Below are 57671 nucleotides of genomic sequence, written 5' to 3' on the forward strand. Positions count from 1 at the left end.
TATTTTTAAAGCAGTGCCCGGATTTGTCATTGCCATTTGGCTGATGATGTTGTTTTCAACTTCGATCATGCATGTATTACCTGCTGCATCATTGTTGATTCCTGGGCAGTCTCCGTTTAGCCAGCTAGAGTTTTTAATTTTACCCATTTTAACTTTAGCTTTATCGCTTATTCCTTATCTCATGCGTCTTGTGCGAGGCTCAATGATCGATGCCTTAGAGTCCGATTATGTCACTTCAGCACGATTACGTGGTATTCCAGAGCGTCGCATTATCTGGAAGCATGTTTTACCTAATGCTTTAGTGCCCGTGGTACAAGGCACGGCATTGACCATACGGGTTTTACTCAGTGGGGCTTTAATTATTGAGGTTGTATTTAGTTATCCGGGAATTGGCAATGCATTGAATGCAGCAATTGAAATGCGGGATATTCCTACGATTCAAGCGATTGTGTTATTGCTGACCATCTGTGTGGTGGTGGTCAATTTAATTGCAGACTTAATTACGACTTTACTCACACCGAAAATACGCACTGCAAAAAAACATAAAGCCCGCTCACCTGGTTTACGTCAGGCATTACGTTTATGGAAATCTGGCCGACCGATTACGGTAAAGCCTGTGGATCGCCGTAATGCCTTGAAGAATATCAATTCGGGAGAGGGAAAATGAGCACACTTCATTGGTATCAACGTAAGTTTTTTAAAGCCTTGATTTCTGAGCGACAAGTTCGTTTTGGTTTTGTAGTGACAAGCTTAGTTTTGATATTTGCGCTTATTGGCCCAGTGCTGGTTCCTTTTGAACCAACTGCCTTAGTGGGCATGACCTATGGTGCGCCTGAAGCACAGGCTTTTCTTGGCTATGACTATATTGGGCATGATGTTTGGTCTCGTGTATTAGCGGGTGGTGCTTCAATTATTTGGATGACCCTCGCTGCCAGTCTGGTGGCTTTAATTATTGGTTCCAGTTTAGGCATATTGGCTGCTTTTGCACGAGATAAAGTTGACCAGTTTGTGACTTGGCTGACGGATGTTTTTATGGCATTTCCTGATCTGATTTTAGTGCTATTAATCGTTTCGATGCTAGGGCGTGAGCCATGGCTGATTGTGCTCACTGTTTCGATTGCTTTTATTCCTGGGGTAGTACGTCTTGCACGAAGTGTTGCGCTAAATTTGGTTGAGCAAGAGTATGTAGAGGCCGCCAAAATTTTAGGTTACTCGAAAAGCTATATTTTATTCCGTGAAATCCTACCCAATATGCTGACACCCTTATTAATTCATCTTGGGGTGATGTTGACGTGGGCTGTTGGCATGTTATCTGGTCTGGCTTTTCTTGGTTATGGTATCGCACCTCCTGCAGCCGATTGGGGCCTGATGATTAATGAAAATCGTGCTGGGTTATTGGTTCAACCGTGGGCAGTATTTGCACCGGTGATTTTAATTGCTTTGTTTGCGCTGGGAACCAATGTGTTGGCTGAAGGTGTAGGGCGTGCCGCAGCACGGATTGAGGAAAAATCACCATGACAGAGATTTTAAAGAATACGGTACTACAGGTAAAAGACTTAACGGTGGCATTGGTCAACACAGGCAATCATGTGGTTTCGAATATTTCTTTTCATTTAAATGAGGGCGAAGTCCTTGGGTTGGTGGGAGAAAGTGGTTCAGGTAAAACCACATTGTCGAGTGCGTTATTGGGCTATGCACGACATGGTGCCAAAATTATTCAAGGCACAATTGCGCTGGATGGACAAGATATCCTCAGTCTTGACGATCACGCCTTGCGTCAAATTCGAGGTTATAAAATCAGTCACGTTGCCCAAGATCCGGGAACGGCACTAAATCCAGCATTAACCATTGGACAGCATCTACTTGAGTTATTAGAAGTCCATCAATTACGCTTATCCAGTAGTGAAAGAAATCATAAAGTTGCTAAAATTTTAGATGAAGTGGGATTGCCTCAGGATGATGTGTTTTTAAAGCGCTATCCTCATCAACTTTCTGGCGGGCAACAACAACGGATTTTATTAGCATTGGCATTTTTGTTACAGCCTCGCTTAATTGTCTTGGATGAACCGACAACAGCATTGGATGTTACGACCCAAACTTTAGTGCTGAATATTATTCGTAAATTATGTCGCGAATATAATGTCGCAGCAATTTATGTATCACATGATTTGACTGTGGTGAAAGATATTGCAGATCGCGTAATCGTCCTGTATTCAGGCCAGATTGCAGAAGATGCCGCATTAAGCCAGTTATTTGAAACGCCAAAACATCCTTATACCCAAGGTTTACTCAATGCCATCCCCGATGTGTCGATTCGTAAATATTTATCCCCCATCGAAGGACATGCACCCTCACCGAATGATCGTCCAACAGGATGTGCTTTTGCCGCAAGATGTACTTTCGCTAGCGAATTATGTCATCAACAGCAACCGAAATTAACCCTGTTATCTCAAGCATTTGATCCACATTTTGTTGCTTGTCATCATTGGGATGAAGTGAGCGTGATCAATTTTCAAGAGCTTGATCCGCATATGATTGAATTAAAAACAGATCAACAGGCACTGCTTAAAGTAGAACATATCAATGCTTGGTATGGCCAGCAACAAGCACTTTTCGATGTTTCTTTTCAAATACAGCGTGGAGAATGTTTGGCCTTAGTCGGGGAGTCTGGTTCAGGTAAAACCACACTGTCTAGAGTGATTGCAGGACTGAATGAAAATGCAGAAGGTCAGGTGATTTTAGCAGATGAAGTATTGTCCTTGCAGGGACAAAAACGTCAGTTAACACAACGACATAAACTGCAATATATCTTTCAAAATCCATATAAAGCCTTGAATCCAGCAAATACCATAGGACAGACACTCACTAAAGTGGTTCAGCACTTTTTTGCTACATCTCAGCAAGAAACTCAACAAAAGGTCGTTCAGGTACTTCAACAAGTATCGCTTCCTCCACAGGTTCAAGAACTCTACCCAAGAGATTTATCTGGCGGAGAACGGCAACGTGTAGCGATTGCACGAGCGCTGTTATGTCAGCCTGATGTCTTGATTTGCGATGAAATTACTTCTGCTTTAGATGTCTCAGTACAAGCATCTATTTTAAAACTGTTGCAACAATTGCAAAAGCAAGGCGTAACTTTACTTTTTGTTACCCATAACCTTGGGGTAGTTAGAGCAATTGCTGATCGAGTTGCCGTTTTAAAAAATGGCCATCTGGTGGAATACGGTGAAACCGATCAAGTACTGAGTCATCCGCAACATGCGTATACCAAAACTTTGCTTACACATGCCCCCAGCTTATTTAAGACTACAGCACAGCGTATCTGTGCATAAAAAAAGAGATTTTCCGGAGTTAAAATGAACGATATTCAGCAACACAATTTTTTAGAATTGGGCAGTATAAGACATATTCAAAGTGAACAAGAAGCATTGGATATTGCCAAGGCAGTAGCAAAACAACTGACAGAATTTGCCCAAGATCCTCAATATAACAAAAGTGTTCCTTATGAACAGGCCCGCCTAATTTCAGAAGCAGGTCTGACAGCGATTATTGTTCCTCAACAATTTGGTGGTTTAGGTGCGAGTATTAGCACATTGGTCAATGTGGTAAAGATCATTTCATCTGCAGATGGTGGTGTGGGACAACTTCTACAAATTCATTTCACCATGTTTCGAGGAATTTTAACGGGTTATGAGGATGATATTCGCGATCAATTATTGCGTGATGTATTGAGTGGTAAACGTTTAGGCAATGCACTCGCAGAAGTGGGCGGAAAAGATAAATTTCAGCATAAGACTCGTGTAGAAAGAAATTCACAAGGGCAGTTAATCTTAAATGGCAGTAAATTTTATTCCACAGGCTCTTTATTGGCTGAGTGGATCTCTTTATTTGCAGGCAGTGATGATGGACCTGTTTCGATCTTGATTCATCGTGATACGCATGGGGTAGAACTGCTTGATGATTGGGATGCAATGGGGCAAAACAATAGTGTCAGTGGTACAGTCAATTTTAAAGACGTTATTGTCGATGAACGCTATGTTGCCAAGCGCAATACTGGTGGTTTAGGGACAGTGCTACGCACAGGTTTAACTTGGCCTCAGATTTTGCATGCAGCTATGGATACAGGTATTGCCAAAGGTGCACTTGAAGGGGGGATTGATTATTTGCAACAGAATGCTCGTCCTTGGGTGGAAAGTGGTGTCGACTCCCCGACACAGGAACCGCATATCATTAAGCAAATTGGCGAGTTTGCAGTTTTGGTCCGTTCAGCAGAAGCACTTTTAGATCGCTCAGCAGCGATTTTTGAGCAGCATTTAACCAATCTGGAAGATGAAGCTTTACAAACTGAATTGATTTTATCTGTGGCTGCCACACGGAGTCAGTCCGACCATGCATCTTTGAAAATTTCCAGTGAAATTTTTGGCTTACTTGGAGCAAGCTCTACTTTGTCAAAATGGAATTTAGATCGTTTCTGGCGTAATGCACGTACGCATACCACACATGATCCGATTCGTTGGCGTTTATATCATGTTGGAAATTATTATTTAAATAATATTCCACCTGGTGAATATAACTCTGTACTTTTAAAGAAACAGGCTGAAAATGTGACCAAATTTAAGTCATAATTTGAGTTCGATAAAAATATGCTATTCGTAAACCTCATCCACAACTGTTTGAGGCAGTACTTAATCGCATATGTTTTGCGATTGATTAAACGAGCTGATGGTGGGCAGTGAGTTTTACGGTGAGAAGCAGCACTCTGCAAGATGCTTTTCTTGCAAAGTTTGGAGTCTCATTTTCCCGGAACAAAAGTAGCGTGAGCCGTTGACTGATTCTGAGGCTAGGTAAGAGCTGGTTAAGAACTTCAGTAAGACGCCATTAAGATAATTGTTATTCATGAGCATAGCAGTTCTTTATGCGTTGAGAATAGTCAGAAGCTTTTGTATAGGGGGATGTCTTAAATTTGAAAGCTGAAAAATAAAAGGTTGTCATTACGACAACCTTTTATTTTTTCGTATTGTTAAGCCACTTGTGCATGAATAGCAATGTCTTGTGCTAGCCATTCACGAACATTAATTTGAGCTGGAATAAACTTCCAGCGATAGAGAAAGTCACTGAGGTCTTGTAAGGCAATAATCGATGTTTCATCAAAATTGGTATTCAGTTTGAGATGTGCATCTGCGCCATAAGCTGCATGAACCCATTGTTCACTGCTATTACATTCTTTAGCCAGATAGCGGTGAGTTTCATCTGCATGCACATGCGCCCATTGTTCAGCTTGTAAAACCGCATCGACAATGGATTGAGCTTGTTGTGGATATTGCGATAGAAAATCTTCATCCACAGTTAGTGTTCGAGGGGTACCATTATTTGAACGTAGGATAGGGTCGGGATGTGAACCAATATCAATAATGGTATGCAGGGCAAAATCATGGGCAATTTGTGCTGCATGTGCGCCTTTTAAAAAGATGGCATCGACATCCCCTTTGATTAAAGCCACAATCTCTGCACTTGCGCTCAGTTTATTACGATTGCTAAAGAAACTCGCATCATTTTCTTCGGTATGATTTTGCTGTTGTGCCACTAATATATCAGCACGCAGACAATCCACCAGTTCCAGATCACTGACCTTAAGATTTACTGTTTTTAATGCATTTTCTAAACCGCGAATGGCTTGAGCACGAGAGAAATCGATGATGGCATCTTGATTCAGTGGGAGCCCAAAGCGTTTACCTTTTAGATCCTCAACCGTCTTAATTTGGGAATCATATCGAGTCAGCAGTAATTGGACTTCATCTGCCCAAGATAAACCGATGACTTTGGTTTTTTGTCCAGAAGCATATGCCCAAATTGCAGGAATACTGCCACCATGCCGAACTGAATTGGCAAGGGTATGGTTAAAATGTGAGTTACGAATCTCTTTTGAGTTCGATTCACGAATTGATTTAATTTCAATTTGTTGCTCAATAAATTTTTCTTTTAGCCAGCCTTTTTGAATCGAGATTCCGAGCCCTGTAGGAACTGGACAGCGTGTATACCAAAGTGTATTCAATGGTTGCGTTTGAAGTGTTGTCATTGTGACATCCTGTTGTGATTTGAATGCTTTAAAGCAATATTGATGCCATTGTTTAACTTGTTGATATTTAAAATATATTTTTAATATCTATTTTTGTGATGTTGATATATCAAATATTGTTGCAATAACAACAGATAACAAGTGCGGATGTTTTAAATCAAACATCTCATCAAACATGTTTTTTAAAAAAATAATATAAAACAGTAGATTAAAATATTTATGCCTTTGAAAAATTTGGCATAGATCTCGCAGTGAGCTATAGATCTTTAGTTGTTGTTTTATTTTTATGTTTAAAAATTATCCACTGCTGCGAAGTTTGGCCTTATATCGTTTTATGCCATTTCGCTTTGTATTGACGGCAACATTATTTGTCCTTGCCAATTTTGGCTTAGCACTACAGCAATATTCAATCGGACATGCGATTGATACGCTAAAACACAGCCAACCTGAACGTTTATTTCAGCATGCTTTTACAGATCCGTTAAATCCGTGGTTTTGGTTTATTCTACTGACGAGTATCGCTTTACTTCGTGCCATTATTCAATATTTAGCGGGTTTAAGTGCCTTGACGATTGGACAGCAATTGTTAAGTATTTTAAGAGAAAGAATCTTTAGCCAGGTCCAGCATTTAGATGTTTCATGGCACTGGAAACACGGATTAGGTGAAGTTTTATCAAGAACCACCCGAGATTCAGATAAATTAAAAGAAGCTTTGATTAATTTTTGGCGACAAGTGTTTGAATCCAGTCTAGTGGTCGCCGCAACAGTCGGATTGTTGTGTTGGTATCATCCTTGGTTGGGGATCGTCCCGCTTATTTTTATTTTTCTAGGCCTAGCAGTGCTGTTTAAACTGACCAATCAGTTGGTGGTGCTGGATCATCAAGTTGCCTATGCCTATGAAAAAGTCAGTGATACTTTGGCTGAAAGCGTCAATGGCATTCGAGTGGTCAAAGCCTTTCAACTTGAGGAAAAGCTCTTACAACGTTTTGATGCTGCGGTTGATAGCTTTATTCGTCATTCTATTCAAACCATTCGCACCAGTGCACAACGCTTACCGATTCCTCAAATGATTATTGCCTGTTCCTACTTATGGGTGATTGGGTTTGGTGGCTACTTAATTGGACAAAATCAATTACAGATTGGGCAATTTGTGGCTGCTGTACTTATGGCAAATTTATTGGTGTTTCGTATTGAAAGTATTGGACAGGTCTTACATATTTTTGCAGATGCACGTTCATCGGCAACTCGAATATGGCAAATGCTAGATGAGAAATCGGCAATTGTAGATGCTGCACATGCTTTGCCACTACAAGGGGATGCTGATGGGGATGAAGGTTTAAATATTCGACTGGAAAATGTCAGTTTTCAGGATCGAAACACAGAAAAGTATATTTTAAAACAGTGTAATGTTGAATTCCGAGCAGGTGAAATCGTCACCATTGTGGGGAAAACTGGAGCGGGTAAAACCACACTGATGAACTTGCTCAATCGTTTTATCGATCCAACCGCAGGGCAGGTCTGGATTGGTTCAGTTCAACGCGGTTGGCTCAATCTTAAAGATCTGAGTTTGGTTAACTTACGTCATATGGTTCAGATTATTCCGCAAGATAATTTCTTTTTCTCAGGAACCTTGGCGGATAACTTAAAAATAGCCAAACAGGATGCGACTGAACAGGAGATGCGAGACGCGTTGCATTTGGCTTCAGCATCTGAACTGTTACAGCGACTCGATGCTGGTCTGGAGACACGAATAGGGGACAAGGGAGTCACCTTATCTGGAGGGCAAAAACAACGGATTGCACTGGCACGGTCAATTTTAAAAAACTCGCCAATCTTGGCGCTTGATGATTCAACCAGTGCTTTAGATTCCACTACAGAAAAACAGGTGTTACAGCGTTTATCAGGCTTGGCTGACAATAAAAATCAGCTCAAAAGAACCATCCTGATCAATTCAAATAAACAGACCACGATTTCTTTATCAGATCGCATTATCGTATTAGATCAGGGACAAATTCTTGCTCAAGGGAGCCACACAGAATTGCTCCAGCATTGCGAATTTTATCGGGAGTTGATGGGATTTCAGAAAGCGCAACAGGAGATTCAAGCATGAATACCACGGTTAAAAATTTCCAACCGCTGACGAAAATCTCTGATCTGCAGATCGAAGAAAACTTAGCAAAAACCGCGCTACATCGCGGAATGTTAAAAAAACTCATTCCTTTGCTTTATCCGATTCGTTATTTAATTCTAGCCATGATCTCAGTAGAGATCTTACAAGTGCTGAGCATCTTTGTACGTCCATGGGCAGTCAAGTACATTTTAGATTCTGGATTTCAGCAAGTGGGTGGGAAACTGGTGTTGTATCAGCCAGTACTTTTTATAGCAATTGCTATTCTGGCATTCAGCTGGGTGTGTCGTTTTGGATTAGCGGGTATATCAAAATACTTGTCTGGAAAAGCGGCTTTAAGTGTCATTAATGATCTAAGACGTTCATTATTTCAACATATTCAAGCTTTAAATATTGGTTATTTTGATCGAACTAAAGCGGGCCGAATTATTTCACGAGCGGATCGTGATGTCGATACTTTAGAACCAGTATTGATACAAGGACCACCTGAACTACTTTCTGCGATTTTACGTTGCGGATTAGCATCTGTGCTTTTGTGGCATATTTATCCCTCATTTTTCTGGTGTTTATTTGCAACTTTGCCGATTTTATTGACAATGACTGCAATATTTAAAAAGTCATCACAACGGCATTGGGGACGGGTTGCCGAAGAACGCAGTCGATTTACTGCACATTTGGTTGAAACGGTAAATGGCGCCAAAATTATTCAGCAATTGAATTATAGTGAAACCAATCAACAGCGCTATCAGCAGCTCTTAAAAGATTTTAATGATTCTATTATTTATGGAAGTAAGCGGACCAGCTGGTTTGCCCCATTTACTGGATTGCTTTCGACAGTGGCAACCGCAGTTTTTATTGTGATTGGAAGTTATGCTTATAGTGAAGGTGTCATCAGTATTGGACAGTTTGCCGAAAGTATTTTTTATGTGTTTTTATTCTTGGCACCTTTACAGGAATTGACCGATTTATTTGAGCGTTATGCCAATGGTGCAGCGTGTGCACAACGGATATTTCTACTTTTAGATACCCAATCTAGCATTCAAGATGCACCACATGCGTTGAAATTAGGGCAACTTAACGGGCATATTCGTTTTCAGTCTGTACATTTTGCTTATATCACCAAAGCTGTTTTACAAAATTTTGATTTAGAGATCGACGCTGGAACGGTGGTTGCGATCGTGGGGCCTACAGGTCATGGTAAAAGCACGATCGTTCAGTTACTGACACGGTTTTATGAGCCTCAGCAGGGTGGGATTTTCTTAGACCGTTATCCGATACAGGATATTCATCTGGACAGTTTAAGACAAAATGTCAGTATTGTTTTACAGGACAATGTCTTGTTTAGCGGCACAATTTTAGACAATTTACGTTTAATTCAACCCGAAGCTACAGATCAACAACTGATTCAGGCGATTGAAGAACTTGGTGCAGATGATATTCTAGGACAGCTTCCTCATGGTTATTTTACTGAAGTTGGAACACTCGGAAAAAATTTAAGTCATGGGCAACGCCAACTTGTTTGTCTCGCACGTGCATATTTGGCTGATCCTAAAATTTTAATTTTAGATGAAGCGACCTCTGCGATTGATATTTATACGGAACAGAAAATCCAATATGCCCTTCGACGCTTATGTAAAAATAGAACCTGTATTGTGATCGCACATCGCTTAAGTACCATTCAAGAAGCAGACAAAATTGTGGTGATTGAGAATGGGGCTGTAGTGGAACAAGGTTCTCATGAACAACTGATTCAACAGCAACAATCTTACTATCAGTTGTATCAATCTTATTTACACAATCAACTTGTATAAGCTTATGCGCCACGAGTAAATCTGTGGTTTTATAAACATTTTTTCGAATCATTGTTTAAATATAAACAATGATTTTTTTATTTTTAATGACAAGTTTTTGATATTCAATAATAAAAATTTTGGCATTGGCTTTGCTATATCGGTGCAGATCGTTAAGGAAGCTTATATGCGTACATATTTTTCTCAATTCATTCTTCATTCTTCTGTTTTTGCGTTCAGTACACTTACCGCCTCAATCACTTTGGCAAATGAACAAAGGCCTGTATCAGAAAAAGAGGATGTCGTGACATTGCAATCAGTTGTTGTAACGGGTTCTCGGCGAGCTATCAATAGTGCTTTAGAGGCTCCTGCTCCAGTAGACATTGTGACAGCCAAAGAACTACAAGAAACAGGGGCAGGTGATCTTGCAGCTGCATTAACACGCTTATCGCCGTCAGTGAGTTTACCAACATCACCTGCGGGTGGTTTCGGTGCATCGGTGCCGCCGAGTATTGCATTGCGAGGTTTATCTGCAGATCAAACCTTAATTTTGATCAATGGTAAACGTCGCCATACAGCGGCTTACTTCACTCGACAAGCGTATGCTGGGGGGAGAGGTGCTGCGGTAACAGATTTAAGCCTAATCCCGATTAGTGCCATTGAACGTATAGAGATTTTACGAGATGGTGCCGCAGCTCAATATGGTTCTGACGCGATCGCGGGCGTGGTTAACATTATATTGAAATCACGTGATCATGGTGGTGGCGTGAGTTATCAAACTGGAGGCTATACACAAGGGGATGGTGAACAGCATAAAATCAATCTTTGGAAAGGCTTTGAATTACCCAATGATGGTGCTTTAACTGTTGCTGTAGATTTAGGAAAGCGTGAAGCTGCAAGTAATACTGCACCAGATACGCGAACATTTTATGATGGTTCAACCCAAGCCCAATATACCGAGCAGAACACACCATTTAGAACTTGGAAATTTGGTTCTCCTGAACAAAAAGACCAAATCAATATCACTGCGAATTTAGATTTACCTTTAACTGATGAAATTGCCTTGTATGGTTTTAGTAGTTATGGGCATCGTAAGACCATCGGGGAAAATTTTTATGAACCTCCAACCACCAAAACAGTACTGAATCAATCCAGTTATTTTAAGCAACGTTATCCTGATGGACGCTCACCTTTGAGTTTAGTCAGTGTGGATGATTTTGCGACCACGTTTGGGGTTAAACAAGGCAACCAGACTTCAGGAAAATATGACCTGTATGCCACTTATGGACAAAACAAAGTCAGCACTGAACAAGGCAATGGCATTAACCCAAGTTATGGTGCAGATTCACCTTCTCATTATGATTTAGGGGAAAACATTTTTGCCCAACTCAATACAGGACTGGACTATAGTCGTGATTTTGCAATTGATGGTTTAGCCAGTCCATTGACTGTTTCGACGGGAGCGCTATACCGTTGGGAACAATATAAACAAAATGCAGGCGACCCCATTGCTTATACCCGTGGACCCTATTTTAATCCAAGTACGGCTTTAGGTACGGGTATCCCAGGTATATACGCGGGTATTACAGATCAAGACCAACGCAAAATTAGTCGAGATGTGTACGGCGTTTATTTGGATCTCGAAACCGATATTGTAAAAGATTTAAATGTTGGTGCTGCTATTCGAACAGAAAAATATTCAGACTTTGGTTCGACAACCAACGGCAAACTCTTTGCCAAATATGATATCTCTCCGCAGTTGACCCTTCGTGGATCTGTCAATACAGGTTATCGCGCACCGTCATTAGCCCAGCAAGGATACTCCGCTTATAGTGTACAAACGGTGCAAACTCCGACAGGTTGGCAAGATGTACAGCAAAGGACTTTAGTTGCGGGAAGTGACGCTGCTTTACTGATCGGTGGAACTTCACTTAAGCCTGAGAAATCGACCAATTATTCTTTAGGTTTGGTACTCAAACCATTTATCAATACTTCTGCAACTTTAGATCTTTATCAAATCGATATTCGAAATCGTATTTTACTTTCTGACAATATTACTGGTAGCGTGATCAATAATGCTTTTGCAAATACACCGTATGCAAATATAGCCAATGTGGCGTTTTTTAATAATTTATTAGATACACAAACGCGTGGTTTGGAGTTCGCGTTAAAACATGATCTTGATCTTGAACAATATGGCAAGTTAAAGCTGAATTTAGGCTTGGCTTATCATAAAAATAAAATCACTGACAGCCGAGACTCAATCACTGCAAAAGGTGAGCGAATTCCAGTCTCCAGTATTGCTGGTCGAAATACCCAAAGCCTAATTGAATCTACAGCGCCAAAAACCAAATTAGCATTGGGGGCACTTTGGTCAAATCAAGCGTGGAGTATCAATGCCGCAGTCCGTCGTTATGATAAATGGACTACTTTAAATAATACCAATACTTCATTGGATCAGACCTTTGATCCGCAATGGATTGCTGATTTGGACTTTGGCTACAAAGCAGATGCGTGGGTAAAAGGGCTAAAATTCAATCTGGGCGCAAATAATTTATTTAACAGTTACCCAGACAAAGCCAAAGACTCATCTGTAGGGAACATCGTCAAATACAGTTTTAATGCGCCAGAAGGTGCCTTTGGAACGTATTTATATGGCCGTGTAAGTTACGACTTTTAAATTAAAAAATAAATTTTTTAAAACAGTTTTTAAATAGGTTTCAAGATCATGAAAATGCAAAATACGTTTATATCTAATGTGGTTAAATCCGTTTTTGTCGCAAGCATACTAACGTCTGCTGGAATGGCAAATGCCCAGCAAGCCCCTCAGCCTGAAGATCGTTATGGGGATGGACGTGTTTCAGCATTTTATACATGGAAAGCTGCGATTCCAGAACAAGCTGGAAAACTCTTAAAGACAGAGGACATCAGCAACCCTTATATCCGTTTGGACAATGATAGTACGGCCATTCGTATTTTATATAGTTCAACAAGTGGACGGGATAGTAAGACCCCCATTGTGGTTTCTGGGACAGTACATCTTCCTAAAGGTACGCCACCGAAAGAAGGTTGGCCTGTTGTGTTATGGGCACATGGTACGGTTGGTCTAGCCGATGCCTGCGCACCTTCTTGGAATGGACGATCTTATCGAGATGTACAATATTTAAACCGATGGTTAAAAGAAGGATTCGCTGTAGTAGCAACTGACTATGAAGGACTTGGTGTGGCTGGCCCGCACTTGCTGATCAATAATCCAATGCTTGCTTATAGTATTTTAGACAGCGGTCGAGCTGCGCTTAAAACGAAATTACCTCTAGCAAATCGTTTTGTTATTGTGGGGCAATCTCAAGGTGGGGCGGGGGCTGTTTCAGCTTCAGCTTATTCAGCAACCTATGCACCAGAGTTAAATATTAAAGGATCTATTGGCACAGGGGTGATTTATCAGGACCCAGAGGCAACAGCTGAAAAGAATCAGTTAAAGTTAAATCCTTATGAAGTCAGTCCATCCTTAGCATATGGTATTTATAGTTTTTTAGTGACGCAAAGCTTATTTCCTGAAATCAAAACTGAAGATATTTTTACCGCTGAAGCAGTGCCTTTGGTGGAACAAGCAAGAAATGCCTGTTTGACCAGTTTTATGGGAGATATTCAAACAGCAGGACTTTCACCTGCGCAAGCCTATAAGGCGAATCCACCATCGATCTATAAAAAATTACAGGAAAAACAATCCAATGATTATGGTTATTACCCGACCTTAAAAATCAATCATCCATTATTTATTGGCACTGGGGCAAATGATCGTACACCAGATGCACGTAATCAAATGAAGTTGGTGGCGGATGCATGTAAGGCAGGTACAGTCGTTGAAGGGCATTTGTATCATGGATTGGGACATAGTGAGACAGTGAATGCTTCCCTACAAGATTCTGTTCCATTTGCCAAAAAGGTCATTGCAGGGGAGAGGATTCAGTCCATTTGCAAACCAGATTTACAATAGAAAATCAGAAGAAAATAACCATCCCTCATAATGATGCTCATGGTTATGACAAGACCTTAAATTAGCAAGCAATAAAAACCGCTCATTCAATCCGATTAAATGAGCGGTTTTTATTTAGCTTGAGGACTTAGGCAATCTGTTTGTTTCGCTTGGCCGCCTCAGCTCGTACCGCAGGAATAATATAACGACCATAGTCCACAGTATCGTAAATTGGATCATAACCACGATTTAAAAAGGTGGTGACGCCCAGATCTACATAATCAAGTAATGCGGCAATAATCGTATCAGGCGTTCCGACAAGGGCGGTGGTATCACCATAGGCCCCAACTGCGCTTGCAGTTGGCATCCATAAGGCTCGGTCATGGCGATCACCTTGTTGTGCTGCTGCCAGTAACCGTTGTGAACCTACGCCTTTAATTTTATGTCCCGAAAGTGAGCCATTATTTTGGAAGGTTGGATTTTGCTGAATATCAGCTAAAATTTGTTGTGCTCGTTGCCATGCGAGTTGTTCTGTTGGCCCAATAATAAGACGTACTGATAAACTGACCTGCGGCTGGGGTTTATTGGCTGCTTCTGCTGCCTTTTTAAGTTTATTTATCTGCTCTTTCACGCCCGCTAAGGGCTCACCCCAAAGCGAATAAAGATCTGCATGACGCACTGCGATATCGTAGGCAATATCCGAAGAACCACCGAATGAAATCGGAATAGAAGTTCCATTGACCGGTTTTAAAGGGCAGAAAGCATTTTCCAGTTTAAAGTATTTGCCTTCATAGTGAATCGGTTGCTCACTTTTCCAAAGCTTTTGGATGATATCTAGATATTCACCCGTGCGTTCATAACGTTGAATTTTATCAACAATATCATCACCTTCTTGCGGTTCAGCGGTAATTCCCGTAATGGCATGTAAACGAATGCGTCCTCCGCCAGTGGTATGGTCCAGTGTGGCAAAGGAACGTGCAGCCAGATTAGGCGTCATCAGCGCAGGGCGATGTGCAATCATAAATCCAAGTCGTTCAGTCTGTTGTGCCAGATAAGCTGCGATTTGGGTACTATCAGGGCTACTTGGTCCATTGGCGATTAAAACTTTATCAAAACCTGCATATTCATGTGCACGAGCATGATAGCGTAAATATTCGAGATCAATTTTATGACCAACTCGGGTCCCTTTGGTTTCAGACCATTGATTTGGAAAAACCATACCCACAAACTCTATGCTCATCATTTAACCTATACTATAAATTTTAAATAAAAGAGCAAAATAGATGCCAAATAGAGAGGAGAGATAAAATATATAATTTTTTCAAAAATATTTTTGTAAGCTGTTTATATATGATCAATTGATAGACATATTGTTTAAAAAGCAACATTGCATAAAAATAGAAATATATTGATTATAAATGGATAATAAAAAACGTCTATAAAATCATTCAATATATAAATTTAGGATTAAATATCTGTAATTATTATTTATCAGCTTTGTAATAGAATTGTACTATTCTATTTTAATATCCTCCTCAGCTATTTAAAGGGTTAATTATGAAATCCTATTTGGATAATGATTATAAAGTAATTACCTTGCCTGATAATGGTGTGCCAATTAAGCCAATAAGAGCAAAAGCGATTATATTTTCTGATCAAAACTCTCGTAAGCTATTAAGCCAAGTTGAAACCATTGCACCAAGTTCTGCCAGTGTGATCATCCAAGGTGAATCAGGTACAGGTAAAGAATTAATCGCACGTGAAATTCATTTGAAAAGTGATCGCCAAAATAAGCCGTTTCTTGCTGTCAATTGTGGTGCTTTAGTTGAAACACTTGCAGAATCTGAATTGTTTGGTTATGAAGCAGGCGCATTTACGGGTGCGCATAAGACACGCCCTGGTATTTTTGAAACAGCCGACGGCGGAACTTTATTCTTGGATGAAGTGGGTGAGTTGCCGTTGTCTTTGCAAGTAAAACTGTTACGTGTATTGCAAGAAAAGGAAGTTGTTCGGGTCGGTGGACGTAAACCGATCCCGATTAATGTACGCATCTTGTCTGGTACACATGTTGATTTGCGTAAAGCTGTCGCGGAAAATAAATTCCGTTTAGATTTATACTATCGCCTAAATGTGGTTGTGCTAAATATTTTACCATTGCGAGAGCGTAAGGGTGACATTTTGCCTTTGGTGGATTTTTTCTTAAACTCCTATTCGCAAAAGATGATTACGCCGAAACCCAACATCAGTGATCGCGCCAGAAATGCGCTACTCAACTATAGTTGGCCGGGGAATATCCGTGAGCTTGAAAATAATATCCATTATGCACTGCTCATCAGTGGTGGCAAAACCATTGATATTGAACATTTAAGGTTTTCAGAGGAGGGTGGCTCAAGCGTTTTACCAGATAATGATTTGATTCAAGAGTTTGAGGATGTACTCAAGCGTTTATTTCAAGAATATGAGGGTGAAGCATGGCACATCATTGAAGATAAAATCGTCAATACCGCTTTTTCAAGTTGCTGGAATAATCAGGTTAAGACTGCAAAAATGTTAGGACTGTCGCGCAATGTTTTACGTAATTTGTTATCAAGATATAATTTATTACCAAATAAAAATGAAATTGTTTAATTGGGCTGTGCAATAGAAACATCCATTTTACCCATGGATGTTTTATTTTGGGCTGGTCATTTTTGTGATCCATAAACCCAGTTCAAACAAAAGCCACATTGGTACTGCCAGTGCAAGCATGCTAAAAATATCAGGGGGTGTAATAAACATTGCGATAAAGAAAAACAAAACAATGATGTGTTTACGGTAATGTTCCAATTGTTGAATAGAAAGAATACCAATAAAAATAAGAATGTAGGTCAGTACAGGGATTTGAAAGGCGATACCAAAAGCCAGAAAAAGCTTGAGACAGAAATCAAGATAGCTGTTGATATCAGTCATCGGTAAAACATTATCTGGTGAAGCTAAGACAAAGAAGTTTAACGCCAAAGGCAGAATCAAATAATAGGCAAATAAGATGCCAAGATAAAATAAACAGATGCTGGAGAGCACAAGCGCCATGCCAAATTTTCTTTCACTTTGATATAGAGCAGGTGCAATAAAGCGCCAGAATTGATAAAGAATAAAGGGAATCGCCAATAAAATTGCAAAATAAATATTGAGTTTAAAGGGCGCTAAAAATGTACTCATCACATCTGTAGCTATCATGGTTGAATTTTTAGGCAATCGGGATATTAAGGGTTGAGCCAAAAAATGATAATTGTGTTGTGCAAGGGGCAATAATAGTAAAAAAATAGTTAAGACTGTAGCAATGCTATAGATCAAACGCTTTCTAAGCTCTTTTAAATGTTCGCTATATTTCATTTCAGTGAGTGTTTCACTGAGTATTTGTTCGGTCATGCAGCTTGATCCTCACGCAAGATATTGGATGATGTTGTGTAAATTAAAAAGGGTACTTTTAATTCACGCGCAGAGATTTGATAAACATAATCATGTGTGGGATAAGGGGGCGCTTGATGTGCTATAGCAACAGCGCTATGTACACTTTGGATTTCGTGTTGCATTTGTGCAAGCTGCTGTTTGAGCAGCTCTTCGTTTTGTTTTATTTTGAGCAGCTCTTCTTGCATGATCCTTTTTAGTTCAAGCAATTCCAGTTCATTTTCTAACTCTAACTGGATTTTGTTAAGATTATTTTTAAGGGCTCTATATTTAAGTAATCCCACCCTTAATGTTTGAGGGAGCTTTTCAGGTCCCAATATAATCAGTGCAATAACAGCAAAAGCCAAGAGTTCACCAAAACTGATATTGAACATAATGATTTAGTACTCACCGGTTAGTGTTTTTTTCTTTATTTAAATCGAGATGATGGATTTCTTTAGGCTGATTTGTTTCAGACAGTTTTTGATCATCAGAATGAACCGAGTCTTTAAAATCTTTAATTGCACCACCTAAATCCTTACCTAAGTTTTTAAGTTTTGATGTACCAAATAATAAAATAACGATCACGGCAAATAATAATATATGCCAAATTGATAAACCCATTTCATATTTCCTTAATAATTTAAAACTTGTTGATATAAATATCATGCTTGAATATATTTTCTAAATAATATTTATATCGATGAATATTCGATTTCATTATGCGCTATGGTCCAGCATATTGAGTGCTTGATTACGATAGTTAAATAATAATTCGCTGTCTTTATGTCTTGGATGGATCAAAGGAACTTGAATGATTTCTTTAATTTTTCCTGGTCGAGCAGACATTACGATCACGCGATCACCCAGATAAACTGCTTCTTCTATATCATGTGTAACTAGAATCATGGTGATCTTTTGATCTTGCCAAATACGTTGTAATTCAGTTTGCAGATGGCTACGTGTAATTGCATCTAAAGCACCAAAGGGTTCATCTAAAAGTAAAATATCAGGCTGATTAACCAAGCCTCGTGCAATCGCTACCCGCTGCGCCATACCCCCCGATAGCTCATGTGGATAAGCATTTTCAAAACCTTTTAAACCCACCATTGTAAGATGTTCTGCCACACGGGCATTTTTTTCGGCACGGCTTAAGTCGGTTTCTTCGAGCGCTAAATGAATATTTTCGGAAACACTGAGCCAAGGCAATAGACGGTGCTCCTGAAAAATTAAACCTCGTTTTAAATCTGTCCCTTGTATTGGTGTTTGATTCAGTAAAATCTCACCTTGATAGTCTTTATCTAATCCTGCAATTAAGCGCAACAAGGTCGATTTACCACAGCCACTGCTTCCGACAATAGAAATAAATTCTCCTTGTTGAATATCGAGATGAATACCATCTAATACGGTGAAAGTGTGTTGGTCTCGATAAAATGATTTATTGAGTTTTTTAATCGAGAGTAAGGAAAAGCTCATATCAATATCCTGAGAAGATGGGTGATTCAGTTAAACACGCCATTGCAGTAGTCGTTTAGAAATCAAGTGAATGCAAAGCGTCATGCCAATACCGCTGAGGGTGACCGTGATTGCACACACCAACAAAATATCCATTTCGGCATTGATTTCAGCTTTCATCATTAAATTGCCTAAGCCTGCACCAGCATTGAATAACAGCTCACTGGCAGTTGTGGTAATCCATGTAAAAGGCACCGCTAAATTCAACCCCGTTAAAATATATGGGAGAGCTTGAGGGAAACGGATTTTTTTAAATTCCTGCCAAAAAGATAATTTGTAAATACGAGCGACTTCACTGTATTTCTGATCATAATGACTTAGCCCTTGAAAGCTGTTAATCACCATCGGGAAAAAAGAAGCAAGCGCAATAATAAAGATTTTTGCCTGCTCACCATTGCCAAACCACAGTGCAATCAATGGGGTTAAACCAAGTAAGGGTACTTGGCGAATGCTATTAAATAATGGTGAAACCAAGGCATTTAAAATTTTTGAATAGGCAAGTAAGGCACCGAGTAGTAGCCCTGTTGTCGAGCCAAGTAAAAACCCCAGTCCAGCTTTTTTAAGACTTCCCCATGTGTTTAACCATAATTCACCTGTTTCAAGCAGCTGAATAAAAGCAAAATACACCTTCTGTAAAGGCACAAATGCATAGGCATGACTGGCGCCTAAACTTGAATTGTATTGCCATAAAGCCAGTAAAAGGAGCGGGAGCAGCAGACCTTTGATCAAGATCAGTGGTTGCGCAAAAGCACTTTTTAAGTTCAGTGGATGCTGTGACATTATTTCCCCCTTGAACTCAATGCAGGTGATACAAGATATTGTTCGAGCTGACGTAAAGTTTTATCTAAAGCAAAACCAATGATTCCTGTAATAAAAACTCCGACCATGACAACGTCTAAACGTAACATTTGTCGTCCGAGCTCCATCATTTGACCAATGCCAGTGCCTGCAGCAAGTAATTCAACGGCCACCAAAATCAACCAAGCACGACCTAGAGCAATCCGCAGTCCACCGATTAATGGTGGGAGGATGCAAGGGATGATGATGTATCTCAACCATGCTGGAGTTTTTAGTTTGTAGATATGGCCCAATTCAATATATTTTTTAGGAATATTTCTAACAGCATCCGCTGTTGTGAGTGCGATTGGAAAAAAACAGGCTTTAATAATCAGTAAAATTTTAAATAGTTCACCAATGCCAAAAACCAAAATAAAAATAGGAATAAGCACAAAGATTGGAATTTGATAAAGGATATTGAACAAAATATAAGTGTAATTTCGGAAAGAGCTGAGAGATGCATAGGCAATGCCAAACAAAATCGCACAGGTGGCCGCAATTGAAAAACCCATCAGCAGTCGAGAAAGGCTATCTTTTAAATGCAGTTGGAGTTCACCACTTTGCAACAAGGCAAGAAATGTCTGCCATACCGTTATAGGTGGTACTAAAATTTGGGTTGGAAAAATCTGTAAATAGCTAATCAATTGCCAAACCAGTAACGCCAAGATGGGTGAAAGGAATGAGAGCAAGCGATAGACCTGCTCAGAAGACAATCGCCTCCATAATGGTGCTTTGATCGCCACGATTTTTTTTTCGATAAGCGGATTTACGAGGATTTTCATAACCTAGTTTCCTTGCTTATGTTGAATATCAAGTGGTTTTAAATTTTGAATGGCTTGACTGGTAAACTGAGCATTGAGCAACTCTTCAGCTTTGATTGGCGTTTGAATCAATTGGTTTTTTACAGCATGGTCGATGACTTTTGCATAATGCTGTTTAAGAAAATCCACTTGGTACTCAGGTGACCAATCTTGTTGCCAGTTACTGCTGGTATTTTGACTTTCGCGTTGAATCACACTTAGAGGCTGACCAAATTTGGTTTGGCTTTGTTGGAATTCATCTTGATGCTGTGAAATCCACTGCATTGCCCGTACTGTCGCATCAGCAAGCAGTTGGGTTGTGTCTGGATGTTGATCCAGATAAGTCTTGCGTCCCCATAGTTCAGCACGCATTTTCCAGTCAGCGGGTAGACTTTGCGATGACCAAATAATTTTGCCAAGATGGCGATCTTGTAAAGTGAGCGCATCACTTAAGGTAAAAAATGCATCGACGCTTTTAGCGGATAAAGCAGCAGCTCCCGCCTGTGGATTGAGATTGATGATTTGAAAATCTTTAAGCTTTAAACCTTTGCTCTGTATCAATTGAGCAAAATTAATTTCCCAAGGACGACCACGATGTAAGGCAATCTTTTTACCTTTGAGGTCCTCAATGGTTTTGATGGGTGAATCCGCTGGAACCACCAAATAAACATTATTACCGACTCCGCCAGGGACGACAATTTGTGTTCTAACACCAGTGGCATTGAGTACTACCGCAGGAAGATTGCCATAAAAAGCAAAATCAATTTTATTGTTGATAAAGCTTTCATTGACTAAGGTGGCCACAGCCGCAGTGGTTACAGGTTCCCACTTTAATTCAATATTTTTCTGCTTTAATGCTTTTAGAAAAATGGGGTCCTGTGCAATAAGTTGTGGTACACCAATAAAGTCCAGACCGCCAGAAGTTCCATTGGCCACAACCGCAATACGAAGCTGTTGTGGACTGGTTTTACTTTGGTTTGGATCTTCGGTTTTTTGTACGCCACAAGCAACCAATCCTAAAAGACTAAAACTTAAAAAAAGACCAGAAAAAATACGCATATCATCATAAAAATCTAGAAATATAAGGGGGATAGAGCAAGAACCAAGCCAAAATAATTATTTTATATAAATCAGTTTGTTATGTTTTTATGATTGGTGCTATTTGAATGGATTAAACAGGTTATGTTGTGAAACCGACAGTATTGGATGGATAAGTGTTGAAATTTCAACACCATGTTTAGCTGGGTTTTTATAATATTTAGATAAAACAACAATATAGATGAATTCAATATTGCATAAAAAACGGCATGGTTTCTGCTCATGAGTTGTATCACTCACGATAGCGTGTAAAACCTTTAAATTATTGAGAAGTATTATGTCTGTTGAATTTTTATGGAGAATCCCTGTACATGGGGATGGTCGTCGAGCACATCAGTTACATACACGAGGTGAATGGAACCAGTTGGGCCCAGCAGTACAATCCCCTCAACGTGTGGCACCTCAACATCAAGATGAATTGTTTGCCTACTATGATTATGTACAACAGGTAGCAAAAGCCGCAGATATCGTGGGTTTTCACGGCGCATTGATTCCTGCTTTTCCACATACTGAAGAACCGTGGGTGCTGGCATCGGCATTGGCAAGAGAAACCAAAAGACTCCGACTATTGATTGCGATTCAACCTTGGTTTATTCATCCTGCATACGCAAGCCAAATGGCAGCAAGTTTGCAACGTCTCAGTCAGGGACGGGTCGAATGGAACGTGATTTCAGGTGGCGGTGGGGCACAGCAACGTGCCTATGGTGATTTTATTGAACATGATCAGCGCTATGCGCGAACCAATGAATTTTTAGAGTTTGTAAAAGGGTATTCGCATCAGGCACCTTTTGACTATGATGGAAAGTTTTTCCATGTTGAACAAGGTGGTTTGAAATACCCAATGAATCAATATGACGTTCCTCGTTTGTGGTTAGCGGGAGCAAGTCCAGCGGCACTGCAAGTTGCAGGTCAGCATGCCGATATCCATTTAACTTGGGGTGAACCCGTTGAAGAGCAAAAAAAAGTGATTGAACAGGCGCGAACCTTTCTTGCACAAAATACCCCAGACCATAAGGTAAAGTTTGGTATGCGTATTGATATTTTGGCACGCCCCACACAGGAACAAGCATTTCAAGAGCTTAAACAGATGTATGAAACCATTGCTGTTGATGGCAATGCATTTGAACGTAAAGATACTGAGTCGGTTGGTGCAAAACGTCAGCAGGCTTTAGCACAAGGCAATCGTTTTGAAGACTTATTTGTCAGTCCAAATGTTTGGGCTGGTATGTCAAATGTAAGGGGTGGGCCAAACTGTATTTTAGTGGGGAGCTATGAACAAGTGGCACAGCGCTTACAAGAATATATCGACATTGGTGTTGGGCATTTTATTCTCGCCAGTAACCCACATTTGGAAGAAGCATATCGGGTTGCTGAAGAAGTCTTACCCTTGGTTGGATATAAATTAAAATAATAAGTTTAGATCCCTTTGAGATATCAGAGGGATCTTGTTGTTTCAACAGCATAGAACTGTCTTAAAACCAACAGCTTTGCTGAAAAGTCAAAGAGCGTTTTTAATTAAATTTATAAAAATTAGTAGCTTATATTGTTGGCATGACTTGTGCAATTTTCAATACAGTATTTTATTTTTTAGTTTAAATTGCCATGAGTGAACGAATATTTAATCCCCATCAGCGGGCGTTGCTATTTGGGCAATATGCATCTGCTTCAACTGCAACTGGCATATCAGACCCATTTACACGACATCATTTGGATGTGAGTCAATCACCTCCAGCAAAATTGAATAAATTGTGGATCGCGATCATTGCGGTTGCTGCAGCACATTTGGGTATTTGGTATATCGCAAAACAATTACCGACACCAGCTTTGGACATTGCAAAGCCAGAACCCGTGGTGATTGAAATTGTCAAACCAGTGGAACCACCTAAAGTCATTGAACCTAAAATTCCACCAGTGACGCAAAAACCCAAAATTCCGCCTGTGGTCGAAAAACCAAAACCGATTGCGAAACCTATTGAACAGCCGAAACCTGTTCAAAAAACTGTGGAGCAAGCCAAACCGATTGTAAAACCCATTGCGCAAGACACAGTTCAAAAAACTGAGGAACCTGTTGTAAGCAAAAAACTGAGCGCTGAACCTGCTCCAAAAACAGCAGAACCAGTGAAGCCTGCTGATGACAATTTACCTGTGACAGAAGCCAAGGGGTATGCAGGTTATCTAAGCAACCCTGCAGCAGAGTACCCTGAACAGGCCTTAGAACGTGGTTGGGAAGGCTCGGTGATTTTAAGGGTCAAAGTATTGCCAAACGGTAGCCCAGATAGCGTAACGGTTAAACAAAGTAGCGGCAAAAAACTTTTAGACAGCGCGGCTGTAAGAACAGTAAAGCAATGGAAATTTTCACCGGCCTTAAAAGGTAAAACACCTGTCGAAGGTTGGGTTGATGTTCCAATTCATTATCAATTACCGAAATAAACTATTTTAAATTAAGAGGATATCTACATGACAGACATAAATTCATTAATCCATGACGGCACAATCTGGTTATTGGTTGCTTTCTCCATCGTCACATGGGTGTTGATCGTGGTTAAAGTGGTACAGACACAGAAAGCCAGCAAGCAAAGTAAGGTTTTTGTCGAAGCCTTTTGGAAAGCCAAAAATTTGCCTGAGGCAGTGACTCAATCACAACAAGGTGAAGGCCCTACAGCCCGTGTTGCAAATGCCGGTTTTCAAACCTTGATTGAGGCAGATGAAAAGACTCATCAAGATTTGCAAAACAGTTGGAGTCGTCAGGATTTATTAGAGCGTCATTTACGCAAGCAAATTTTAACTGAACGTCGTCAATTGGAAAAAGGTTCTGCATTATTGGCTTCGATTGGTAATAACGCACCGTTCATTGGACTATTTGGAACCGTGTTTGGGATTATTCATGCTTTACAGGCCATTGCACATTCAGGTAATGCAAGTATGGATGTGGTTGCAGGGCCAATTGGTGAGGCCTTGATTGCTACAGGTATTGGTATTGCTGTGGCGGTACCCGCTGTGTTGGCTTACAACTATTTCATACGTAAAGTTAAAACCATCGGTGCAGACCTCGATGATTTTGCTACTGATTTTGTCAGTTTAAATCAAAAAGCGGGTTTTCAATTACCTGTCGCTAAGCCAAAAAATACCACTGGAAATACTGTAGTCAATCATGATGCATCCAGTAAAGAAGTCAAAGAAAAAGGAGTGTTTGCATAATGGCCGTTTCAACCTCCCAAGAAGATGATGTGGTGAGTGAAATTAACATTACGCCATTGGTTGATGTAATGCTGGTTTTACTCATCGTGTTTATCGTTACAGCACCCCTGTTAACCAATACCGTGAAAGTAAATTTACCCAAGGCTGCACCGACGCAGTCAACGGATCAGAATAAAGCGGTTGTCATTAGTGTTAATCCGCAAGGAGAAATCTTCCTTGACAAGGATAAAGTAACTTTGGCAAGTTTTGAAAAAGAGATTCAGTCACGTAAAAACAGTAACCCTAAATTGGCTTTGAATTTAAATGCCGATGAGACCATTCCTTATGGAACAGTTGCAAAATTACTTGCCAGTATTGAGCGAGTAGGGGTAGAAAAATTATCCGTGATTACCGTACCCAAGTAGTCTTTGGATGCTGAATGAAATAGCTGCTACGGCAGCTTTTTTAGTGCCTAAAGATATGAGTAGTTAAAATAAAAACAGCGTTCAAATTTTGTTGCTTTGTATAAGCATGATTTATATAAGCCTGATTTTTATAAACTGAATATGTACAAAATGAATGTGTTATTCACGATTTTGATCAGCAACATTAAGGTCGTTGTGTTGGGTAGCAATAGTCGGGATGCATCATCAGAGCCCCATACTCGATTGACTTTTCGTCCTTGAAAAGTCACAAGATCGCTGACTACAGCAGATGCTTGCTGGTGTTAAGGCTCTGCAAATTTTATTTTAGGCTTGATCGGTCCATAATTTCTCAAAACGCCACGTTGGGAAAATAGTGTGTTCTGCCGCTAATCCTCCGATCTGTTTCGATGCAGCATCTATGCTATGGCTAAAACCCCAAATCAGCATTCCACCGCGTTCATGTTGAATTTTTTGTGCCTGAGCCAAATACACTTTACGCTTGGCTAAATCGGGTTCAGCCAGTGCTTTATAAAACAGCTCACTATATTCTGGGTCTTTAAAGTTGACACGATTGGTTGTTGAAATTGGCGCATCATTCACTACAGCAGTGGATAAATAGGGTGTACCCACGTTGGTTGCATTACTGGAGAATTGCCATTTACTTCGATCAGGTCCATTAAAGGTAGCTAAATCAACTTGTTTGACCCGAATACTGACATTGGCTTTCTTTGCTTGTTCTGCAAATATTAGGGCAGGTTGGGCGTTGCCAACGGGGGTAATCAGTTCAACGCTTAAGCCATCTTTAAAGCCCGCTTGAGCCAATAAATTCTTGGCTTCCGTAATGTCTTGTTGACGTTGTGGCAAATTTAGAAATGCTGGATCCTGTGGAGAATATAGATCATTGGCGATGCGTCCCTGACCGTTTAAACCCCGTTGTATCAGCTCTTGACGGTCGGCGATTAAACGAAATGCTTGGCGGACTTTGGGATCATTAAATGGTGCCTGTTGAGTATTAAAGTCAAAACTATTGTGGGTATTGGTTTGAGAACGAACCGTTTGAATATGTTTTGCTTGCTCTAAAATTTTAATGTATTCAGGTGAAATCGCATTTGCAAGATCAATTTGTCCTGCCAATAATGCATTTAGTCGAGAAACTTGATCTTTAAAGTCAATGACTTCAAAACGATCTGCATAAGGCCGATCTGCTTTAAAATAGTTTTCAAACCGAGTAAAGACTGAACGTTGACCGGGGATAAATTCTATGACTTTATAAGGACCTGCGCCCACAGGGTTATGAATGGGATCAAAATCAGTGGGGACAATACCACCAAAATTGACCCAAGTTTCAGGCAGCGCAACAAAGCCAGCAATTGAACTAATAAAAGGGATGCGTACCGTATATTGATCTAATTTTTGGATACGATCACGATCAATCCATTGCACAAGATTCCGAAAAGGTGAGGCAAGCTTTGGATCTGTTAATCGTTGCAATGAAAAAATGACATCATCTGCGCTGACGGTTTTACCATGATGAAACTCTAAACCTTTACGCAGTCGTATGGTCCATTCGCTGGCATTATGATTAGGTTCTGCAAATTCAGCCAAAGCAAGACGAGGAAGCATGTTTTCGTCCCATTCCCAGAGCTTATTATAAATCGCAAATCCACGGGTAATCCCACTTCCTGAAGCTGAAAGGTGAGGGTCAAGGCTACCTGATTGTTGTCCCCCAATCAGCCCTAATCGAATTGTTCCACCATGCTTAGGGGTACTGGAAAGTGAACTTTGGGAGTTAGCGCTAGGTTGTGGAGATTGTCCACAAGCAGATAAACCACTGATTAAAGAAACGCCACCGAGCGCAGTTAGACTTTGGGTTAAAAATTTTCGACGTGAGAGTAACAAGGTTTCATGTGTCATTAAAAATACTCAGTTAGAACTTATCCAGAGGAGATTGCACAATGAATGCCAATTCTTTTTTATATTTTTCTAATATTTATCAATTAATTATAAGCGTTGTGTTTTTTGTCACTGTTGCTTTTTCAGCATTTCTGTTGAAAAAATAAACATGCATAAAAGTTGTATATCAATGAAGATTATTTAAAAGTAATAAAAATCAATGTTTTATATTTGAGTTTTGCCTATTTAAAGATTGGCATAGGCTTTGCGTAACGCAGTGTAAATTTATTTTACTGAGTGTGATATGAAACAGAACTTTCAATTAAAGCCACTGGTGATTGCGCTAGGGCTATTTGGGGCAATCTTTCCATGCGCTATTTTTGCTGAAGAAACCTCAGAGCAAGCCAAGGATTCTGATGGTGATGTAATTACCTTAGCTGATGTTGTGGTGACAGGAGCAAATAAAAAAACCACCATTCTCCCCAAGCGTAAAGTCACTTCGATTTATGGGACGGATAGTTCTGTATTAGATACCCCACGTGTCGTTTCACAAGTATCAGAACAACAGTTTCGTGAAGATGTTATTCGTAGTGCAGATGATTTGGTTAAGTATGCTCCAAGTATAACCAGAGGAGGTGGGCAAAATGCCAATTTCGCGCCACAGATACGAGGGCAAAACTCTGAAGTTTTTCAAGATAGCCAACGAATATACAGTACCCGACATCCGACCAATTTAAATGCCTATGAAGCTGCTGATATTGTTGCAGGACCAACAGGGGTAATTTTTGCACCGACGTCAGGTTCAGGGGGATATATTAATTATCTCACCAAAAAACCGAATTTTAATAAAGCACAAACCACGATTTCGGGATCAGTGGGTTCAATTTATGCACGGCAAGGTGCTGAGCCTAATTTCTCAGTCAGTATTGATCATACTGCACCTATTTCTAAAGAATTGGCATTTCGTGTCAGTGCAACAGCACAACGAACAGATGACTATTATGACAATGTAAAAAATAATTTTAATGCATTTTATGGTGCTTTGGCTTGGCGTCCAGATGACAGTCTACGGGTTGACTGGAATATCAGTTATGACGATTATTCAGATTTTAATGTGACGCATGGTTGGAACAGAGCGACACAACAATCCGTTGATCAAGGGCTTTACTATAAAGGCAGAGCGACCCCGATTATTCAAAACGGTTCAAACTTTTGGTCTCCAGTCTTTGAGTCTGGTGCAGCTCACTCTAAAGTGATTGGTTGGCAAACTCGGCAGAAGAATGACAAAAATCAATATATTGCTGTAGGTCCAGTACAGACTTCTCCTTTGCCAAGTTCCACTGCTGATCAAGCGGGTACAATTCGAGGCTGGGTCTATGATCCATCAATCGCAGGCAATGGCTTAGTCAAATTAGATGATGATGTTTCTGGTCGGAGCGAAGATAAAAACAGTGCAAAGCGCTTTAGCACACAATTTAAACTGGTCAAAGATATCAATGAAAATTGGTCTGTGGCCAATAGTACGCTATATCAAAAGAGTCGTGATTTGGGTGATTCTGTTGGGAGTTTCTTTACCGATTTGGACCATGAATTATTGGATAACCGCTTAGAGTTTTTAGGCGATCATGACTTTGAGCTATTGGGTGTCAAAATCAACAATAAAAGCAGTACAGGTGGCGCTTATCGGCATGAGAAATTTACCTCTCTCGCAGCAAACAATAGTTTTAATATCAATCCTTATGATTTAACCAATGATCCATCACAGAAAAACCCTGGAGATTTATTGGGGTTGGTCAATCATGGCGGTTCGACTGGAAGCTGGATTGGGCAGGCTGGTGTTCCACAGTATTCGCAGTATTTTGGCTATTTAAATCTACCTCGAATGTACCCTGTGGGTCATGGCTTATATGCTGAAAAAGGCGGTTTTCCTCCCAATGGAGGTGGTGCAGTTTATACAGGAACAGGCTTTTGGGACACTTACAGCGTATTTACACAGCAAAATTTTACCTTTAATGATGTTTTTGGGATTAATCTGGGAATTAACCACAGTTCTATAAAAGCCAAATTAGAGAATCCACTGGTTTTAGTCCCTACAGATGTCCGCTCAGATTCCAATAAATATAGTTTGCTCAGCTATCAAGCCAGTACCTTTATTAAACCTACTGAAAAAAGTACTCTATATTTTACTTATGATAAAAGTACAGCATTGAATACAGGTGTATTTGGTCCATTTTTAATTTGGGGCGCTGGAAATCAGCTAAATCCTTTGGCTTTTGACAGCCAAAGTGAATTAAAAGAAGTGGGAGTGAAATACGAGCCGATCACTGATCAACTTCTGTTAACGCTCAGTGGTTTTGAACAGAAGCGCGATTTATCACCTGATACCAATGGTAATATGGCGCGTTTTGAAATCAAAGGCCTTGAATCGTCATTACGTTGGCAGCTACAAAAAAATATCGCGATCGGGGCAAACTTAACCTATCTCAATGCTGAATATTCTTCCATTATTCCGGCTGGTTTTTCACCTTTTGGTTTCCATGCAGACAATGCGACGGTATGGGGCGATAGCAATGCTTTAAACCAACGCAAAGCAGGACGTTATGATGCAGCAGGCATTCCTAAATATTCTGCAAGTGCTTATGTGGACTATCAGCACCAGTCAGGTTTTGGACTAAACTTATCGGGCTGGTGGACAAGTAACTGGTATACCAATCTAAGTCAGACCGTAAAGGTACCCAATAATTATAATTTAGATTTGGGACTTTATTATCGTCAACCGCAGTGGACAGTAGGCTTAAATATTCTTAATTTGACCAATGAACGTAATTTCGTAAATGGTTTAGCTGGTGCAAATAGCGAGTTTTTACAGCCAATGCGTCCATTGACGGTACAAGGACAATTTAGCTATAAATTCTAAATTAAACAGATTTTTATTTTTGATTGCATTAGCCATACTTTTGTATGGCTTTTTTATAAATTTATTCTTAGTAGATATCATTAAAAATAAAAAACAGCAAAATGTTGAAATAACAACAATACGACAATTAAAAATGTCTATCTATCAGCAAAAATAAATATTTTTTTTATGATTTTTTATATAACATATTGAAAATATTTAAATAAATAGAATGGCACAAAAGTTGCCAATAACAAGAATAGATTTATTTAAATGGAGTCAGCATGTTTAAGGTTACAAAAATTAGGCAGAGTATTTTAACTGCTATGTGGGGCGTAACGGCGAGTGTTTCAACACTGGCTATTGCAAATGAAGAGATCGAGCCTACACCAGCACAACAAGCACAGGTTGAAAAAGCCAAAGATGTCAAAAAATTAAGTGATGTGATCGTCACTGCACAATATCGGGCGCAAAATATTCAAAAAGTTCCAACTGCAATTACTGCTGTTTCGGGCAAGGACTTGGCAGCGAAAGGTTCTACTTTTATTGGGGATGTTTTAACCTATACACCAAATGCTGCAGCTGAAAACCCAGATGGGGATAGTCGTCCACGTTGGTATATTCGTGGTCTAGGTACGGGAGATGTGGCTGCATCGACAGTATTTCCTGTTGGCGTTTATGCAGATGGGGTTTATTTAAATGCGCCAGTTGCAGGTGCAGGTGACTTGTTTGATTTAGAGCGTATAGAAGTTTTACGTGGTCCACAAGGCACGCTCTATGGGAAAAACACCACAGCGGGTGCAGTCAATTATATTTCTAAAAAGCCTAATTTTTTAGATAAACCCAATGGATATGCAACCATTGGTTTAGGGGACCACAACCTACGAACATTTGAAGGTGCAGCAAACGGCAAAATTTCGGAAAATGTTGCGGTGCGTGGGGCTTTTTACTCTGAAGATCGTGACGGATATGCAAAGAATATTGCCAATGGTGAAGATTATGGCAACGTGGATAAAAAATCTTTTCGCTTCCAAGTGCTAGGCAAAATCAATGATGAATGGGATGCCTTGGTCAATCTACACAGCCAAACTTATAATGGTTTAGGCAGTAATGGTTCCTTAAGTGTTGGTAAATATTGGGGTATTTATGAAAGACCTAAAGGGCGAGACACCAATTTAGATTTAGACGAAAACAATAAGATTCAGCATGATGGTGCTTCATTAACCTTAACTGGAGATTTGGGGGGCGGATATAGCTTTACTTCGATTACTGCTTTTGATAAGACCACACAAAAGTCGATTTCAGATGGTGATTACACCCCTTATGATGTCGCACGAAGCTATAGTGATAACGAATGGCGTCAATATAGCCAAGAGTTCCGTATCGCTTCTGATGCTGAAAAACGCTTAAGTTGGATTGCAGGATTTCATTATTTCAATGAGGATTTAGATTCCACTGGAGTCAGTGCACGTGTCAATAAAACATTGCCAAATGGCGCTGCTTCTCAAACTGCGTCTACGCCAGCATTTAGAGATATAACCTATAACCAAGCCACTCAAAGCTTTGCACTTTTTGGTAACAGTACCTATAAATTTACAGATAAATTTAAAGTGACAGGTGGTTTACGTTGGACCAGTGAAGAAAAAGATATTGATCTCAATCTGACTCAGATCACAACAGGAGACTATACAAAAGGCAGTTGGTGGAAAAAAGATGGCTATAGCCATGCAGTTTATAACCCAACTCCAAATGCAAATGGGTCAACAAGTCGCAATAAAACTTGGAATGAGTTGACCTATGACATCACCCCAGAATATGAAATTAATCCTAATTTAAATACTTATTTTAGATTCGCACGCGGTTTCCGCTCAGGTGGATTTAACACTGGTTTATCCAGCAGTTTAACCCAACTTGCCGACGTGAATCCTGAATACTTAAATAGTTATGAACTTGGTTTAAAGTCTACGTTATTGGACGGAGATTTAATCGCAAATGCCAATATCTTTTACTATGACTATAAAGATATTCAAACCAATTTACTGGTTGCAACAGAGGGACAAGGTGGCGGTGTGACCTCTGTTCTCGCCAATGGACCAAAAGCTGAAGTTAAAGGTGCTGAATTAGAATTAGATTATTCAGTGACTGAAAATCTACGTTTACGATTTGCTGGTGCTTATCTTGACAGCGAATATACCGATTTCGTCGATAAAAACCCAGTAACCAATGTGGTTAATGCAGATAATACAGGCAACAGTCTAGTCCGTTCGCCAAAATACACCGTCGGTCTGGGAGGAGAATATACTTTTAATCTCAATGACGGTGCTCGTGTTGTTGTAGGTACAGATGCCAGCTACCGTGATCGTGAATTTTTCCTCGTAAACCGTCAAGACTATTCGGTAGATCCAATCTTAAGCCAAAAAGCATATACCTTATGGAATGCCAATGTTGGCTACCATAGCGCTAATAATAAATACCAAATCAATGCCTATGTTAAAAACCTATTGAATGAAGAATATCAAGTACATGGTCGTCCCAATGGACCCGCTGGACAATATGTTCTAACTTATGGAAACCCACGCCAAGTTGGTGTTTCTCTTACTGCTAAATTCTAAGTTATACGGAGAACCTCATGGGAATTGAATTTTTTACCCGTCTACCACTACACGGTGAAGCAGAGTACTTAGCAGGCGATCCAAGGAATCGTGGTGATTGGTCACGTGTGGCGGGTGTAGAGAATACTGGTGCGACATCAAACTACCAAGTTGGTGATGACTTTACCTATATCGACTATCTTAGCCAAGTGGCTCGAGCGGCTGAAATCAACGGTTTTGCAGGTGCGCTGATGGTGAATGCACCTACAGGTGAAGAACCATGGACAGTGTGTTCCTTATTGGCAAGAGAAACCAAACGCTTGAACTTTGTGACTGCATTCCAGCCTTATCATTTTAGTCCTTATAATGCAGTACAAAGTGCAGCAACGTATCAGCGCGCGACTGGGAATCGTTTGGTCTGGAATATTATCAATGGCGGCTCTGAGGTCATTCAGCGCCAAGTTGGAGATGTTACCCCACACGATGACCGTTATATCCGTGCGACTGAATTTTTAGATGTGGTGAAAGGGTATTGGTATAACGAATCATTCCATTACCAGGGCAAATATTATTCTGCAGAAGGTGGCGGTTTAAAATATCCTTTGAATAAAGCTGAACTACCGATCATTTGTACGGCAGGATCATCTGAAGCTGCCCGTGAGTTTGGTGCAAAGCATGCTGATTATTATTTAATGCGTGCTGAAAAACCCAGTGAAATTGCCGAATTGATTGCAGATGTGCGTAAACGTGCCGCAAGATATGGGCGAGATAATATTAAATTTGGCTTATCCATTGATACGATTGCACGCCGTAGCGAACAAGAAGCTTTGGCAGAGGCACAACGCTATTTGGATGAAGCTGCTGAAAAACAACGCTTACATGCGTCTGCTGCACATGCAGGTTTGAGATCGGCGCGTGTATTGAGTTTTGAAAAAGAATACAGTGAAAAAGCAGGCAGTAAAAACGTTGATGATTTCTTTATCCATCCCAATGTTTGGTCAGGCTTTGGCTATATTGGCATTCCACCCGGTGTTGCTTTAGTGGGAAGTTATTCGCAGATTATCGAGCGGATTCAAGAATATAATAGTATTGGGATTGATCTGTTTTTCTTGGCGGGCTATCCACATTTAGAAGAAGCTTATCGCCTTGGCGAACATGTTTTACCTTATTTCAAAAAACAGCGTCAGGCATTACAGCGTATTTCTGAAGAGGCAAAATATCGTATCGCCTAACTTCCATTACAAGATGTTAAAGCCAAGATTTTTAAGCCAGTCTTGGCTTTTTTATATTCATTTTTATACCGATAAAAAATACTGTGGGTTGTCGTTGAAACTTTGAACAGAAAATTTGTAATGGTTTAAATTATGTAACGACATAAAGCCTCAACAATCTTGAATAAAAAATAAAGCTGTTTTCTTTCAATGATAAATACTGATATTTGCGTGTTTTTATTTTTTATAGATTTACATTTCTGCTATCAGAAAATCACCAAAAGCATTGACCTTAAAGTTAACTTTAATCCTAGTATAGAATGACGGTCCATACGAATCGTATCAAACATTGTAATTTATTGACATTAATGAGAACAGCAATAAGTTATTCAAAGTGTAAATCATACACAGGAGAAATTAACATGGCATATGTTACGACAAAAGATGGTGTTGATATTTTTTATAAAGATTGGGGACCGAAAGATGCCCCAGTATTATTTTTTCATCATGGATGGCCATTAAGCTCAGACGACTGGGATTCTCAGTTATTGTTTTTTTTAAATGAAGGTTTTCGTGTAGTTGCACATGATCGTCGCGGACATGGACGTTCAAGTCAAGTATGGGATGGTCATGATATGGACCACTATGCCGATGATGTTGCAGAAGTGGTCAGACACTTGGGTATTAAAAATGCAGTGCATATTGGACATTCTACTGGTGGTGGTGAGGTTGCTCACTACATCGCACGTCATGGTGAGGAAAATGTATCAAAGGCCGTATTGGTCAGTGCTGTACCTCCAATTATGGTGAAAACGGAAAAAAATCCGCAAGGCTTAGCCAAAGAAGTCTTTGATGACTTACAGAATCAGCTCTTTAAAAATCGTGCTCAGTTTTATCATGATCTACCAGCGGGGCCATTCTATGGCTTTAACCGACCAGATGCTCAACCTTCGGAACCCATCGTATTGAATTGGTGGCGTCAGGGCATGATGGGTGGAGCAAAAGCGCATTATGATGGAATTGTTGCATTTTCACAGACTGACTTTACCGAAGATTTGAAAAAAATCTCAGTGCCTGTTTTAGTCATGCATGGAGATGATGATCAAATTGTACCTTATGAAAACTCAGGGGTACTTTCTGCCAAACTGGTTCAAAATGGCCGGTTAAAAACCTATAAAGGATATTCACATGGTATGTTAACCATTAATGCAGATGTGATTAATCCAGATTTGTTGGCGTTTATTCGCGAGTGAACAGTTGTCGTTTGATTTAAAAACAGAATATTAATAGGGGCCTTGCGGCCTCTATTTTTTTGCTATTAAAGCATTGAACCATTTTATTCTGATGTAAGTCTTTAAATAAAATTAGTTCTTAAAATAATAAAAATTAAATGCAAAAAAAGGATTGACATTAAAGTGAGCTTTAATCTTAAAGTAAGTCCATACTCTATGAGGCTATAAAAATGAACGTCTTTGAAAAATTAGTTTTACCTAATGGTACTCAGATTCCAAATCGTATTGCAAAAGCTGCGATGGAAGAGAATATGGCAGATCTCAATCATGCACCATCAGAAGAGCTTATGCGTTTGTATCAGGCATGGGCAGATGGTGGGGTCGGTTTAATCATTACCGGTAATGTGATGGTGGATCGTCGTGCGATGACAGGACCGGGTGGGGTGGTCTTGGAAGATGAACAGCATTTAGCGCACTTCAAACGTTGGGCTCAAATCGCACGTTCTCAAGGCGCGCAAGCATGGTTGCAGATCAACCATCCAGGTCGCCAAATGCAGTCAAATTTAGGTCAGTCAACGTGGGCACCTTCTGCTGTGGCTTTAGATTTAGGTAAAATGTCAGATCGTTTTAATACTCCAATTGAAATGACTCAGGCCATGATTGACGAAGTGATTCAACGTTTTGCCCATACCGCATATTTGGGTGAAAAAGCGGGATTTACCGGTGTAGAAATTCATGCAGCTCATGGCTATCTACTCAGTCAGTTCCTTTCGCCTTTAAGCAACCAACGTCAAGATCAATGGGGCGGTTCATTGGAAAATCGTGCGCGTATTTTGATTGAGATCGTCAAAGCAGTACGTGCGGTGGTGTCATCAACATTTACAGTTGCTGTTAAACTGAATTCTGCAGATTTCCAACGTGGTGGTTTTAGTGCTGAAGATGCTCAGCAAGTAGTTAAAATGTTAAATGATCTGTCGGTTGATTTGGTTGAATTGTCAGGGGGGAGTTATGAAGCACCTGCTATGCAAGGCCAAGCCAGAGATGGACGGACTTTGGCACGTGAAGCTTATTTCTTAGAATTTGCTCAAGAGATTGGCAAGGTTGCCCATATGCCGATTATGGTGACTGGTGGTATTCGCCGTAAACCCGTTGCAGAACAAGTCCTTGACAGTGGGATCGATATGGTAGGAATTGCAACAGGCTTGGCAATCGAACCTAACTTACCCAACAAATGGAGACAAGGTCAGAATATCGCACCTGAATTGAAACCGATTCGCTGGGAAAATAAAACATTAGCTTCACTTGCCAATATGGCAACAGTTAAATTCCAGTTACGGAAACTCAGCCATGGGAAAACACCGAATCCTAAAGTTTCACCTTTATGGGCCTTGATATTACAACAAACAGAAACGACATGCCGCACACGTCAGTATAAAAAACGTATGCATCAGTATTCACCTTCAGCTTAAGTACAGTGCTTTGTTTAGATATTGGATTTGATCTGACAGACTGTACTACAGCTGTGGCTCGAAGAGGATTTACCAGATGTTTAGGTATGATCACTCATTAAAAGTAATGATGAGAATACTGATCAAACAGTTTTGCAGACTTCAATATTTGAAAATCATAGATCACATATCAATGACCTATGCACAATCCTGAGCTTAAAGTGAGATTTAAGCTCAATCGCTTTTATGATTTTCCGATAACATGGAAATTTTTAACATTTATCATTGGCATAATAGAGATTCAGTAAACGGTTGGCGTTTTCTTCACAGGCGATTTCGTCAGGCTTACTATTGATTGCAGTGATCATGCTGCCTAGGTTTTGCTTACTGATCAACAACTTTTGTTCTAGATCTTCAATGTCTTTGATTTTACTTTCGAGTAATCCAATTAGAATATCCTGATTCCATTTGCCTACATTTGAAGGCAGGTAAGCTTTGATTTTAGTCAATGAAAATTCAACTTGTTGAGTTTGCTAAATTAGAAATAATTGTTTTAGGTCATTGTCGCTATATTTATATTAAGCATTAGATTTACGTTTTGCTTTAGGAAATATTTTGATTTGTTCATAATAACGAACCGTTGGGGTACTCAAATCACTCTGTTTGGATAACTCGCTAAGATTCATTTTACTGATTTCCACTTGACATTAAAGTTAACTTTAGGCTTATAGTAAGCTAAAAGAAAGATCAGAAATAACTTAAAAGCTGAGGCTAATCATGTCGAAACGTATATTACACATTGTGACGAACATCGCTGAATATAATCAGATAAAGCGACCTACAGGATTATGGTTAGGTGAATTAACCCATGCTTATGATGAGTTCGAAAAGTACAATTATATTCAAGATATTGTTAGTCCTTTAGGTGGAAACTCTCCTATTGAGCCAAAATCGTTAGAACGTTTTGTTACCGATGAATCGGTATTAAAACGGAAAAATGATCCAGGATTTATGCGGCTTCTTGAGAATACCAAAAAGCCTTCAGAGATCAATTGGCAAGATTATGATGTGATTTACTATACTGGTGGTCATGGGGTGATGTGGGACTTCTTAGACAATCCTGAGCTACAAGAAATCACTAAAAACATTTATGAAAAAGGCGCTATTGTTTCCAGTGTATGCCATGGCTATTGTGGGCTGCTCAATGTACGACTTTCAAATGGTCAATATCTGATTGATGGTAAGAAGTTGACGGGTTTTGCATGGCTTGAGGAAGTCGTTGCAGGAGTTGCAAAAATTGTTCCTTATAATGCAGAAAATTTGGCCAAAGAACATGGTGCAAATTATGATAAGAGAGTTATTCCCTTCGCACCTTATGTGGTAAGAGATAAAAACTTAATCACAGGACAAAATCCATTTTCTGCACGTCGTACGGCTTTAGCCATCATCGATGCTTTAGAAAATCAAGCAACTTAAACACTTAATAAGTCCAGACAATTGGGCATCCTTAACTTAGATAAAAACCACGTCAGTAATTTTTATTTGCTAATTTAACGGTCAATTTCTAGTTGCTGTCCCTGACAATTCAAAAACAGTTGTTGTTGATGCCAAGCAAGTTGTCCAGAAACAATTGTAGTGCTGACTTCATAAGCAAGTGTTTTATGTATAAATGGTGTCCAATTGCATTTCATATAGTTTTTTTGATCTTTCACTGCAATGTGCTGTTGATTTTCTTTAAGAATCACTAAATCAGCCCAGTAACCTTCTCGAATATAACCACGGTCTTTGATCCTAAATAAGTCTGCCACTTGATGAGCAGTTTTTTGAACCAGTGTTTCAATACTCAGGTTACCTGTTGCAACTAGCTCCATGAGTGCAGGCAACGCATATTGTACTAAAGGTAGGCCAGAAGGGGCATAAAAATATGATTGATGTTTTTCATCCCAAGTATGTGGTGCGTGGTCAGTACCAATAATATCCAACCGATTACTGTTGGCAAGGGCATTAATCAAAGCATCTTTATCTTCCTGGGTTTTAATGGCGGGATTACATTTAATTAAGTGACCCAAAGTAGCATAATCGGCATCATCAAAACTGAGATGATGGATACACACTTCTGCTGTGATATGTTTTCGATTTAAAGGCAGATTTTTAAACAAACACAGTTCTTTCGCGGTGGTGATATGTAAAACATGCAACTGTGTGGCATATTTCTCGGCCAAAGATACCGCTAATTTTGAGCTTTCAAAGCAAACATGTTTATTTCTAATCTGAGCATGAATTTCAGCTGGAATATTTTCCCCATATTTTTGAAAATAGAAATTTTCTTCGGCTTTAATGGCAGGGGTAAACTCGCAATGGGTCAATAAAACTGTTGGAACATTTGCAAATAAACGTTCCAAAACTTTAGGGTCATCGACGAGCATATCACCCGTAGAAGCACCCATAAAAACTTTAACACCACTGATTGATTTAGGATCAAGTTGTTCAATAATATCTAAATTATGCGCACTGACTCCAAAATGGAAAGCATAATTGGCCCGACTATGTTGTTTTGCAATCTGCTTTTTCTGGGTCAAAGCTTCTAGAGTTAAGGTGGCTGGATTGGTGTTTGGCATATCCATGTAGCTAGTAATTCCACCAATCGTTGCTGCCATTGATTCCGAAGCAATATTGCCTTTATGCGCTGCGCCGGGATCTCTAAAATGAACTTGGTCATCAATCATGCCGGGAATTAGCCACGAACCTTCAGCCTCTATATTTTTCGCAGGATAAGCCCCTGTAATATTAGGATGAATCTTTTCAATCCGTCCATGTCGAATCAGTACATCGGAATAATACTGCTTGCCTTCATTGACAATATTGGCATTACGAATAATAAGATTGGGCGAATTTTTAAAACTCATTGTGCAATGCCTTATAGCCTTGAACCAGTTTGATATTGGTGCTGACAACGCTTTCTGAAAACTCACTGATTGAAATATCAATGGGTGGAAATTGCTTTAAATCAGTTTTAGGGTTGATATAACTCATTGCAGGTACATAAAAATGATCGGGTAAATCACGACCATCAACCACGGCATTGTGACGAATCGCGCTGTGATGACCCACTTTACAGTTAAATAACACACTGTTAAAGCCAACAAAAACATGATGTCCAATTTCACAGGGACCATGAATAATAGAGCGATGTGCGATTGAAGAATTTTCACCAATGCTCACTGCTGCCCCGGCTTTGGAGTGAATCACGACACCATCTTGAATATTGGAATTTGCACCAATAATGATGGGTTCCATATCACCTGCGTCATTGGTTTCATCTGCTCTGATCACTGCATAAGGACCAATAAAGACATTGGCATGGATAATGACTTTTCCACAAATAATTGCGGTTTGGTCAACATAGGCTGATTGATTTATAACAGGGAGATCACCAGATGGGTTTTTTCTAAGCATGACTAGACCATTTTAAATAAGTTAAACAATGAGGGAGGGAAGATAAGGCATTACCATTGCCAGGCACCCTGAGCAACTGCATCATGGGCATGTAAACTTTCCGCATGAATCACCTTAAAGTTAAAGCCTAGAATACTGGGATGATGGATAAATGTGGTATACAAGCGTCTTAAGGCATCTTCACAAAACATCAGGTTTTGACCATTTGCAATAGCAAAGGCTTGTTCATCAATACGTTTTACCGCCGTTTGTACGGGTGTCATCAAGGCTTGCTCAGCCTGATTAATAAATAAAATCAGTGGAATATACTGAATGTTTTGATCTAATTTGAAATTTAACTGAGCAAAACTTCTTTGGCTGTGAGGCGTTGCTGCAATTGCATCTGTGCTATTTAGCCAACTGAGGATTTCTTGCGGGTCTAACTGAATTTCATGATTTTCCAATGCGGTTGCAAATCTTTGTTGGATGATATTTCTGGCAAGTGCTGCGGAACAAGGACAAGTAGATGAATAGGGAATTTCGATTTTTAATTCAGCATAAAAATCATCTTTTAAAAGCTGACAGGACAACACAAAAGGATAGCTTTTCCAGCCAGACAATTGGCTGACTAAGGCAGGGCGCTCGATATAAAGCTCACTATGAATTTCGATTTTGGCATGTGCTGATAAATCTTTATGGCTGGCTAAGAAATCCAATAAAGCATCTTTAATATCAAGTAGAGCTAGATTTTTGATCGTGCTCAATTTCAAAAGTCGCGTATACAAGCGCGACATATGAATACCTTTGGCAAACACATCATCCAAACTGACATAAGCATTCACTTGGCTTTGACAAAGACTATTTTCTAGATAAAGCGGAAGCGCGATTTTTTCCATACCGACCCAATCGAGCGGGTAGTGATAGCTTCTTGTGAGTGAGGATTCAGCAGAAACATCTGGAAGAACAAGATTCATAGGGGGAATAGCTTAAGTTGAAATAGATATTGTTATGTTATAACATAACAATATTAATCAACACTACTCATCTGAGTTAAATTTACGCTATGAGATCATTGCAAATTGAGATGAACAAAAAATATTTGATCGGATTCATACTCTGCCTTTCTGCATGTAGTCAAAATAACTCAAATACAATGCATGCTATGCGTACAGTTCAGCAAACGTCACCACAAGTGCCATTAAAAGCAGACTTTCCTCAGCAGCAAGGTATTTTAAAACAAGAGAAAAATCTGCCGCCTGCTTATTTAAAATGGCTCAGTGAGCCGACAAATGCTGAAAGCGTTCAGGCTTATCAGCGCTTTTTAAAGCAACAAGGTATTTCTGCTTATGTTCCTATTTTTGAATTTTTACAAACAGCCAGAGATTGGCAACAATGTGATGCATCTGAATTTGAAGTTCCGCCACAAGAGCTGTGGGGCAATATTGTGCCAACATTAAAAATTTTAAATCTTCTTGTGGATGAAAAAATTTTAACCCAGTTTAGCGTGACTTCTGTCTATCGAAATTTCAAGCTTAATCAGTGTGCAAAAGGCGCTGCTTCCTCCAAACATATTTTTAATGCCGCATTAGATTTTCGTATCGGTGATGAAAATCCGGACTTAAACCAACAGCTGATGATTCAAGAGCGCAAAGCAAAATTATGTCAATTTTGGCTGGATTCTGGTGAGGAACTTCACATGGGCTTAGGCGTCTATGCATCAGGACAGATTCATATTGATAGTGCAGGTTTTCGTACTTGGGGTGCAGACCATCGCTATAGCTCATCACCATGTATCAATAACGCTTTAATTGGCAACAATAAAAAAGTGAGTGAATCGCCATGAAGTCAAATTTCATCCGTGACATCAGACAACTTTTAATACGAGAAATTCAAGCGACACATGTTTATCCGCTATTAAATAATCTTAATCCTGATGTTTTTCAATCCTCAGCTTAGATTTATAGGATCTGGAAAAACGCTGTAATCATCACCGAATGATTAAAACCGAATCATCAAATTGCAGTGTTGAAAATGTATGTGCAAGCACAGCTAAAATTTAACTCTAAAGCGCTCTGTTTGGAGTTATTCAGCCAGTATTTTCATGTCGATCTAGATATGAAAACACAAAAATATAAAGTGAGAATGCCAATGAATACTCTTTTAGCCACTCCGCAAAAACTTCCCGTCACCGTGCTTTCTGGATTCTTAGGGGCTGGAAAGACCACCTTACTCAATCATATCTTAAACAATCGTGAAGACCGAAAAATTGCAGTGATTGTGAATGATATGTCGGAGGTCAATATTGATGCCGCTTTAGTTCGAGAGGGCGGTGCTGAGCTTTCAAGAACGGATGAAAAGTTAGTTGAAATGAGTAATGGTTGTATTTGTTGTACTTTAAGAGAAGACCTACTGGTTGAAGTACGTCGTTTAGCACAGGATCAGCGCTTTGATCAATTGGTGATTGAATCTACAGGGATCTCTGAACCACTCCCTGTTGCAGAGACGTTTACCTTTGAAGATGAAAATGGGATTTCTCTCAATGAGTTTGCCCGCTTAGATACAATGGTGACTGTGGTCGATGCTTATAACTTTTTAAAAGATTATAGTTCGCTGGATAGCTTACAAGCGCGCGGTGAATCATTAGGTGAACAAGATGAGCGAAATGTTGTTGATCTACTGATTGATCAAATTGAGTTTTGTGACGTGATTGTATTGAATAAAACAGATTTGATTGATCAAGACGAGCTGGAAAAATTATTTGGCATTTTGCAGTCTTTAAACCCAAGAGCAAAAATTGAAGTTTCTGCGTTTGGCAAGGTGAATCTTGATCGGGTGTTAAATACCCAGCTATTTGATTTTAACGAAGCGGCACAAGCTCCGGGTTGGTTAAAGGAATTAAGAGGTGAGCATAAGCCTGAAACAGAGCAATATGGAATCAATAATTTTGTTTATCGAGCGCGCAGACCTTTTCACCCACAACGGTTTTTTGATTTTATCAACTCCGAATGGAAAGGCGTAATCCGTTCCAAAGGCTTTTTTTGGTTAGCCTCAAATCCCGAGTTTGCTGGATCTTGGTCTCAAGCAGGGGCGATGGCACGCCATGGTGTTGCTGGATATTGGTGGGCAGCAGTGCCAGACGAACATTGGCCTACGGATCAACAAAGTCGAGATGCAATTCAACAAAGCTGGGATGCTCAAACAGGTGATGCACGACAAGAAATCGTGTTGATTGGGATGCAGATGGATCAATCTGAACTTATTCGTCAATTTGATGATTGTTTATTAAACGATGATGAAATGGCGTTAGGCGCAGAAAAATGGCAAGAGTTTGAAAATCCTTTTAGTGGGTGGACTGATTCTATCATTAGCCATTAATTCATTATGATCCATTCAATTCAGCCAAAGCATTGCTGAGAATACTTGCAAGCATGAGCGTTTTTAATTATACGCTCATGCTTGGCTTTATATTTTATTAAAATTTCGCTCTTAAGGTGAAAGTCACATTACGTGGTTCCCCCCAATAAACACCATTATAGAAACCTACATTTAAATAGTATTTTTCATCAAATAAGTTATTGATATTCACACTTGCAGTCAGTTCATCACTTAACTTATAACTGGCAAAAGCATTGGCCAATACATAGGCCTTTTGTGTGACTACACCATCGTTATAGGCATTTGCAGGAGCTCGCCCCCATTTTTGTGAGATTTCACTTTGCCAATTCAATCCACCACCGAAAGTTAGTTTTTCTGAACCTGTCCAGAGGTTCGCTGGAAGGGTATAACTACTAAATAACTTTGCTTGGTTTTGAGGAATATTGCTTAGAGCATTGGCGTTTGCAGAACTTACACTATTGACATAGGTATAGCCGAAACTAAGATTCCAATTTTCCTGTATCTTTCCTATGGCTTCTAACTCAAACCCATTAACTTTCAGTCCTTTGCCCGATGATATATATGCAGTATCCATCTCATCTACTTTTGGAATAGTGCCATTTTTTACACCTTCACGATATTCAACATCTTCTACCGCAAGGTCTTTGACACTTGACCAAAATAAAGCAGCACTGGTCAATAACTTACCATCCAATAGATCTGCTTTAATCCCTAGCTCAGTGGTGCTTCCCATTTCAGGGTCTAGATAATCGCCGAAACGATCTCGTCTAGTGGATGGATTAAATACATTGGTGTAGCTGGTGTAGGCCGTATAAGTATCATTAATATCGTACAAAATCCCTGCATAAGGCACCAATTGATCAAAGTTACGTGGCTTTGTAGGAGAAACTGGGGCATTAGGATCCCACTTGTTAACTTTATAGTCATATGAGCTATAACGTGCGCCCAAAATTAACTTAAGCGGGTCAGCTAGATTTAAACGTAAAGTCGAATATACCCCGTAAAGCTCTGTGGTATTGGTACTTCCAGCTCCGGTTTTCTCATAGGTTGGTTTTGCAATATTACCTGTCCAATTACGATAATCAGGTATAGCTGCTGGATACTCGACATTGCTTTTTACACTCAATGAGGTACTTTCACTTTTAAAACCACTATAGCCAATAATTAAATCATGTTGGCGATTTAACAACTGAAATGGTCCTGTGGCATACAAATCGATATTGAGCTTTTTACTTTCAGCATAAGGGCTAACACTGGTCCATAAACTTAAGCCTTTCCCTGTCTTTGGGTCTGGAAAGCCACTACCACCATAAGCCACCATCCAACTATTATCTGAGGTACTGTGGGCAATCGCTGCTTTAACCAGCCAGTCATTGGCAAAATTATGTTCAAGATCGGCAAAAACGGTTTTATCAGTATTGGCAATTGAACTCCAGTCCGCAGATAAACTAAAGTTTCGCGAAAAATTTGCTTTGCTTCCATCAGCATTGAAATATGGTACTGTTCCCCACGTTGAGCCTTTAGGGTCGTTGTCTTGATATTGAAACCCGACTGAGGCTGTTGTTGTTGGGGTTAAATCTGCACTGATGATCCCCATTGCGGCTGTTGACTTGAGCTTATAACGATCCATATAGGATTCTTTATCGGTATACGCTGCCATGAATCGACTTCGAACACTGCCATCTTGAGTTAGTGGAATGGATACATCTGCTTCAACACGGGTATTGTCCCATGAGCCATAAGTTGAGCTGACATTGCCCTTAAACTCTTTTTCAGGACGCTTACGTACCATATTGATGGTTGCAGAAGGGCTGCCTGTTGAACCAGTTAAGCCAGAAGCACCTTTGATCACTTCAACTCGGTCAAAGAAAAAACTATCAAAGCGGGGAGCATTGTCTCCTACAGGCATACCATCAATTTGCCTATTGGTAATTTGAAAACCACGGGAATAGTAGTTAGACCGTTCACTGTCATTTTTAGTGGCAGTAACGCCTGGTGTTGCGGCAAGAACATCATCCAGAATGGTCAGCCCGCGTTGTTCAATTTGTTCACGGGTGACCACGCTTACAGATTGTGGTGTTTCTTTTAAAGATAATTTTAATTTTGATGAGCTTCTTGAGGATTTTGCTTTAAAACTTCCGCTTCCCTCAGTTTTTTCATCCTGAGCATCTGCTTTAACTGTAATGGTGGGAAGTACCGAAGCATTCGCTTCATTACTTTTTTGCTCTTGTGCAAAGGCACTATGGGAAATAGCACTGCAAATAAGAATTGATTTTATTGCAATGTTTAATGCCGTTTGTTTACGTAGATTGTCCATAAGAATAGAAATTAGTAAATAAGAATCATTATTATTATCAATTAATATACAAAAAGATACAAATAAAACATAATTTTTAAACTTTTTTATGAATAGTCTAAATGCAGAATTTAGCAGGTGTAGTAAACTTAAGATTTTGATTTTGAAAGATAAGTACTAGAAGGGTAGTCTTGTATTTTATTTATCACGATGATTAATTATTGACTGAGCTTTATCCTGATCCCGAATTGAAAGCTTATATCATTTTCCATTGTTGGTTTTCTTCTGAGAAATTAACCAGAAACGAAACACCTGATTCATCACCAACAAGATATGAGGATGCGTTCACCATCAGTACCTTTAATAAAGTCCCTGTTTCAATGATAATCGGTTCTAAATCATCTTTATTTAAGGTAACGGGTTGGAGTAATTCAATGATTTCCACTTTTATACTAACCTATTGTTTGAACAAAAAATTCTATAAATAATTATTGCATAGCTCAATGAGCTTTGCTGAGATACAGCGTTAAAAAACGCAACATTGATAGGTCTTTATGTAGCCTAAACATTTTTAAAGTTTCACTGTTGTATAAGGCTAAGTTTTCTCTCAGCGGAAAACTTAGCTTAGACAGTTTTAAATTTTATAAAGTAATCGTTGCACCAAGCGCTTTAACAAATTGGGCTAACCAAGCAGGATGTGCTGGCCATGCTGGCGCTGTTACCAGGTGTCCATCTGTGACTGCTTCAGTGACTGCAATATCTGCATATTGCCCGCCTGCAAGTTTAACTTCTGAGGCACATGCAGGATAAGCGGAACATAAGCGTCCTTTTAATACATCGGCTGCGGCAAGCAGTTGTGCGCCATGGCAAACAGCGGCAATTGGTTTTTTAATCGCATCAAATTCACGAACAATTTCAATTACTCGGTCATTCATACGTAAATATTCAGGTGCACGGCCACCCGGAATCACTAATCCTACGTAGTTGTCGCTGTTGACTTGGTTAAAGTCATAGTTAATTGCAAAGTTGTGACCACGTTTTTCGCTATAGGTTTGCTCACCTTCAAAATCATGAATCGCTGTTGCAATTGTATCGCCAGCTTTTTTATCAGGGCAGACTGCATGAACACTATAGCCTAATCCAGTGAGGAACTGAAAAGGAACCATGGCTTCATAATCTTCTACATAATCACCCACTAACATTAGAATTTGTTTAGACATTTTTACACCTTTTGTTTAAATTTTATGATTTATTTCATGTAAAATAGCATGCTCTAGTTGCAGTTTTAAGTTGAATTTATACGGCTTTAGTCTTAATTTAACAGACTTAACTGTAATAAAAATTGTATTCAGTGATGAATGAGAAAAATATGAAAAAGTATCTATTGGGTTTAGTGATCGCGACTGCTTCTATGAGCAACCATGCTGCAGTAGAAGAAACAGTGTATAGAGGAATGGGCGAGGCATCTGCACAGTTTCCGAGCTTTAAAAAGATGCAAAAGCAGGGGATAATCAATAAAAAACCGGATATTTCAAGAAATGACTATAATGATGTATATAAATTAAAAAAACCGCTTCAATTTATGGGGCAAACAGTTGCACTCCTATCAGACGAATATATGACACAGTATGCTGGTTGTTGTGTCAGTGAGGGCTGGGGAGCTGTTTTAGCTAAAAAGAGTGATATGAAACTCTTGACTCAATTTGCCAAAACTAATCAGTGTTCGTTAAGCAAAGTAGAGTCAGATGCCAGTAATTATTATGGTTTTAAACTGAAAGCATTACCAACGGCAGAATATTATGAGCTTTCTTGTCGTGAACGTGATTTAGAAAACCAGCAGTAAAATAGATAAATTAAGCTATATAGAGCAGTCGCGATTTAAATCTCATATTATATTATAAATTTTCTCCCTCTTTGCTTTGTGTGATGCACTGCTTAGAGGGAGGAAGATGTCTTGTCTGAATTTTTATGAATGAACCTGTATAGGCGGTCTTAATCAATATCTATAGAATTAAAGCACCTGTACCAGCACCAATCACCATTAACCAAACTGGGTGAACGTTCTTAAACAGACTTAGGCAAATGGTGATGGCGACGATTGCAATCAGTAAAATATTTTGAGCAGAGGCTTGGGCAATAATCCAAGCACTGACTAAAACCAAACCGACTGTAATCGGTTTTAACGCCTTTTCAAATTTCGCCCGCAGTGGATGACTTTTAAAATTATTCCAAAATTTAAGTGCATAAATGGTGATGATTGAAGACGGACCAAACTTCGCAAAAGACGTCACGATCAGTCCCATTGGCCCAGCGACATGCCATCCCACTAAAGGAACAATCATCATGTTGGGACCGGGTGCAGCTTGCGCCATTGCAAACATAGAGCTGAATTGCTCAGCAGTCATCCATTGGTGAATCACAACCACCTGATGTTGCATTTCAGGTAAGATGGCATTCCCGCCACCAAAGGCCAATAAAGACAGTTGAGTAAACACTAAAGTCAGTGCGATGAGAACATACATCTTATTTTACTCCTGAGTCACTTTAGTTTGATTAAATGCTAAAACTGCCATATTCACGGTGACTAAAATCAACAGCGTCAGTGCCAAGGGCAATTTAATCAACAGCATAAAAATAATGGTCAAGATAATGGTGAAATAGGTCAGCTTACTTTTCATGATTGGTTTTAACATCTTAAAACCTGTAGCAAACAGTAGACCCGCAGCAGCGGCAGCTAAACCTTGAATCATGTGCTGTACCATTTGAATATCTTGAAAGCTGCTATATAACTGGTACAAAGAGATGACAATAATGGTCGGGGCCAGCATAAGACCCAATACCGCACTCATCGCACCTTTTACTCCTGCAAAGTCATAACCAATCGCCACTGCCATATTTACAATATTTCCACCAGGTAAGATTTGGCAGACACCCAACAAGTCGGTAAATTTTTCAGATGTTAACCATTTCTGATCTTCTACAATTAAACGATGTGCGAGAGGAAGTACCCCACCAAATCCCATGAGGCCAAGTTTCATAAAACCTAAAAATAATGCTTTGCAATTGGGTATGGTCATGGATTGTTCCATTGGGATTGCTTCAGTATTCATTTAGACCTCTTCAATTTGCTGTGATGTACTTGGCTTGAATGTGATTATCTGCTTGTTGAGTCATAAAGAAAAATGCTATTTTTGCTATTATCCATACCTAAAAAGTATGCTTTGAACGTGGATTAGCACGAAAAAATGAAAAGATCGATATTGAGGCGAAAAGATGATTGATATTCATAAGCTTAATGCGTTTATCGCTGTGGTTGAGGAAAGTAATATTTCTCGGGCAGCGGTACGTTTGAATATGCAGCAACCGCCTTTAACACGAATTATCAAAAACTTAGAAGATGAATTAGATACGGATTTATTGAAGCGTTTACCGCGTGGCGTAGAGGCAACTGAAGCGGGTAAGGCCTTATACCAAGAAGCACTTACCATACTTGCACACGCTCAGGCTATCCCCAAACGCGTGCAAAATATTTCTAAAGGTTTGGAAGGGCAAATCAATATTGGTTTTACCAACTCAGTTGGCTTACATTCCTTTTTACCTGCTTTACTGCGTAATTTTCGTGAAGTATTTTCAGCGGTGTCTATTCATTTGGAAGAAGATGGCAGTAGCTCCCTGATTGATTCGATCATCAATGAAAAGAATGACATCGTTTTTTTGCGTAAGCCTGCACCGATTGGTTTGGGACTCACCAGTTTGCATGTACTTGATGAGCCCTTAATTGTGGCATTGCCCAATAATCACCCCTTAGCTGAACATCCAGATGCCATCCAGTTACTTGATTTAGAGCCTTATGATTTTGTGCTGTATCGCCGTTTAGCAGGACAAGACTTGTTTGATAATATTTTGGCCAGCTGTTATCAGGCTGGATTTAGTCCAAAGATTGTTCAAGAAGCCCCACGTTTAACGTCGAGTTTAAATCTGATTGCAGCTGGAATTGGTTTGTCGATTGTTCCAGAGGCCATTCGAGATTTTTGGAACAAGCAAATTATTTACAAAGCGCTTAAAGCGGATACGCCGTGTATTGCACCAATTTATGCAGTCTATAAGCAGGCTGCTGAAAATATCCGTTTAAAACATATTTTAAATTTGCTCGCTTAATTTATAGGTTGACTTACTAAAGCTCCAGCTAAATAAGTGGATTTATATATTTTGAATGTTGATGCTGTTCACAGTGATTAAAGATTTAGGCTTAAATTGAGTTTTTTGGAATAATCTATGCTGTGAAATTCTATCTTGAAAACAAAATCAGTGAATCATTGCATTTTTGCTACACATAAAGTCTGAGCTCAAGATTACTATTATTGTTTTAAATTCAAACCTTAGAAATAAAATTGAGGATATCGCTTTGAAATTTGGATTTGTAAAAAGTGTTTTAGCATCTGCAATCATGTTGTCATCTGCACCAGTATGGGCTGAAACAACAGGGCAAATCACTCAAACCACTTCAGCTATTGTGAAAGATCAAAAAAAATCGGGGATTGATCATCAATATTTTGATCAAAATATAAAAGGAAATGATGACTTTTATCAACATGTAAATGGAGGATGGTTGAAAAATACTGAAATTCCTGCAGATAAATCACGGTGGGGAACTTTTGATATTTTGCATGAAGAATCATTAAAACAATTGCATGACATTGTCGATGAGCTTTCAAAACAGCAATTGGTGGAAGGAAGTTCTGAGCAAAAAGTGGCAAGTCTATATGCTAATTTTATGGATGAAAAAAGTATTGAAGCATTGGGGATCCAGCCGATTCAAGCGGAAATTACCAATGTTGATGCATTGAAAAGCAAAAAAGATATTGCGCAATTGGCCGCACATTTTTCACGTATTGGTGTAACCAGCCCTTTTGATGTGGGCATTGACCAAGATATGAAAAATTCAACTGAAATGGTGGCAATGCTTGGACAGAGTGGTTTAGGGTTACCTGATCGTGATTATTATTTAAAAAATGATGCCAAATTTAAGAAAATCCGTTCGCAATATTTAAAATATATTGAAAAAACTTTAAGCCTAGCTGGAGACAAGCAAGCCGCCCAGCATGCGCAAGGGATTTTAAAATTAGAAACTCAAATCGCCAAGATACAATGGAGTAATGTCCAAAACCGTGATGTAACAAAACTCTATAATATTTATAAAACGCAAGACTTAGCCAAACTTAGTCCAAAAATTGATTGGCAAACTTATCTAGAAAAACAAGAATTGTCCGATAAGATTAAAACCATACAAGTCATTCAACCGAGTTACTTCAAAGGTTTAGGCCCAATTGTTGACAATACCTCATTAGAGGTTTGGAAAGCTTATTTTAAATTTCATTTAGTCAGTGATTTTTCATCACTGCTTAGTCAAGCTTTCGTAGACAATAGCTTTGATTTTTATAGCAAACAGCTCAGAGAAATCAAGGAACAGAAACCACGTTGGAAGCGTGGTGTGCAATTGGTTGAAGGAACTTTAGGTGAAAGTCTGGGCCAGATTTATGTGAAAAAGTATTTTTCTGCTGAGAAAAAACAACGCATGGAAGTCTTGGTGCAAAACTTAATGAAAGCATACTCTCAAAGCATAGACAAACTGGATTGGATGAGTCCAACAACGAAAGTTCAAGCGCAGAAAAAGTTAGCAAGTTTTGCGGTGAAAATTGGTTATCCAAACAAATGGCGTGATTATTCAGCTTTAGAAATCAAAAATAATGACTTGATTGGAAATGTGATCCGTTCACGTGAATTTGAACATCAATATGCCTTAAATAAATTGGGCAAGCCTGTTGATCGTGATGAATGGGGCATGACACCGCAAACCATCAATGCGTATTACAATGCCTCTTTAAATGAAATTGTCTTTCCAGCAGCGATTTTACAACCCCCATTCTTTGATATGGATGCCGATGATGCAGTGAACTATGGGGCGATTGGTGCAATTATCGGACATGAAATCAGTCATGGTTTTGATGATCAAGGCAGTCAATTTGACGAATTGGGCAATATGAAAAATTGGTGGACGGCAGAAGACCATCGAAAATTTAAAGAAAAAACCAATACATTGGTTGCTCAATACAACGCTTATGAGCCAATCAAAGGCTATCATGTCAATGGTGAGTTAACTTTAGGCGAAAATATTGCAGATAACTCTGGATTGGCAATTGCTTACAAAGCTTATCAACTGTCTTTAAATGGCAAGGCTGCGCCAGTATTGGATAATTTAACAGGTGAACAACGCTTTTATATTGGATGGGCACAAGCATGGCGTTCTAAAATTACTGATGCAATGCAAGTTGAATTCTTAAAAAGAGATCCGCATTCACCTGATAAAGTTCGTGGCAATGCTACCTTGCTAAATCAAGCGCCATTTTATGATGCTTTTTATATTCAGCAGGGCGATAAAATGTATTTACCTGCCAATAAACGCGTGACCATTTGGTAATAATCTGACCTAAAAGCCTGCCAAGCTGTATCAACACTTGGCAGCTTTTTAACATTTTTTTCACATGTTGTATAAATAAATCGCAATGGAATAGATGTCTAGATAGAGCTTTTTAAGTTTTAACTTAATTGATTATCTCTAATCATTTTTTTTGTGACTTTTTTATCACTTTATTTCGATAAATAGTTAATAAATTCAATGTAATAAGTTTGTTGTTTTGAGTATTTTAAGATATTTTTATGCATAAATATAATTGAGAAATGTCAGGTGAATTTAAAAATATTCTTATTGTTGAGTGGGGTAGGTTTTGTATTGCAGGGTTGTACAACCATGAATACATCAACATCAGACGCTTTTAAACAATATGCTTCTGCTCAAGAACTCATTGAGAAGTACAATATTAATGAAAACAATAGCGCATCTAAAGAATATGTTTATGATTGGGGATCAAAGCAAAGTGATCAGCAGGTGCAGTCTTTAACACCCAAAAGTTACTTAAACCGTTATTGTAGTGCCAAAGGTGGTCATTTTTCTCAAGTGCAAAAAAGCACAATGAGTTCGGTTAAGGATATTTGGGCAAAAAAATTATTAAATACTTATAGCAGTGTTAAACAGGGGATCGGTGCATACCAATGTACTGAAAGTAATGGTCAGCAATGGTATGTATCTATCGAACCTTTATCTGAGCGTAAACTTGATCAAACTGGAACTCGAGTTGTAAATTTGCAAACCAAAGTTTTATCTTTGGATGAGCTTAACAAATTCTATAACAACAAAAGTAATATGGCGACAGTTACCCAAGAAAAGAAATCTAAAAATAGTCATTCAAAAAGCAGTGATGCAAAAAGCACTGATATAAAAACGAACAATTCAAAAAATATTGCTATCAACAACGTAGCAAAAACTGTCCCTGTTAAAGTCGTGGAAGAAAAAAAGCCAGTCGCCACAATTGCAGATGAAGTAAAAGAAAGACTTCAGCCTGAAAAAATCGTGACTACACCGCAATCACAACAGATGCAATTATATACATCAGCGCGTAAGGATTTAGGGCGGGGGCAAAATCAGATCAATGCCTGTAACAATGCAGAACGCGCCTATAATTATGGACGCTTGCATGGGGCAAGTGGAATCAATGTCTATGCCGAATCAGGTGTAATGGTGGCAAGATGTTTAACCAATGTGCCGGGTTACAGTCAGCGTTTTTCTAATCCGCAAGATCGAGCCAAACGTATTTTACAGAATCTGGCGGCTAATCAAAATCATGCTGTTGCCAAACATATGTTAAAGCAGATTAAGTAATGGAATGGGGTATTTCATCTCAATGGAGTGAAATACCCGAATAAACAAAAAGCTTTATTCATCATTTAATGAGCATTCAAAACTACTCGGATTCTCTTTACAACGAACTTTTTTGAGGAAATTCATCATTTGTGGATCATAAATACCTGATTTAGTCAGTGCAATACGAGATTCACGCATCATTTTGATATAGTTTAGTTGTTCATTGGCTGGGATATTCATCCAATATTTTGCGGGAATTTCTTTTTCATATTTTGCTACGATGTTAAATGTTCTGCCCAATTGACTCGCGACCCAAGTTCGAGATTTTTGTCCAAAGCCTTGAGGGAATTTGTCTTTGCGAATAATAAAATTGGCCGAAATTTGAGTCAGTGGAAATTTTACAATTCCGCCTTTTTCTCCTAGGCCCTTATAGAGCTCAAAAGGTTTAAATGCAACAACAGGTGCAGGAAGAATATCAATTTCATGATTGTTAAATTTAGCGCCTGCACTGGTGACATCAACAGAAACAGCTTGTGCGCCCACTTGTTGAACCAATTTTGGTTGCGCTTCGTCATAACGGAACACCCCAATTTTTTTACCGGCAGCTTTTGCTAAAGTATTGATATTTTTGTCATTTACAAAAAGATATGCTGGGCCAATTGTACCTAATCCTGCAATTTCATAAGGACCATTGACCATTTTCTCCGCTGCTCGAGGTAAAGACAATAATTTATAGGCTGAAATGGCTGTTTTCATATCCGTTAATGCACCGATCGCATCTAAGGAGCCAATATATTTATTAAATTGGCGCCCACGTAAACCACTGATAATGGCACCATCACATTTACCCACTTTTAAGTCTTCTGCGGCGAGCCTTTCGTCAGTAACGGCTCTTAAATCTATATCAGCACCCCAATTTTTTGCTTCAAGTGCATAATCTTTAGCTAGGGCATATGCATCACCTGCTTTACCAACCGGATCAAAAACACATACAACTTGCTTTGCAAAAGCAGGTATTGAAAGTGCGAATAAAGTAGTTATTGTGAGAGTTTGAATCATTTTCATATATATTTCCCTATAAACAGTTATGGCATATCTTATTAAAACGTATGTGCTATTGATGAACTAATGACCATGAGGATTGTTTTTTATGTCAAAAAATCCAACAAATGTAGGTTTTTGAATATAGATTATCGATTGAGATCTGAGATATTGGTCTTTTAGATCTTTAATCAGTTTAAGTTAGATGATGGATTAAGAAAGTATTTTATTTTTGAAATTTGAGATGCTTTCTATTTTTAAATACAACCTAAATATTGAATCGAGTTTAGCACAGCAAACAAGATTATTTTCATTAGTGGTTGTTTACAGAGTCATAACAGGCGAATAGGTAGCGCTTGTGATACAAAGGATTTAATTTCGAATTGGACTTTATTTATGTCACGCCAAATTTTCTCCTCAATGTATTCTAAATTTTCCCATATGGGTCGTTCTGTATTTATGGCGACGGCATTAATGGGAACAGCACAATTTGCTGTCGCAGGACCAACCGTTGATCAACTTAGCGATTGTTTGGTAAAAGCAACCACAGCAACAGATAAAACTACAGTATTACAGTGGACCTTTGCTGCGTTATCTACACACCCTGATCTAAAAGCATTGAGTAATGTTAGTGATGCACAAAGAACACAACTCGATCAAAAGTTTGCTCAGGTTTTACAACGGGTGATTGTAGAGCAGTGTGCCGCACAGACCAAAGCAGTGATTGCCGCTGAAGGTGTGCAAGCAGTAGGTGACAGTTTCCAAGAGCTAGGTCGTACGACAGGTGAAGATATTATTAAAAACCCTGAAGTGAAAAAACAGTTACAGGGTGTATTGCGTTATATCGACTTAAATAAATTGGTGATGACTTTTTTAACCCCTGATATTTGGAATAAGTTGGGTGTGATTCGTCCATAAATCACTTTACCTTTACAGAGCAAGACTTCTTATCTGTTTAAAGGAGTGGGAGTCTTGATGATTCAATTGAAATAATTATAGAAATTTCAACGAAGCTCTTCTTATTATTGAAAGGGTTTGGGGAGTGGAATAAATGCATCAAGAAAGCTTATTAAAGCTAAATTGAGTCTTTGTGTGTAAAAACGTGGCATTTGAGGATATTTAAAAGATTGGTTTTTTTCAGTGATTGCATGCTATCTTGATGATTTGATTCAAAGAAAGCTTTAGGTCAATTTAATGAATTTTGAAAAACTCTTTTTATATAAACAATGGTCAGATCAGCGGTTATTTAAAGCCGTAGATCAGATCAATCAAGTGCAATATTTAGAAGATTATAATTTTGCCAAGCAACAATTCAATCATATGATCATTGTCGAAGAGCTATTTAGATCTCGACTAGAAAACAAAAAAGCATTGCACACCCAAACCAATACAGAATTTTTACCCTCCTTAGATGAACTTAAGCATCGAATTGCTGAATCACATTTATGGTTTATTGAATTTGTCCAAAATATTCCATCGAATCAACTTGCTGAAATTATTCATTTTCAATTTATAGATAAAAAAACGGGCAGTCTTTCAATAGAAGAGATCTTCTTTCATATCATCAATCATGGAACATACCATAGAGGCAATATCGCACATGCTTTACATCATGCTCAGGTGGTTCATCCTGCCGATACATATACAGTCTTTATTCATCAGTATGAACCTGAACGTAGAGTGGTTTGATAGTTTATAATTGGATAATTTATAAATGACAGGTGATTTTTGCTTTCTGATATTAGAAATAAGTTAGGTATGCGAAATCAATCGTTGTCTCATTTGGTTAAAATTTAATTGTTAAAAATTAACCAATACGTATAATTAATTAAATGATACGTATGAGGTGAAATCTTATGCAAGCGAAATTGACTTTATCTATAGATAAAAAAAGTGATTGAACGGGCGAAACTTTATGCTCAGGAACATGAGCAGAGTGTTTCGAGTTTGGTTGAAGCTTATTTAGATCGTATTTCAGCACACACTGAAATTTCGAGTGATGTTCAAGCGCCTATTACTGGACGTTTGACAGGGATGTTTGCCGTTCAAGATCAAGGGCAGGATTATAAAGCATTGCTTTCTGAAGCTCGTATGGAAAAACATAAATGAGCGAGCGGATATTTATTGATTCTGATGTAATTTGGATGTGGCTTTAGCCCGTCAGCCTTTTGTTGAGGCAAGTCAAACTGTTGTAGCGTTGTATGAGAAAGGGTATTTTACAGGGTGTATTTCTTCGAACAGTGTTGCCAATATTTATTATATTTTGCGTAAGTTGGGCGGTGATGAGAAAGCGCATCTTTTTATTCAATAACTTTTAAAAATTTTGGTGATTATCCCTGTTGATCATGTTGGGATTTCTCAAGCACTGGTGTCTAAGTTTTCTGATTTTGAAAATGCAATTCAATATTTTTCTGCGTTGAGTTTTGGTTGTAGCAAAATCGTGACGAGAAATATTCAAGACTATAAATTTGCTGAAATAGGTGTTGTTTTACCGAGTACTTTTGTAGGCTGAAGGTATGTTCCCAGATACAAAATTTTGAGAAAATAATAGATTTAAATGTCTCCCAAATTTTAAAAACTAAACATATAAATACTTTAAACAAAGAAAACCCGCTCTAAAGCGGGTTTTCTTTTAAAATTAAATCAGCTTAACCAATCAATTTCTTCATCAATTCATTGACTTGAGCAGGGTTGGCTTTACCACGAGAGGCTTTCATTACTTGACCAACTAGACCGTTGAATGCTTTCTCTTTACCAGATTTATACTCTTCAACCATCTTCTCATTGGCAGCAAGCACTTCTTTGATAATGGCTTCAATGGCACCTGTATCAGTTTCCTGTTTCAAGCCTTTTTCAGCAATGATGTCATCTGCAGTTTTGCCTTCTTCCCACATAAAGCCAAACACTTGCTTAGCAATCTTACCGCTAATGGTATTGTCAACAATACGTGCGATCATCCCACCCAGTTGTTCTGCTGAAACAGGAGAGTCTTGAAGTTCAAGGCTGGCTTTATTTAAAGCACCAGAGAACTCACCCATCACCCAGTTGGCAGCAACTTTACCTTGAGCCGCGCCGCCAGAAGCAGTAACAACCGCTTCATAGAAGTCAGCCAATTCACGAGATAGAGTCAGTACATGTGCATCATATTCAGTCACAGCAAAGTCTTCGATAAAACGCGCACGACGCGCTTTAGGTAACTCAGGAAGTGCAGCACGAGCAGCTTCG

At 39.1% G+C, this 57671-nt stretch carries 50 protein-coding genes and 1 pseudogene (2 of these 51 cut by a window edge); 30 read left to right on the top strand and 21 right to left on the bottom strand.

Going from position 1 to position 57671, the window contains the following annotated elements:
* The 4 genes in view from AC2G3J_RS04805 to AC2G3J_RS04820 are tightly spaced (at most 24 nt apart) and all read left to right on the top strand, a layout consistent with a single transcriptional unit that may run on beyond the window.
* A protein-coding gene (locus tag AC2G3J_RS04805) for an ABC transporter permease (protein ID WP_224965543.1) crosses the window boundary here: on the top strand, positions 1-667 show its 3' portion. Its footprint begins 485 nt before the window's first position; 667 of the gene's 1152 nt are visible here — the last part of the coding sequence; its start codon lies off the left edge, out of view; its stop codon occupies positions 665-667.
* Positions 664-1518 carry an ABC transporter permease gene (locus AC2G3J_RS04810; protein WP_336951900.1) on the top strand — a complete coding sequence of 285 codons (855 nt, stop codon included), beginning with the start codon at positions 664-666 and terminating at the stop codon, positions 1516-1518. Before AC2G3J_RS04805 ends, AC2G3J_RS04810 begins: the two co-directional genes overlap by 4 nt.
* Entirely contained in the window at positions 1515-3332 is a 1818-nt protein-coding gene (locus AC2G3J_RS04815) for a dipeptide ABC transporter ATP-binding protein (RefSeq protein ID WP_483770737.1), read from the top strand. Before AC2G3J_RS04810 ends, AC2G3J_RS04815 begins: the two co-directional genes overlap by 4 nt.
* Before the next feature lie 24 nt (positions 3333-3356).
* Positions 3357-4625 (top strand): acyl-CoA dehydrogenase family protein, encoded by a 1269-nt coding sequence (locus tag AC2G3J_RS04820; RefSeq protein WP_336951897.1) that lies wholly within the window; start codon positions 3357-3359, stop codon positions 4623-4625.
* A 395-nt stretch (positions 4626-5020) separates the two neighbouring features.
* Here the strand turns inward: AC2G3J_RS04820 and AC2G3J_RS04825 are convergent, their stop codons facing one another.
* Entirely contained in the window at positions 5021-6076 is a 1056-nt protein-coding gene (locus AC2G3J_RS04825) for an ABC transporter substrate-binding protein (protein ID WP_105713533.1), read from the bottom strand.
* A gap of 286 nt (positions 6077-6362) precedes the next feature.
* On the opposite strand from AC2G3J_RS04825, the gene AC2G3J_RS04830 reads away from it, so the two are divergent.
* From AC2G3J_RS04830 to AC2G3J_RS04845, 4 genes are all read left to right on the top strand, one after another.
* Complete coding sequence (locus AC2G3J_RS04830) at positions 6363-8186, top strand: ABC transporter ATP-binding protein (RefSeq protein ID WP_483770738.1); 1824 nt, start codon at positions 6363-6365, stop codon at positions 8184-8186.
* Positions 8183-10015, top strand: coding sequence for an ABC transporter ATP-binding protein (locus AC2G3J_RS04835; protein ID WP_483770739.1), 1833 nt, complete (start codon positions 8183-8185; stop codon positions 10013-10015). Before AC2G3J_RS04830 ends, AC2G3J_RS04835 begins: the two co-directional genes overlap by 4 nt.
* 166 nt (positions 10016-10181) lie before the next feature.
* The gene (locus AC2G3J_RS04840) at positions 10182-12674 is read left to right on the top strand and encodes a TonB-dependent receptor plug domain-containing protein (RefSeq protein ID WP_483770740.1); all 2493 of its coding nucleotides are present in this window, start codon (positions 10182-10184) and stop codon (positions 12672-12674) included.
* Between the two features lie 54 nt (positions 12675-12728).
* Positions 12729-13991 (top strand): lipase family protein, encoded by a 1263-nt coding sequence (locus AC2G3J_RS04845; RefSeq protein WP_483771062.1) that lies wholly within the window; start codon positions 12729-12731, stop codon positions 13989-13991.
* Between the two features lie 127 nt (positions 13992-14118).
* Here the strand turns inward: AC2G3J_RS04845 and AC2G3J_RS04850 are convergent, their stop codons facing one another.
* Positions 14119-15210 (bottom strand): LLM class flavin-dependent oxidoreductase, encoded by a 1092-nt coding sequence (locus tag AC2G3J_RS04850; RefSeq protein ID WP_483770741.1) that lies wholly within the window; start codon positions 15208-15210, stop codon positions 14119-14121.
* Between the two features lie 317 nt (positions 15211-15527).
* On the opposite strand from AC2G3J_RS04850, the gene AC2G3J_RS04855 reads away from it, so the two are divergent.
* Positions 15528-16598, top strand: a complete 1071-nt coding sequence (locus AC2G3J_RS04855; protein WP_419327117.1) for a sigma-54 interaction domain-containing protein — start codon at positions 15528-15530, stop codon at positions 16596-16598.
* A 42-nt stretch (positions 16599-16640) separates the two neighbouring features.
* Here AC2G3J_RS04855 and tatC read toward each other — a convergent pair whose 3' ends face one another.
* The 7 genes from tatC to AC2G3J_RS04890 form a co-directional block, all read right to left on the bottom strand.
* Positions 16641-17378 carry a twin-arginine translocase subunit TatC gene (gene tatC, locus AC2G3J_RS04860; RefSeq protein WP_483770742.1) on the bottom strand — a complete coding sequence of 246 codons (738 nt, stop codon included), beginning with the start codon at positions 17376-17378 and terminating at the stop codon, positions 16641-16643.
* On the bottom strand, positions 17375-17791 hold the full coding sequence (gene tatB / locus AC2G3J_RS04865) for a Sec-independent protein translocase protein TatB (RefSeq protein ID WP_004823389.1): 417 nt from the start codon (positions 17789-17791) through the stop codon (positions 17375-17377). The genes tatC and tatB overlap by 4 nt, the downstream gene beginning before the upstream one ends.
* Before the next feature lie 13 nt (positions 17792-17804).
* The gene (locus tag AC2G3J_RS04870) at positions 17805-18020 is read right to left on the bottom strand and encodes a Sec-independent protein translocase subunit TatA (protein ID WP_004823388.1); all 216 of its coding nucleotides are present in this window, start codon (positions 18018-18020) and stop codon (positions 17805-17807) included.
* 96 nt (positions 18021-18116) lie between these two features.
* Entirely contained in the window at positions 18117-18872 is a 756-nt protein-coding gene (locus AC2G3J_RS04875) for an ABC transporter ATP-binding protein (RefSeq protein WP_336951890.1), read from the bottom strand.
* Between the two features lie 30 nt (positions 18873-18902).
* Positions 18903-19691, bottom strand: coding sequence for an ABC transporter permease (locus AC2G3J_RS04880; protein WP_004717492.1), 789 nt, complete (start codon positions 19689-19691; stop codon positions 18903-18905).
* Positions 19691-20530, bottom strand: coding sequence for an ABC transporter permease (locus AC2G3J_RS04885; protein ID WP_483770743.1), 840 nt, complete (start codon positions 20528-20530; stop codon positions 19691-19693). Before AC2G3J_RS04885 ends, AC2G3J_RS04880 begins: the two co-directional genes overlap by 1 nt.
* A gap of 3 nt (positions 20531-20533) precedes the next feature.
* The gene (locus AC2G3J_RS04890) at positions 20534-21607 is read right to left on the bottom strand and encodes an ABC transporter substrate-binding protein (RefSeq protein WP_483770744.1); all 1074 of its coding nucleotides are present in this window, start codon (positions 21605-21607) and stop codon (positions 20534-20536) included.
* 316 nt (positions 21608-21923) lie between these two features.
* Between AC2G3J_RS04890 and AC2G3J_RS04895 the strand changes: the two genes are divergently transcribed.
* From AC2G3J_RS04895 to AC2G3J_RS04910, 4 genes are all read left to right on the top strand, one after another.
* Positions 21924-23057, top strand: a complete 1134-nt coding sequence (locus AC2G3J_RS04895) for an LLM class flavin-dependent oxidoreductase (protein ID WP_419359770.1) — start codon at positions 21924-21926, stop codon at positions 23055-23057.
* Between the two features lie 191 nt (positions 23058-23248).
* Entirely contained in the window at positions 23249-24076 is an 828-nt protein-coding gene (locus tag AC2G3J_RS04900; protein WP_224964047.1) for an energy transducer TonB, read from the top strand.
* Between the two features lie 27 nt (positions 24077-24103).
* Positions 24104-24844 (top strand): MotA/TolQ/ExbB proton channel family protein, encoded by a 741-nt coding sequence (locus tag AC2G3J_RS04905; RefSeq protein ID WP_096734860.1) that lies wholly within the window; start codon positions 24104-24106, stop codon positions 24842-24844.
* On the top strand, positions 24844-25248 hold the full coding sequence (locus tag AC2G3J_RS04910) for an ExbD/TolR family protein (protein WP_004717481.1): 405 nt from the start codon (positions 24844-24846) through the stop codon (positions 25246-25248). The genes AC2G3J_RS04905 and AC2G3J_RS04910 overlap by 1 nt, the downstream gene beginning before the upstream one ends.
* A 324-nt stretch (positions 25249-25572) precedes the next feature.
* Here AC2G3J_RS04910 and AC2G3J_RS04915 read toward each other — a convergent pair whose 3' ends face one another.
* Positions 25573-27162: an ABC transporter substrate-binding protein gene (locus tag AC2G3J_RS04915; RefSeq protein WP_483770745.1), complete on the bottom strand. Its 1590-nt coding sequence runs from the start codon at positions 27160-27162 to the stop codon at positions 25573-25575.
* A 283-nt stretch (positions 27163-27445) separates the two neighbouring features.
* Here AC2G3J_RS04915 and AC2G3J_RS04920 point away from each other — a divergent pair, with 283 nt between their 5' ends.
* The 5 genes from AC2G3J_RS04920 to AC2G3J_RS04940 all read left to right on the top strand — a co-directional run bounded on the left by AC2G3J_RS04920 (position 27446) and on the right by AC2G3J_RS04940 (position 36540).
* Positions 27446-30058 carry a TonB-dependent receptor gene (locus AC2G3J_RS04920; protein WP_483770746.1) on the top strand — a complete coding sequence of 871 codons (2613 nt, stop codon included), beginning with the start codon at positions 27446-27448 and terminating at the stop codon, positions 30056-30058.
* A gap of 263 nt (positions 30059-30321) precedes the next feature.
* Positions 30322-32649 carry a TonB-dependent receptor gene (locus AC2G3J_RS04925; protein ID WP_483770747.1) on the top strand — a complete coding sequence of 776 codons (2328 nt, stop codon included), beginning with the start codon at positions 30322-30324 and terminating at the stop codon, positions 32647-32649.
* Between the two features lie 17 nt (positions 32650-32666).
* The gene (locus AC2G3J_RS04930) at positions 32667-33860 is read left to right on the top strand and encodes an LLM class flavin-dependent oxidoreductase (RefSeq protein WP_151956364.1); all 1194 of its coding nucleotides are present in this window, start codon (positions 32667-32669) and stop codon (positions 33858-33860) included.
* A 401-nt stretch (positions 33861-34261) separates the two neighbouring features.
* A complete protein-coding gene (locus tag AC2G3J_RS04935) occupies positions 34262-35092 on the top strand; it encodes an alpha/beta fold hydrolase (protein ID WP_336951882.1) in 831 nt (276 codons plus the stop codon).
* Positions 35093-35301: 209 nt separating this feature from the next.
* Complete coding sequence (locus AC2G3J_RS04940; RefSeq protein ID WP_419327125.1) at positions 35302-36540, top strand: NADH:flavin oxidoreductase/NADH oxidase family protein; 1239 nt, start codon at positions 35302-35304, stop codon at positions 36538-36540.
* A 251-nt stretch (positions 36541-36791) separates the two neighbouring features.
* Here the strand turns inward: AC2G3J_RS04940 and AC2G3J_RS04945 are convergent.
* Positions 36792-37205 (bottom strand): annotated as a pseudogene (locus tag AC2G3J_RS04945) (MerR family transcriptional regulator).
* A 91-nt stretch (positions 37206-37296) separates the two neighbouring features.
* On the opposite strand from AC2G3J_RS04945, the gene AC2G3J_RS04950 reads away from it, so the two are divergent.
* On the top strand, positions 37297-37995 hold the full coding sequence (locus tag AC2G3J_RS04950) for a type 1 glutamine amidotransferase domain-containing protein (RefSeq protein WP_336951880.1): 699 nt from the start codon (positions 37297-37299) through the stop codon (positions 37993-37995).
* A 74-nt stretch (positions 37996-38069) separates the two neighbouring features.
* On the opposite strand, the gene AC2G3J_RS04955 is transcribed toward AC2G3J_RS04950, so the two are convergent.
* Genes AC2G3J_RS04955 through folE2 form a run of 3 tightly spaced genes read right to left on the bottom strand, consistent with a single transcriptional unit; the run spans position 38070 to position 40928 of the window.
* Positions 38070-39425 (bottom strand): dihydroorotase, encoded by a 1356-nt coding sequence (locus AC2G3J_RS04955; RefSeq protein WP_483770748.1) that lies wholly within the window; start codon positions 39423-39425, stop codon positions 38070-38072.
* Complete coding sequence (locus tag AC2G3J_RS04960) at positions 39415-39975, bottom strand: gamma carbonic anhydrase family protein (RefSeq protein WP_336951878.1); 561 nt, start codon at positions 39973-39975, stop codon at positions 39415-39417. Before AC2G3J_RS04960 ends, AC2G3J_RS04955 begins: the two co-directional genes overlap by 11 nt.
* Before the next feature lie 50 nt (positions 39976-40025).
* Positions 40026-40928: a GTP cyclohydrolase FolE2 gene (gene folE2, locus AC2G3J_RS04965; RefSeq protein ID WP_336951877.1), complete on the bottom strand. Its 903-nt coding sequence runs from the start codon at positions 40926-40928 to the stop codon at positions 40026-40028.
* Positions 40929-41038: 110 nt separating this feature from the next.
* Between folE2 and AC2G3J_RS04970 the strand changes: the two genes are divergently transcribed.
* Together AC2G3J_RS04970 and zigA are read left to right on the top strand one after the other, a co-directional pair.
* Positions 41039-41797 carry a peptidase M15 gene (locus AC2G3J_RS04970; protein WP_419327127.1) on the top strand — a complete coding sequence of 253 codons (759 nt, stop codon included), beginning with the start codon at positions 41039-41041 and terminating at the stop codon, positions 41795-41797.
* A gap of 305 nt (positions 41798-42102) precedes the next feature.
* On the top strand, positions 42103-43329 hold the full coding sequence (gene zigA / locus AC2G3J_RS04975; protein ID WP_483770749.1) for a zinc metallochaperone GTPase ZigA: 1227 nt from the start codon (positions 42103-42105) through the stop codon (positions 43327-43329).
* 97 nt (positions 43330-43426) lie between these two features.
* Here zigA and AC2G3J_RS04980 read toward each other — a convergent pair whose 3' ends face one another.
* The 3 genes from AC2G3J_RS04980 to AC2G3J_RS04990 all read right to left on the bottom strand — a co-directional run bounded on the left by AC2G3J_RS04980 (position 43427) and on the right by AC2G3J_RS04990 (position 46866).
* Entirely contained in the window at positions 43427-45667 is a 2241-nt protein-coding gene (locus tag AC2G3J_RS04980; protein ID WP_483770750.1) for a TonB-dependent siderophore receptor, read from the bottom strand.
* Positions 45668-45902: 235 nt separating this feature from the next.
* Positions 45903-46091 carry a hypothetical protein gene (locus tag AC2G3J_RS04985; protein WP_483770751.1) on the bottom strand — a complete coding sequence of 63 codons (189 nt, stop codon included), beginning with the start codon at positions 46089-46091 and terminating at the stop codon, positions 45903-45905.
* A 196-nt stretch (positions 46092-46287) separates the two neighbouring features.
* A complete protein-coding gene (locus tag AC2G3J_RS04990; protein WP_419327128.1) occupies positions 46288-46866 on the bottom strand; it encodes a DJ-1/PfpI family protein in 579 nt (192 codons plus the stop codon).
* A gap of 149 nt (positions 46867-47015) precedes the next feature.
* Between AC2G3J_RS04990 and AC2G3J_RS04995 the strand changes: the two genes are divergently transcribed.
* Positions 47016-47489, top strand: a complete 474-nt coding sequence (locus AC2G3J_RS04995) for a hypothetical protein (protein ID WP_483770752.1) — start codon at positions 47016-47018, stop codon at positions 47487-47489.
* A 160-nt stretch (positions 47490-47649) separates the two neighbouring features.
* On the opposite strand, the gene AC2G3J_RS05000 is transcribed toward AC2G3J_RS04995, so the two are convergent.
* Positions 47650-48168, bottom strand: a complete 519-nt coding sequence (locus tag AC2G3J_RS05000; protein WP_004823357.1) for a chromate transporter — start codon at positions 48166-48168, stop codon at positions 47650-47652.
* A 6-nt stretch (positions 48169-48174) separates the two neighbouring features.
* Positions 48175-48756, bottom strand: coding sequence for a chromate transporter (locus AC2G3J_RS05005; protein ID WP_336951873.1), 582 nt, complete (start codon positions 48754-48756; stop codon positions 48175-48177).
* A gap of 163 nt (positions 48757-48919) precedes the next feature.
* Here AC2G3J_RS05005 and AC2G3J_RS05010 point away from each other — a divergent pair, with 163 nt between their 5' ends.
* From AC2G3J_RS05010 to AC2G3J_RS05020, 3 genes are all read left to right on the top strand, one after another.
* Positions 48920-49804 carry a LysR family transcriptional regulator gene (locus AC2G3J_RS05010; RefSeq protein WP_336951872.1) on the top strand — a complete coding sequence of 295 codons (885 nt, stop codon included), beginning with the start codon at positions 48920-48922 and terminating at the stop codon, positions 49802-49804.
* A 247-nt stretch (positions 49805-50051) separates the two neighbouring features.
* Positions 50052-52124: a M13 family metallopeptidase gene (locus AC2G3J_RS05015; RefSeq protein WP_483770753.1), complete on the top strand. Its 2073-nt coding sequence runs from the start codon at positions 50052-50054 to the stop codon at positions 52122-52124.
* 267 nt (positions 52125-52391) lie between these two features.
* A complete protein-coding gene (locus tag AC2G3J_RS05020) occupies positions 52392-53423 on the top strand; it encodes a hypothetical protein (protein ID WP_419359761.1) in 1032 nt (343 codons plus the stop codon).
* Between the two features lie 54 nt (positions 53424-53477).
* On the opposite strand, the gene AC2G3J_RS05025 is transcribed toward AC2G3J_RS05020, so the two are convergent.
* Positions 53478-54470: a putative solute-binding protein gene (locus AC2G3J_RS05025; protein ID WP_483770754.1), complete on the bottom strand. Its 993-nt coding sequence runs from the start codon at positions 54468-54470 to the stop codon at positions 53478-53480.
* Positions 54471-54842: 372 nt separating this feature from the next.
* On the opposite strand from AC2G3J_RS05025, the gene AC2G3J_RS05030 reads away from it, so the two are divergent.
* The 5 genes from AC2G3J_RS05030 (at position 54843) to AC2G3J_RS05050 (ending at position 56958) form a co-directional block, all read left to right on the top strand.
* Positions 54843-55364, top strand: a complete 522-nt coding sequence (locus AC2G3J_RS05030) for a hypothetical protein (RefSeq protein WP_336951868.1) — start codon at positions 54843-54845, stop codon at positions 55362-55364.
* 276 nt (positions 55365-55640) lie between these two features.
* Complete coding sequence (locus tag AC2G3J_RS05035) at positions 55641-56135, top strand: DinB family protein (protein ID WP_483770755.1); 495 nt, start codon at positions 55641-55643, stop codon at positions 56133-56135.
* 204 nt (positions 56136-56339) lie between these two features.
* Positions 56340-56555: a DUF6364 family protein gene (locus AC2G3J_RS05040; RefSeq protein WP_483770756.1), complete on the top strand. Its 216-nt coding sequence runs from the start codon at positions 56340-56342 to the stop codon at positions 56553-56555.
* A gap of 37 nt (positions 56556-56592) precedes the next feature.
* Positions 56593-56757 (top strand): hypothetical protein, encoded by a 165-nt coding sequence (locus AC2G3J_RS05045; RefSeq protein WP_483770757.1) that lies wholly within the window; start codon positions 56593-56595, stop codon positions 56755-56757.
* A 15-nt stretch (positions 56758-56772) separates the two neighbouring features.
* Entirely contained in the window at positions 56773-56958 is a 186-nt protein-coding gene (locus tag AC2G3J_RS05050; RefSeq protein ID WP_483770758.1) for a toxin-antitoxin system, toxin component, PIN family protein, read from the top strand.
* Positions 56959-57094: 136 nt separating this feature from the next.
* On the opposite strand, the gene gatB is transcribed toward AC2G3J_RS05050, so the two are convergent.
* A protein-coding gene (gene gatB, locus AC2G3J_RS05055) for an Asp-tRNA(Asn)/Glu-tRNA(Gln) amidotransferase subunit GatB (protein ID WP_336951864.1) crosses the window boundary here: on the bottom strand, positions 57095-57671 show its final stretch. It continues 905 nt past the right edge of the window; the window shows 577 of its 1482 coding nt (coding positions 906-1482); its start codon lies off the right edge, out of view — the gene reads right to left on this strand; the stop codon is at positions 57095-57097.

Source organism: Acinetobacter legionensis (assembly GCF_057165765.1).

What these genes read in the sequence shown, in the direction of transcription:
- AC2G3J_RS04810 (WP_336951900.1), top strand. Translation starts at nt 664, where the DNA reads ATGAGCACACTTCATTGGTATCAACGTAAGTTTTTTAAAGCCTTGATT.
- AC2G3J_RS04815 (WP_483770737.1), top strand. Translation starts at nt 1,515, where the DNA reads ATGACAGAGATTTTAAAGAATACGGTACTACAGGTAAAAGACTTAACG.
- AC2G3J_RS04820 (WP_336951897.1), top strand. Translation starts at nt 3,357, where the DNA reads ATGAACGATATTCAGCAACACAATTTTTTAGAATTGGGCAGTATAAGA.
- AC2G3J_RS04825 (WP_105713533.1), bottom strand. Translation starts at nt 6,076, where the DNA reads ATGACAACACTTCAAACGCAACCATTGAATACACTTTGGTATACACGC.
- AC2G3J_RS04830 (WP_483770738.1), top strand. Translation starts at nt 6,363, where the DNA reads ATGTTTAAAAATTATCCACTGCTGCGAAGTTTGGCCTTATATCGTTTT.
- AC2G3J_RS04835 (WP_483770739.1), top strand. Translation starts at nt 8,183, where the DNA reads ATGAATACCACGGTTAAAAATTTCCAACCGCTGACGAAAATCTCTGAT.
- AC2G3J_RS04840 (WP_483770740.1), top strand. Translation starts at nt 10,182, where the DNA reads ATGCGTACATATTTTTCTCAATTCATTCTTCATTCTTCTGTTTTTGCG.
- AC2G3J_RS04845 (WP_483771062.1), top strand. Translation starts at nt 12,729, where the DNA reads ATGCAAAATACGTTTATATCTAATGTGGTTAAATCCGTTTTTGTCGCA.
- AC2G3J_RS04850 (WP_483770741.1), bottom strand. Translation starts at nt 15,210, where the DNA reads ATGAGCATAGAGTTTGTGGGTATGGTTTTTCCAAATCAATGGTCTGAA.
- AC2G3J_RS04855 (WP_419327117.1), top strand. Translation starts at nt 15,528, where the DNA reads ATGAAATCCTATTTGGATAATGATTATAAAGTAATTACCTTGCCTGAT.
- tatC (WP_483770742.1), bottom strand. Translation starts at nt 17,378, where the DNA reads ATGACCGAACAAATACTCAGTGAAACACTCACTGAAATGAAATATAGC.
- tatB (WP_004823389.1), bottom strand. Translation starts at nt 17,791, where the DNA reads ATGTTCAATATCAGTTTTGGTGAACTCTTGGCTTTTGCTGTTATTGCA.
- AC2G3J_RS04870 (WP_004823388.1), bottom strand. Translation starts at nt 18,020, where the DNA reads ATGGGTTTATCAATTTGGCATATATTATTATTTGCCGTGATCGTTATT.
- AC2G3J_RS04875 (WP_336951890.1), bottom strand. Translation starts at nt 18,872, where the DNA reads ATGAGCTTTTCCTTACTCTCGATTAAAAAACTCAATAAATCATTTTAT.
- AC2G3J_RS04880 (WP_004717492.1), bottom strand. Translation starts at nt 19,691, where the DNA reads ATGTCACAGCATCCACTGAACTTAAAAAGTGCTTTTGCGCAACCACTG.
- AC2G3J_RS04885 (WP_483770743.1), bottom strand. Translation starts at nt 20,530, where the DNA reads ATGAAAATCCTCGTAAATCCGCTTATCGAAAAAAAAATCGTGGCGATC.
- AC2G3J_RS04890 (WP_483770744.1), bottom strand. Translation starts at nt 21,607, where the DNA reads ATGCGTATTTTTTCTGGTCTTTTTTTAAGTTTTAGTCTTTTAGGATTG.
- AC2G3J_RS04895 (WP_419359770.1), top strand. Translation starts at nt 21,924, where the DNA reads ATGTCTGTTGAATTTTTATGGAGAATCCCTGTACATGGGGATGGTCGT.
- AC2G3J_RS04900 (WP_224964047.1), top strand. Translation starts at nt 23,249, where the DNA reads ATGAGTGAACGAATATTTAATCCCCATCAGCGGGCGTTGCTATTTGGG.
- AC2G3J_RS04905 (WP_096734860.1), top strand. Translation starts at nt 24,104, where the DNA reads ATGACAGACATAAATTCATTAATCCATGACGGCACAATCTGGTTATTG.
- AC2G3J_RS04910 (WP_004717481.1), top strand. Translation starts at nt 24,844, where the DNA reads ATGGCCGTTTCAACCTCCCAAGAAGATGATGTGGTGAGTGAAATTAAC.
- AC2G3J_RS04915 (WP_483770745.1), bottom strand. Translation starts at nt 27,162, where the DNA reads ATGACACATGAAACCTTGTTACTCTCACGTCGAAAATTTTTAACCCAA.
- AC2G3J_RS04920 (WP_483770746.1), top strand. Translation starts at nt 27,446, where the DNA reads ATGAAACAGAACTTTCAATTAAAGCCACTGGTGATTGCGCTAGGGCTA.
- AC2G3J_RS04925 (WP_483770747.1), top strand. Translation starts at nt 30,322, where the DNA reads ATGTTTAAGGTTACAAAAATTAGGCAGAGTATTTTAACTGCTATGTGG.
- AC2G3J_RS04930 (WP_151956364.1), top strand. Translation starts at nt 32,667, where the DNA reads ATGGGAATTGAATTTTTTACCCGTCTACCACTACACGGTGAAGCAGAG.
- AC2G3J_RS04935 (WP_336951882.1), top strand. Translation starts at nt 34,262, where the DNA reads ATGGCATATGTTACGACAAAAGATGGTGTTGATATTTTTTATAAAGAT.
- AC2G3J_RS04940 (WP_419327125.1), top strand. Translation starts at nt 35,302, where the DNA reads ATGAACGTCTTTGAAAAATTAGTTTTACCTAATGGTACTCAGATTCCA.
- AC2G3J_RS04950 (WP_336951880.1), top strand. Translation starts at nt 37,297, where the DNA reads ATGTCGAAACGTATATTACACATTGTGACGAACATCGCTGAATATAAT.
- AC2G3J_RS04955 (WP_483770748.1), bottom strand. Translation starts at nt 39,425, where the DNA reads ATGAGTTTTAAAAATTCGCCCAATCTTATTATTCGTAATGCCAATATT.
- AC2G3J_RS04960 (WP_336951878.1), bottom strand. Translation starts at nt 39,975, where the DNA reads ATGCTTAGAAAAAACCCATCTGGTGATCTCCCTGTTATAAATCAATCA.
- folE2 (WP_336951877.1), bottom strand. Translation starts at nt 40,928, where the DNA reads ATGAATCTTGTTCTTCCAGATGTTTCTGCTGAATCCTCACTCACAAGA.
- AC2G3J_RS04970 (WP_419327127.1), top strand. Translation starts at nt 41,039, where the DNA reads ATGAACAAAAAATATTTGATCGGATTCATACTCTGCCTTTCTGCATGT.
- zigA (WP_483770749.1), top strand. Translation starts at nt 42,103, where the DNA reads ATGAATACTCTTTTAGCCACTCCGCAAAAACTTCCCGTCACCGTGCTT.
- AC2G3J_RS04980 (WP_483770750.1), bottom strand. Translation starts at nt 45,667, where the DNA reads ATGGACAATCTACGTAAACAAACGGCATTAAACATTGCAATAAAATCA.
- AC2G3J_RS04990 (WP_419327128.1), bottom strand. Translation starts at nt 46,866, where the DNA reads ATGTCTAAACAAATTCTAATGTTAGTGGGTGATTATGTAGAAGATTAT.
- AC2G3J_RS04995 (WP_483770752.1), top strand. Translation starts at nt 47,016, where the DNA reads ATGAAAAAGTATCTATTGGGTTTAGTGATCGCGACTGCTTCTATGAGC.
- AC2G3J_RS05000 (WP_004823357.1), bottom strand. Translation starts at nt 48,168, where the DNA reads ATGTATGTTCTCATCGCACTGACTTTAGTGTTTACTCAACTGTCTTTA.
- AC2G3J_RS05005 (WP_336951873.1), bottom strand. Translation starts at nt 48,756, where the DNA reads ATGAATACTGAAGCAATCCCAATGGAACAATCCATGACCATACCCAAT.
- AC2G3J_RS05010 (WP_336951872.1), top strand. Translation starts at nt 48,920, where the DNA reads ATGATTGATATTCATAAGCTTAATGCGTTTATCGCTGTGGTTGAGGAA.
- AC2G3J_RS05025 (WP_483770754.1), bottom strand. Translation starts at nt 54,470, where the DNA reads ATGAAAATGATTCAAACTCTCACAATAACTACTTTATTCGCACTTTCA.
- AC2G3J_RS05030 (WP_336951868.1), top strand. Translation starts at nt 54,843, where the DNA reads ATGTCACGCCAAATTTTCTCCTCAATGTATTCTAAATTTTCCCATATG.
- AC2G3J_RS05035 (WP_483770755.1), top strand. Translation starts at nt 55,641, where the DNA reads ATGAATTTTGAAAAACTCTTTTTATATAAACAATGGTCAGATCAGCGG.